The organism is Chryseobacterium cucumeris (assembly GCF_001593385.1).
Classification (GTDB): domain Bacteria; phylum Bacteroidota; class Bacteroidia; order Flavobacteriales; family Weeksellaceae; genus Chryseobacterium; species Chryseobacterium cucumeris.
This window is the reverse complement of sequence record NZ_LUVZ01000023.1, coordinates 57,051-114,721: the sequence shown is the minus strand read 5'-3', so window position 1 is coordinate 114,721 and position 57,671 is coordinate 57,051. Positions and strand designations below refer to the sequence as shown.

Annotated in this window: 50 protein-coding genes and 1 other RNA gene (2 of these 51 cut by a window edge); 15 read left to right on the top strand and 36 right to left on the bottom strand. The window is 34.8% G+C overall.

Going from position 1 to position 57,671, the window contains the following annotated elements; genetic code table 11:
* The 22 genes from A1704_RS12955 to A1704_RS12850 form a co-directional block, all read right to left on the bottom strand.
* A protein-coding gene (locus A1704_RS12955) for a glucosamine 6-phosphate synthetase (protein ID WP_062674017.1) crosses the window boundary here: on the bottom strand, positions 1–1,454 show its 5' portion. It extends 379 nt beyond the left edge of the window; only the first 1,454 of its 1,833 coding nucleotides appear in the window; its start codon is at positions 1,452–1,454; its stop codon lies off the left edge, out of view.
* A 286-nt stretch (positions 1,455–1,740) separates the two neighbouring features.
* Entirely contained in the window at positions 1,741–2,955 is a 1,215-nt protein-coding gene (locus A1704_RS12950; RefSeq protein WP_062674015.1) for an O-antigen ligase family protein, read from the bottom strand.
* Positions 2,956–2,957: 2 nt separating this feature from the next.
* Complete coding sequence (locus tag A1704_RS12945; RefSeq protein ID WP_062674013.1) at positions 2,958–4,250, bottom strand: oligosaccharide flippase family protein; 1,293 nt, start codon at positions 4,248–4,250, stop codon at positions 2,958–2,960.
* Positions 4,247–5,395 (bottom strand): glycosyltransferase, encoded by a 1,149-nt coding sequence (locus tag A1704_RS12940; RefSeq protein WP_062674010.1) that lies wholly within the window; start codon positions 5,393–5,395, stop codon positions 4,247–4,249. The genes A1704_RS12945 and A1704_RS12940 overlap by 4 nt, the downstream gene beginning before the upstream one ends.
* Positions 5,395–6,408: a Gfo/Idh/MocA family protein gene (locus tag A1704_RS12935; RefSeq protein WP_062674008.1), complete on the bottom strand. Its 1,014-nt coding sequence runs from the start codon at positions 6,406–6,408 to the stop codon at positions 5,395–5,397. Before A1704_RS12935 ends, A1704_RS12940 begins: the two co-directional genes overlap by 1 nt.
* A gap of 10 nt (positions 6,409–6,418) precedes the next feature.
* Positions 6,419–6,991 carry an acyltransferase gene (locus A1704_RS12930; RefSeq protein ID WP_062674006.1) on the bottom strand — a complete coding sequence of 191 codons (573 nt, stop codon included), beginning with the start codon at positions 6,989–6,991 and terminating at the stop codon, positions 6,419–6,421.
* Between the two features lie 12 nt (positions 6,992–7,003).
* Entirely contained in the window at positions 7,004–8,128 is a 1,125-nt protein-coding gene (locus tag A1704_RS12925; protein ID WP_062674004.1) for a DegT/DnrJ/EryC1/StrS family aminotransferase, read from the bottom strand.
* Positions 8,129–8,162: 34 nt separating this feature from the next.
* Positions 8,163–9,353 (bottom strand): L-2-hydroxyglutarate oxidase, encoded by a 1,191-nt coding sequence (gene lhgO / locus A1704_RS12920; protein WP_062674001.1) that lies wholly within the window; start codon positions 9,351–9,353, stop codon positions 8,163–8,165.
* Positions 9,354–9,359: 6 nt separating this feature from the next.
* Positions 9,360–10,655 (bottom strand): nucleotide sugar dehydrogenase, encoded by a 1,296-nt coding sequence (locus A1704_RS12915; protein WP_062673998.1) that lies wholly within the window; start codon positions 10,653–10,655, stop codon positions 9,360–9,362.
* Complete coding sequence (locus A1704_RS12910) at positions 10,655–13,042, bottom strand: GumC family protein (RefSeq protein WP_062673996.1); 2,388 nt, start codon at positions 13,040–13,042, stop codon at positions 10,655–10,657. The genes A1704_RS12915 and A1704_RS12910 overlap by 1 nt, the downstream gene beginning before the upstream one ends.
* Before the next feature lie 7 nt (positions 13,043–13,049).
* Positions 13,050–13,874, bottom strand: coding sequence for a polysaccharide biosynthesis/export family protein (locus tag A1704_RS12905; RefSeq protein WP_062673994.1), 825 nt, complete (start codon positions 13,872–13,874; stop codon positions 13,050–13,052).
* Between the two features lie 39 nt (positions 13,875–13,913).
* On the bottom strand, positions 13,914–15,842 hold the full coding sequence (locus A1704_RS12900) for a polysaccharide biosynthesis protein (RefSeq protein ID WP_062673991.1): 1,929 nt from the start codon (positions 15,840–15,842) through the stop codon (positions 13,914–13,916).
* A 358-nt stretch (positions 15,843–16,200) separates the two neighbouring features.
* Positions 16,201–16,659: a regulatory protein RecX gene (locus A1704_RS12895; protein ID WP_062673988.1), complete on the bottom strand. Its 459-nt coding sequence runs from the start codon at positions 16,657–16,659 to the stop codon at positions 16,201–16,203.
* 57 nt (positions 16,660–16,716) lie between these two features.
* On the bottom strand, positions 16,717–17,982 hold the full coding sequence (gene glyA, locus A1704_RS12890; protein ID WP_034699074.1) for a serine hydroxymethyltransferase: 1,266 nt from the start codon (positions 17,980–17,982) through the stop codon (positions 16,717–16,719).
* 150 nt (positions 17,983–18,132) lie between these two features.
* Positions 18,133–19,038, bottom strand: coding sequence for an NAD(P)/FAD-dependent oxidoreductase (locus tag A1704_RS12885; protein WP_062673987.1), 906 nt, complete (start codon positions 19,036–19,038; stop codon positions 18,133–18,135).
* A gap of 172 nt (positions 19,039–19,210) precedes the next feature.
* Positions 19,211–20,737 (bottom strand): glycosyltransferase family 39 protein, encoded by a 1,527-nt coding sequence (locus A1704_RS12880; RefSeq protein ID WP_062673985.1) that lies wholly within the window; start codon positions 20,735–20,737, stop codon positions 19,211–19,213.
* A gap of 50 nt (positions 20,738–20,787) precedes the next feature.
* Positions 20,788–21,354 (bottom strand): hypothetical protein, encoded by a 567-nt coding sequence (locus A1704_RS12875; protein WP_062673983.1) that lies wholly within the window; start codon positions 21,352–21,354, stop codon positions 20,788–20,790.
* A gap of 125 nt (positions 21,355–21,479) precedes the next feature.
* On the bottom strand, positions 21,480–22,691 hold the full coding sequence (locus A1704_RS12870; RefSeq protein WP_062673981.1) for an efflux RND transporter periplasmic adaptor subunit: 1,212 nt from the start codon (positions 22,689–22,691) through the stop codon (positions 21,480–21,482).
* A gap of 43 nt (positions 22,692–22,734) precedes the next feature.
* Positions 22,735–24,006 (bottom strand): ABC transporter permease, encoded by a 1,272-nt coding sequence (locus A1704_RS12865; protein WP_062673979.1) that lies wholly within the window; start codon positions 24,004–24,006, stop codon positions 22,735–22,737.
* Positions 24,007–24,091: 85 nt separating this feature from the next.
* A complete protein-coding gene (locus A1704_RS12860; protein ID WP_062673977.1) occupies positions 24,092–25,321 on the bottom strand; it encodes an ABC transporter permease in 1,230 nt (409 codons plus the stop codon).
* Positions 25,322–25,451: 130 nt separating this feature from the next.
* Positions 25,452–25,808 (bottom strand): four helix bundle protein, encoded by a 357-nt coding sequence (locus A1704_RS12855; RefSeq protein ID WP_062673974.1) that lies wholly within the window; start codon positions 25,806–25,808, stop codon positions 25,452–25,454.
* A 98-nt stretch (positions 25,809–25,906) separates the two neighbouring features.
* A complete protein-coding gene (locus tag A1704_RS12850) occupies positions 25,907–26,596 on the bottom strand; it encodes an ABC transporter ATP-binding protein (RefSeq protein WP_062673972.1) in 690 nt (229 codons plus the stop codon).
* 424 nt (positions 26,597–27,020) lie between these two features.
* Here A1704_RS12850 and A1704_RS12845 point away from each other — a divergent pair, with 424 nt between their 5' ends.
* The 5 genes from A1704_RS12845 to A1704_RS12825 all read left to right on the top strand — a co-directional run bounded on the left by A1704_RS12845 (position 27,021) and on the right by A1704_RS12825 (position 31,524).
* On the top strand, positions 27,021–27,995 hold the full coding sequence (locus A1704_RS12845) for a ribonucleotide-diphosphate reductase subunit beta (protein ID WP_062674779.1): 975 nt from the start codon (positions 27,021–27,023) through the stop codon (positions 27,993–27,995).
* Between the two features lie 99 nt (positions 27,996–28,094).
* On the top strand, positions 28,095–28,385 hold the full coding sequence (locus A1704_RS12840) for a hypothetical protein (protein WP_062673969.1): 291 nt from the start codon (positions 28,095–28,097) through the stop codon (positions 28,383–28,385).
* A 55-nt stretch (positions 28,386–28,440) separates the two neighbouring features.
* Positions 28,441–30,099: a ribonucleoside-diphosphate reductase subunit alpha gene (locus A1704_RS12835; protein WP_062673967.1), complete on the top strand. Its 1,659-nt coding sequence runs from the start codon at positions 28,441–28,443 to the stop codon at positions 30,097–30,099.
* Positions 30,100–30,261: 162 nt separating this feature from the next.
* A complete protein-coding gene (locus A1704_RS12830) occupies positions 30,262–31,152 on the top strand; it encodes a DUF72 domain-containing protein (protein ID WP_062673965.1) in 891 nt (296 codons plus the stop codon).
* A gap of 141 nt (positions 31,153–31,293) precedes the next feature.
* A complete protein-coding gene (locus A1704_RS12825; protein ID WP_062673962.1) occupies positions 31,294–31,524 on the top strand; it encodes a hypothetical protein in 231 nt (76 codons plus the stop codon).
* A gap of 44 nt (positions 31,525–31,568) precedes the next feature.
* On the opposite strand, the gene A1704_RS12820 is transcribed toward A1704_RS12825, so the two are convergent.
* From A1704_RS12820 to A1704_RS12795, 6 genes are all read right to left on the bottom strand, one after another.
* Positions 31,569–32,162 carry a hypothetical protein gene (locus A1704_RS12820; protein WP_082798780.1) on the bottom strand — a complete coding sequence of 198 codons (594 nt, stop codon included), beginning with the start codon at positions 32,160–32,162 and terminating at the stop codon, positions 31,569–31,571.
* A gap of 222 nt (positions 32,163–32,384) precedes the next feature.
* Positions 32,385–33,029 (bottom strand): HD domain-containing protein, encoded by a 645-nt coding sequence (locus A1704_RS12815; protein ID WP_062673960.1) that lies wholly within the window; start codon positions 33,027–33,029, stop codon positions 32,385–32,387.
* Entirely contained in the window at positions 33,026–33,871 is an 846-nt protein-coding gene (locus A1704_RS12810) for an alpha/beta hydrolase family protein (protein WP_062673958.1), read from the bottom strand. The genes A1704_RS12815 and A1704_RS12810 overlap by 4 nt, the downstream gene beginning before the upstream one ends.
* Before the next feature lie 91 nt (positions 33,872–33,962).
* Complete coding sequence (locus tag A1704_RS12805; RefSeq protein WP_034699029.1) at positions 33,963–34,853, bottom strand: ribokinase; 891 nt, start codon at positions 34,851–34,853, stop codon at positions 33,963–33,965.
* Positions 34,854–34,920: 67 nt separating this feature from the next.
* Positions 34,921–35,556 (bottom strand): DUF4241 domain-containing protein, encoded by a 636-nt coding sequence (locus A1704_RS12800; RefSeq protein WP_062673956.1) that lies wholly within the window; start codon positions 35,554–35,556, stop codon positions 34,921–34,923.
* Between the two features lie 86 nt (positions 35,557–35,642).
* A complete protein-coding gene (locus tag A1704_RS12795; protein WP_062673954.1) occupies positions 35,643–38,255 on the bottom strand; it encodes a valine--tRNA ligase in 2,613 nt (870 codons plus the stop codon).
* A gap of 128 nt (positions 38,256–38,383) precedes the next feature.
* On the opposite strand from A1704_RS12795, the gene A1704_RS12790 reads away from it, so the two are divergent.
* Together A1704_RS12790 and A1704_RS12785 are read left to right on the top strand one after the other, a co-directional pair.
* Positions 38,384–38,848 carry a DUF1573 domain-containing protein gene (locus A1704_RS12790; protein WP_034699021.1) on the top strand — a complete coding sequence of 155 codons (465 nt, stop codon included), beginning with the start codon at positions 38,384–38,386 and terminating at the stop codon, positions 38,846–38,848.
* Between the two features lie 263 nt (positions 38,849–39,111).
* Complete coding sequence (locus tag A1704_RS12785) at positions 39,112–39,981, top strand: polyphosphate kinase 2 family protein (RefSeq protein ID WP_062673951.1); 870 nt, start codon at positions 39,112–39,114, stop codon at positions 39,979–39,981.
* 96 nt (positions 39,982–40,077) lie between these two features.
* On the opposite strand, the gene rnpB is transcribed toward A1704_RS12785, so the two are convergent.
* An RNA gene (gene rnpB, locus A1704_RS12780) (RNase P RNA component class A) lies at positions 40,078–40,401 on the bottom strand.
* Positions 40,402–40,653: 252 nt separating this feature from the next.
* Between rnpB and A1704_RS12775 the strand changes: the two genes are divergently transcribed.
* From A1704_RS12775 to A1704_RS12765, 3 genes are read left to right on the top strand one after another with little or no spacing between them, the layout of a single operon-like run.
* Positions 40,654–41,145 (top strand): RNA polymerase sigma factor, encoded by a 492-nt coding sequence (locus tag A1704_RS12775; protein ID WP_062673949.1) that lies wholly within the window; start codon positions 40,654–40,656, stop codon positions 41,143–41,145.
* Positions 41,138–41,812 (top strand): hypothetical protein, encoded by a 675-nt coding sequence (locus A1704_RS12770; RefSeq protein WP_034699016.1) that lies wholly within the window; start codon positions 41,138–41,140, stop codon positions 41,810–41,812. The genes A1704_RS12775 and A1704_RS12770 overlap by 8 nt, the downstream gene beginning before the upstream one ends.
* A 58-nt stretch (positions 41,813–41,870) precedes the next feature.
* Complete coding sequence (locus A1704_RS12765; protein WP_062673947.1) at positions 41,871–43,478, top strand: AMP-binding protein; 1,608 nt, start codon at positions 41,871–41,873, stop codon at positions 43,476–43,478.
* Between the two features lie 107 nt (positions 43,479–43,585).
* Here A1704_RS12765 and rpoN read toward each other — a convergent pair whose 3' ends face one another.
* The 6 genes from rpoN to A1704_RS12735 all read right to left on the bottom strand — a co-directional run bounded on the left by rpoN (position 43,586) and on the right by A1704_RS12735 (position 51,669).
* Complete coding sequence (gene rpoN / locus A1704_RS12760; RefSeq protein WP_062673944.1) at positions 43,586–45,049, bottom strand: RNA polymerase factor sigma-54; 1,464 nt, start codon at positions 45,047–45,049, stop codon at positions 43,586–43,588.
* 159 nt (positions 45,050–45,208) lie between these two features.
* Positions 45,209–46,657 carry an asparagine--tRNA ligase gene (asnS, locus tag A1704_RS12755; protein WP_062673943.1) on the bottom strand — a complete coding sequence of 483 codons (1,449 nt, stop codon included), beginning with the start codon at positions 46,655–46,657 and terminating at the stop codon, positions 45,209–45,211.
* 749 nt (positions 46,658–47,406) lie between these two features.
* Complete coding sequence (locus tag A1704_RS12750; RefSeq protein ID WP_062673940.1) at positions 47,407–49,149, bottom strand: helix-turn-helix domain-containing protein; 1,743 nt, start codon at positions 49,147–49,149, stop codon at positions 47,407–47,409.
* Positions 49,150–49,305: 156 nt separating this feature from the next.
* On the bottom strand, positions 49,306–49,947 hold the full coding sequence (locus A1704_RS12745; protein ID WP_062673939.1) for a hypothetical protein: 642 nt from the start codon (positions 49,945–49,947) through the stop codon (positions 49,306–49,308).
* A gap of 7 nt (positions 49,948–49,954) precedes the next feature.
* Positions 49,955–51,028 carry a fatty acid desaturase family protein gene (locus A1704_RS12740; RefSeq protein WP_062673937.1) on the bottom strand — a complete coding sequence of 358 codons (1,074 nt, stop codon included), beginning with the start codon at positions 51,026–51,028 and terminating at the stop codon, positions 49,955–49,957.
* A 2-nt stretch (positions 51,029–51,030) separates the two neighbouring features.
* A complete protein-coding gene (locus tag A1704_RS12735) occupies positions 51,031–51,669 on the bottom strand; it encodes a hypothetical protein (protein WP_062673935.1) in 639 nt (212 codons plus the stop codon).
* Positions 51,670–51,859: 190 nt separating this feature from the next.
* On the opposite strand from A1704_RS12735, the gene A1704_RS12730 reads away from it, so the two are divergent.
* From A1704_RS12730 to A1704_RS12710, 5 genes are all read left to right on the top strand, one after another.
* Positions 51,860–52,789 carry a helix-turn-helix domain-containing protein gene (locus A1704_RS12730; RefSeq protein WP_062673932.1) on the top strand — a complete coding sequence of 310 codons (930 nt, stop codon included), beginning with the start codon at positions 51,860–51,862 and terminating at the stop codon, positions 52,787–52,789.
* Positions 52,786–53,592, top strand: coding sequence for a helix-turn-helix domain-containing protein (locus tag A1704_RS12725; RefSeq protein WP_062673930.1), 807 nt, complete (start codon positions 52,786–52,788; stop codon positions 53,590–53,592). Before A1704_RS12730 ends, A1704_RS12725 begins: the two co-directional genes overlap by 4 nt.
* 246 nt (positions 53,593–53,838) lie before the next feature.
* Positions 53,839–54,678, top strand: coding sequence for an SDR family NAD(P)-dependent oxidoreductase (locus A1704_RS12720; RefSeq protein ID WP_062673928.1), 840 nt, complete (start codon positions 53,839–53,841; stop codon positions 54,676–54,678).
* A gap of 170 nt (positions 54,679–54,848) precedes the next feature.
* Positions 54,849–55,763, top strand: coding sequence for a helix-turn-helix domain-containing protein (locus A1704_RS12715; protein ID WP_062673927.1), 915 nt, complete (start codon positions 54,849–54,851; stop codon positions 55,761–55,763).
* Positions 55,764–55,859: 96 nt separating this feature from the next.
* Positions 55,860–57,515 carry a serine hydrolase domain-containing protein gene (locus tag A1704_RS12710; protein WP_062673925.1) on the top strand — a complete coding sequence of 552 codons (1,656 nt, stop codon included), beginning with the start codon at positions 55,860–55,862 and terminating at the stop codon, positions 57,513–57,515.
* A 56-nt stretch (positions 57,516–57,571) separates the two neighbouring features.
* Here A1704_RS12710 and rimM read toward each other — a convergent pair whose 3' ends face one another.
* Positions 57,572–57,671: the end of a ribosome maturation factor RimM gene (gene rimM / locus A1704_RS12705; protein ID WP_062673923.1), read on the bottom strand. 443 nt of this gene lie beyond the right edge of the window; the window shows 100 of its 543 coding nt (coding positions 444–543); its start codon lies beyond the right edge, outside the window — the gene reads right to left on this strand; it ends in the stop codon at positions 57,572–57,574.

The following is a 57,671-nucleotide window of genomic DNA, read 5'->3' as shown; positions in this document are numbered from 1 at the left end:
CTGCGATAGTATTCACCAGACAAAGTATCCCAAAGTGAACTATTGAAATATCCAGGGCTCTCCATCATTGCTCTGAATCTTTTTGAATGATATCTCAGCTGTTTCATAGCACCATGACTGTATACTCTTTTTTCTTCAAAATCAGGTTCAATATCCAAGAATCCTGTTTTAAAGTGAGTTACTTCCAATGGATTTACTCCCCAAAGATTAAGGTTGATCCCTGTTTGCTTTTTGATATCTTCCACATGTCTGAAGAAATGTTTATCTCCTGCAGTAAGCATTGCCATCATTCCTAAATGAGGTGACTTCAGCCATGCTTCAAGGTTCATTCTGATATTCTTTCTTTTCAATGAAATATCTGCGGCAACAATAATGTTTTCTACTCCAAGATCAGCACACATACGGCTGATATTTCGTCTACCGAGGTCCGTTACCATTCCCCAGTCATAGGTATAGGTAACAGGTTTCATCTCCAGTTCCTTTACAATAAGATGTAATCCATAGCAGCTATCTCGACCTCCTGAAAAAGGAACAATACAATCCAGTTCCTTACCTTTTCTTCTATAGGGTTCAACCAATTTAAATAATTCTTCTTTCGGTTTTGGATTATTTCTTGGTTTGTAGCTTTTACAGTAGTTACATACGCCTTCTTCATCAAATTTTATGAAAGGCATTGTCTCCGGAAGAATACATTTAGTACATCTTTTGATGTTAAGCTTTTTATATTCAAGCAGTCTTTCTTCAATAGTATTAAACTTAAACTCAGGGATTAAGTCTTCTACTCTGCTTTTTTCATCTGTAACTGTAAGATTTTCTTTTGAGACTGGAATATCCAAAATCAAAGACTCTTCTTTTATCTGAGTGATATTTTCGCATCCTATGATTCTAAGCCCGTAGCTTTCTGATGCAAAATAGGTTTTGTCCTCGTTATATCCTACATATAAACTACCATTATTAGAAAAAAGAAGAAGTTTTCCTTTTTCTGGCAGAGCAAGAGCACAAGCAATAACTCCCTGACATAAAGAAAGTATCTTTTTAGGAAGATCTTCTATTTTATTGTCACTATTATGAAGAAACTCTTCTGCAATAGCCACAATAGCTTCGGAATCAATTTTTAATTGTCTGCTTACAGATAGCTTACTCCAGACTTCTTCTTCGTTTACTATAATCCCATTATGTATTGCACATATATTTCCTCTGATTACTGGCTGGTTATCCCCCAGTCCATTAGTAATCAACCTACTATGTCCTAAAACAATATTGTCATTATATGGTTTTACCTTATTCAGTAATTTTTCAATGCTGTAATCAGCTCTGTTTACCTTATATTGGTTATTTTGATAATAAATCAAACCACTGGAATCTACTCCTCTTTGTTCGGAATGTTTTACCAGAGTTTGAAATTTCTGTCTATTAATACTGGTGTTCGATACGACACCAAAAATTCCACACATTTGTTTTATTTTTTTAAATCATTATTTTTTTAATAACTCGTTTTCCTAAATATTCCAGATACATGATAATGTTATTTTCTACTGTATTACCTCATTTTAAGTATCCGGTATCTTTTATAATTTTAAACAAGTTTTCAGCATTAAAGCTACTATATTTTACTAAATTATATTCTTAAACAGCACTTTTTGATATCTATAAAATCTGATGCTAATATATATAATTCTGATCTTTCCATTAAGTAAAATAATCACTTGAAGAAACAGGACTTACTAAGTGAAGAACCTTTTACTTTCCATATGATTTCAGCATTTTCTTTCCACCAACTGAGGATATAATTGCGAGTGATGTAAGATATAACCACCAATATGTATTTCCCAATGAATCACTATTGATTATACCGATGATAGGGATTACCAGAACACTTGTATATAAGAGCCTTTTCACATTACTACTCAGCATTACACTTTTTTTAAATCCTATTAGAATTTTTACGAGCCAGATTATAAATAATGAAAAAATAACAATCCCATATTGTGCAAAAATTTCTAAAAAGAAGTTATGTGGATTGACTATTCCTTTATAATATTCAGATCTTTCCATATAATATTCATATCCTCCGGCACCCACTCCGGCACCGTAAGAATCAATCAGGAATCCAATTCCAGCAATAAAATTATACATTCTTACACTACCGGATTCATCATTGCTGTAATCAACATTTACCCTATCTTTAAATAAAATTTCTATATTTTGTACCAAAGGATCTGGCAGAAAAGTATAAGAAAAATAAAAAAGTAATAATATAAGAGCAATAAAGGATAAGTTTTTATAGTTTAACCGGATCTGAGATAATAAATAAATAACAATGATGATCATGGATGTTCTATTGGTATTTACAAAAATTATAAGTACAGAAATCCCCAAAACCACTAAGTAGAATATTTTTAACGCTTTTTTCCCTTCTTCAATGATTCCCCATAATACCATAGGTAAACACAAACAAATAAAAACACAATAGTTGTTATAATTTCCAAAAAAAACGGAAGCATAAGGTGCATATATACCAATACCTCCAATTAATCTCTCGTCATCATAGCTAAAATGGTTCATTGTTACAATTTCGTAAATTGCAATAGGCAAAGTAAGTGCTAATCCATAAATCCAAGCATTTCTAATTAATTTGAGAGTAGCATCATTATCTTTCAAAAAAAGAGGAAAAAAGAGTAAACTTGACATACTAGTGGTCATCACGACGATTTCATTCGTTAAACCAATTTGTGGATCCGGACTCCAAAAAAGAGAAATAAGGCCGTAAGTAATCCAAACAAAATACGTAAAGAGGCCAAAAGTAATTGTATTATTGTAGTGAAGATGAGAACCTTTAGTTGATTTCACCAATAAAAAAGGTAAGAAAAGCAACAATAACCTTGTAGGTTGAAAAGAACCTCCGAAACTTCCCAAGCTTAATGAAAAAATTATAAGAAAAACAATAATATTCATTACTACTTTTTAAAATTAATTATAAAACTCAAATCATTTATTTTAGGACTCAGATATTCTCTTACTCCTGTTCTTGTTATTTTACAGTATATCAGAAGACTTACAGAGAACCATATTACAAATGATATACTTGTTGCTATGGCAGCTCCAACAAGATTAAATCTTGGTATCAATAAAAAATTACTGATTACTGTAATAATGAGAGCCATGAGATTCAAATAAATATTAATTTGTGGTTTTCCCTGAGCAGCAAAGTCTACATTTATGATTTTCGACCCAGCCATTAGTATTATTCCTGGTCCCAAATATAAAAACAGAGATTTTGTATCTGTAAATTTACTTCCAAAAACAATGTTAACTAAATAATCCCCAAGAATATAAAATAACAATGTAGCAATAAATGTCAGAAAAATAACAACTCTTGTAATAATTGGAATCATCACTTTTCTCTGAGCAGACATTGAAGGATTTGAAAACCATGGATAGGTAACAGATGAAATAGTTGCCGGAAGCAGCCATATAAAATCAATAATAACAAGACAGCTAGAATAAATACCGGTTTCCTTTGATCCTAAATAATGCGCAATGATGAATATATTGATACGATAATTTAAGATCGTTATCAGATTAGATACATAAGATTTTAAACCAAATTTCAATATATATTTCTGAATATCAAAATCAATTTTAAAATTTTTTATTGAAAATATTTTAACACTTCTAAAAAAGTAAATTATTAACAATATACTGGTTATGATAAATCCAGTCATAAATGAAATAATCACATGATGAAGGGTTATCTCTTTGTATATCAAAAAAATACACAACAGGATAATAAAAATTACATTGGGTCCTATACTAAAGATAGCATAATTCTTAAAATCCATTTTACCAATCAAAATGGTATACAAAACATTTGTAAACAAGGTACCAATTCCGATAATTGTTGCATACGATTGTAGATCAGGAGGGATCCCATTTAAGCTTCCATACGGTACTATTTTAAAAATTAAATTAAAAACAATAAAAGCAATAATACTTATGAATATTGTTAAATAGAAAATATTTAGAATAACTTTATCCTGATTATGTTTCTGATTTTGCAAAACATATCCACTGGCAGAGTCAATACCTAATGATAAAAAACTGGTAATAATTAAAATTGTATTGATAAATACGTTATACAAACCATAGTTTTCAACACTTAGATTTCTGGTAATCAACATAGTAGCAACTAACGTTGCTAATGCTCCCATGATTTTCCTTAAAAATAAAATGATGACATTCTTTGTCATGATTTTAGTATTTTCTTATAAACGTTTATAAGGTCATTTGAAACCTTTTCTCTAGAAAAATGCTCAACACAATATTTAACGATCTTCTCTCTGTCAAATTTGTCTTCATTCTCAATTAAATACTTCATTCCTTTATATAATTCTTCTCTTGAATTCTTCTTTACAATGATTCCGACATCATTATTTAAAATAGATTGAGGACCACCGGAATCCGTAGCCAAAACAGGAAGTCCCATAGCTAATGCTTCAATAACAACAATTCCAAATGTCTCTATTAAACTTGGTGAAACATAAAATGTTGAGCTTTTATATTTTTCAATGGCAGTATCCCTGTCAAGTTTTCCTAATAATACTATTTTATCTTCTAATCTTAACTTTTTAATCTGATCCGACAAATTATGATATTCAACCCCATTCCCTCCTATCAAAAGCTCTACATTTTGATATTCTTTAGCTAAATCATCAAATGCATCAATCAAAATATTAAGTCCTTTTAATGGATTGAGTGAAGAAAGAGAGAAAAAAATAATTTTCTCTCCCTTTTTTGTAAAATTGTTATCTTGATTTATAAAATTATCATTTACCCAATTCGGCAAAACATCCCAAGTTCCTCCAATGGACTTTGCTAATACTTCTGCCAAACTTTTACTTACGGCAAAATTATGAGAAGATTCAGTAACTTCAGCCTTAAAAGACATTAATTCACGCTTACTATATAAATTTCTATCAAATCCTGATGAATGCTCAGTCACAACAAAAGGTATATTATACTTTTTTTTTGCATACACAGCAAATTGCCCTGCTGTGATTATGGAATGAATATGAATTAGATCTGGATATCCAAATTTTTCTACATAATTTTCAAATAACTTTTTACAATTATTAAACCACTGTAATCTATTGTATATATTGCAGCCTGGTAAATGCCATAATTCTTTAATAAAGGTATTGACCCCATCATTATTAGAAAATGTCAATTCATTCTGTTTAAAATTAAAACTTTTAAAACTTCTGTAAACCGGAGCAATAACTCCCACATTTTCAATAACAGATGAAAGTCCTTCAATTTGTTCCTTAAAAAAAACACCTGACAAGTTATCATATTGATTAGGATACCAAGATGGAATATAAAGAATATGATTCATTATTGTTTAAGTTTGTAAATTCTCTCAATAATATCTACTACTTTAAGCCCTTCTAAAGCATTGGTAGTGATGGTATTTCTTCCTTTTAATACATCTACAACGTTTTCAATGATAAAATGGTGATTGGCAGCAGATCCTTTATAAGCACCATAATCATTTCCAGGATTTGTTGGAGCTAATTCTGGCATTACATAGTCTTTTATATTACAAACTTCTACTTTGTCCATGTATTGTCCCCCGATTTTCACAGACCCATTCTCTGCGATAATGGTCATAGAACTTTCAAGGTTCTGATTCCAAACAGAAGTAGAATAATTTAATGATCCCATTCCTCCGTCTACAAAATCAAAGCTAACGAAACCTGAGTCTTCAAAATCAGTAAGCGTTTCATGATTAAAATCTGCAAATTTTGCCTGAATATTGGTAATATCACCGAATAGCCAGTACATGATATCGATAAAGTGAGAAAACTGGGTAAATAAAGTTCCTCCATCCAGATCTTTCTTTCCATGCCATGATTCCGGCTTATAATATCGGTTATCACGGTTCCAGTAGCAATTAAGCTGAACCATATATATATTCCCAAGTTTTCCGCTCTCAACCATTTCTTTCACCCATACGGAAGGAGGTGAATATCTGTTTTGCATTACGGCAAAAACTTGTTTATGCTTGTGCAGAGCCTGAAAAATAAGTTTTTCAGCATGCTGTTTTTTCAGAGCCATTGGCTTTTCTACCACAACGTGCTTTCCTGCATCTATTACTTTGTAAGATTGCTCAAAATGAAATCCGTTTGGAGAAGCGATATTAACTACATTCACTTCAATTCCGGAAGCTAAAAATTCATCTAGTGATGCAAAAAAGGGAACATTATAATTTTCAATTCCCAATACTGATTTATCTTTAACATCAATCAAGCCTACTAATTCACATTCTTCATTTCTTGTGATCATTTCGGCGTGTCTTTTTCCGATATGCCCGCAGCCAACAACTGCAAATTTTATTTTTTCACTCATTTGTATGTTTTTAAATTTTTGAAACTTTGTTATTTTCTAATTTGTATTTTTCTCCACTTTCTTCACAAACGGCAATATTTTCTGCATCAAATTGAAGTCTTTGCCCAAATTCACTCATCCATCCCATTTGTCTGGCAGGGTTTCCTACTACTAATGCATAATCCGGTACTTCTTTTGTAACTACAGCTCCTGCTCCGATAAAAGCATACTGACCAATATTATGTCCACAAACAATTGTTGCATTAGCTCCTATAGATGCCCCTTTTCCAACATGGGTTTTCAGATATTCGTTCTTTCTGTTGACAGCACTTCTTGGATTTATTACATTGGTAAAAACCATTGAAGGCCCTAAAAAAACATCATCATCACATGTTACTCCTTCATAAATTGAAACATTATTCTGAACTTTTACATTCTTTCCCAAAACAACCTTAGGTGAAATGACAACATTCTGTCCAATATTGCATTTTTCGCCCAAAATGCAACCTGTCATAAGATGTGAAAAGTGCCAAATTTTGGTTCCGTTTCCTATTTGACATCCATCGTCAATAACGGCCGTTTCGTGCGCAAAAAAATCCGACATATCTGCTTTATATTAATTAAAATAATTCTTAATTTCTGTAATAATAATATCCAGTACTTCATGGTCAAATTCTGTATGTACAGGAAGAGAGATCACTTCTTTGCAAAGCTGCTCTGTAACCGGAAGACTAAAACCTTCTTTCACATATTGAACAAAAGCTTCTTGTTTGTAAAGAGGCAAAGGATAATATATCATACTTGGAATATTCTTTTCTGCCAGATATTTTTGTAATCCATCTCTTTTTCCATTTTTCACTCTAAGGGTATATTGATGAAATACATGGGTAGAATTCGCAGCTCTTTTAGGAGTTTGAATTTCTGATATACCTGCAAGATTTGCATCATAATAATCCGCCATTCTGTTTCTGGAAGCTGAATATTCATCCAAATGCTTAAGCTTAACTTTCAATACAGCAGCCTGTATGGTATCCAATCTTGAATTACAGCCTAAAACTTTGTGGTAGTATTTCTTTTCCTGTCCGTGATTGGCAATCATTCTGATTTTGAAAGCCAGATCATCATCATTCGTCATCAATGCCCCTCCATCACCATAACATCCCAGATTTTTTGACGGAAAAAATGACGTACATCCAATATGTCCGATAGTTCCTGTTTTTTTAACAGTTCCATCAGAAAATGTATAATCAGAACCTATTGCCTGAGCATTATCTTCTATAACAAAAAGGTTGTGTTTTTCTGCAAATTTAAGAATTTGTTCCATATCAGCACTTTGGCCATATAAATGAACAGGAACAATTGCTTTTGTATTGGGGGTAAGATATTTTTCAAGACCTTCCAGCTGTATATCAAAAGTATCTTTGTTTACGTCTACCATTACAGGTTTTAACCCTAAAAGACCAATAACTTCCGCAGTTGCTACGTAAGTGAAAGCAGGACAGATTATCTCATCACCAGGCTGCAGATTAAGGGCCATCATGGCTATTTGAAGAGCATCTGTTCCATTGGCACATGGAATAACATGTTTTACTCCAAGATATTTTTCGAAATCGTATTGAAATTCTTTTACAGCAGGGCCATTAATGAATGCTGTATTATCTATGCATTCCTGGATACCGGCGTTTATATCTTCTTTTATTTTCAGGTATTGACCTCTAAGGTCAACCATTTGAATTTTCATATTCTTAGTTTTTTGAGTGCACGGAGTGCATTTTTTAATTCATGATCAGCTCACTTATTTTATTTCCAATAGAAAGGCAGGACGTAGCTGCTGGAGAAGGGGCATTTCTAACGTGAATAATATTTCCATTTTTCACGATATCAAAATCATCAATCAATCCTCCATTTCTGTCGCAAGCTTGAGCTCGTACTCCTGAACCTCCTGCAACAAGGTCATTTTCCTGTATTTCCGGTAAAAGTTTCTGAAGGGCTTTTGTAAAGGCGGATTTGGAAAGTGAACGATGCATTTCGCCCATTCCGGTTTTTCCATATTTTGCTACAATTTTTCTAAACCCTGGCCATAGCACGGTTTGCATGGTTTCGTTAAAATTGAAATCAAAAAAGTTATATCCTTCTTTTTTGAAGGCCAAAACAGCATTAGGACCAGCTTCTATATTACCATCAATCATTCTGGTAAAGTGAACTCCAAGAAACGGAAAGCTAGGATCAGGTACTGGATAAATAAGATTTTTTACCAGATATTTTTTTTCATCCTTAATTTTATAATATTCTCCTCTAAACGGGATAATGACCACATCGTTTTTCTCGTTGGTCATTCTGGTTATCTTATCAGAATACAATCCTGCGCAGGAAATTAACTTTTTGGTTTTAAATTCGGAAATATTGGTATTGATAATAATTTCAGATCCTTTATCAATGATATTTTTTACTTCATGATTAAATCTCACTTCTCCTCCTAATTCTTCAAAAAGCTCTTTGATTTTTTTGGCTATTCCAGGATAATCAATAATTCCGGTTTGTGGTACTTTGATTGCTTTTATTCCTTCACAGTGGGGTTCAATTTCACGAAATTCTTCTCTGGAAAGATATTTTAAATTCTGAAGTCCGTTTTCAACTCCTCTTTTATAAATATTATCCAAAAGTGGTAGTTCTTTCTGTGAGGTAGCTACAATTATTTTTCCGCAAAGATCATATTGTATGCCATGTTTTTCGGCAAAGTTAATGACCGAGTTATAGCCTTCAATACAATTTTTAGCTTTAAGGCTTCCCGGTTTATAATAAATCCCGCTATGGATTACTCCACTGTTATGTCCTGACTGGTGCAATGCCACATCATTTTCTTTTTCTACAATGAGGATCTTAGAATCAGGATTTTTAAGTTGTGTCTGGTAGGCTGTAGCCAAACCTACCAAACCTGCACCAATGATTATGATATCATAGTTCATGATCTATTATAATCTTGCATCTACCAGATTTCTGTCTAAACATGCTTTCGTATCAAAAACCACAGCATTTTCTTTTTTAAGTTGATCCAGATCCATTTCCAGGAACTCATTGTGAGATACTGCAATCACTAAAGAATCATACTTTTTCCCGTCCTCAAGAGATTCCAGAATATTAATTCCATATTCGTGCTTTACTTCTTCTTTGCTTGCCCATGGATCATAAATATCAACATTTACTCCGTAGTCAGCAAGTTCTCTATAAATATCTACAACTTTAGTATTTCTGACATCAGGACAGTTTTCTTTGAAGGTAACTCCTAAAATCAAGGCATTAGAGTTTTTGATCACTCCTCCCTTTGCAATAAGAAGCTTCACTACTTTAGCGGCAACAAATTTTGCAATAGAGTCGTTTACACGTCTACCTGATAAGATGACATCCGGGTGGTATCCTAACTGCTCTGCTTTATGGGCAAGATAATAAGGATCTACTGAGATACAGTGTCCGCCTACTAATCCCGGTTTATATTTAAGGAAGTTATATTTTGTTCCTGCCGCTTCCAATACATCATTGGTATCGATACCTACTCTATCAAAAATTAAAGCCAATTCGTTAACAAAAGAAATATTAACGTCTCTCTGTGCATTTTCAATAGCTTTTGAGGCTTCGGCAACTTTAATGCTCGGTGCTTTATGGGTTCCTGCAGTAATAATTTTCTTATAAAGTTGATCTACTTCTTCAGCAATTTTTTCCGTAGAACCTGATGTTACTTTTTTAACACTTGTAAGGGTATTTACTTTATCTCCCGGATTAATTCTTTCCGGAGAATATCCTACAAAAAAGTCTTCATTAAAAGTAAGTCCTGAATATTTTTCAAGAATTGGTACACACTCTTCTTCTGTACATCCAGGAAAAACTGTAGATTCATAAATAATAATATCTCCTTTTTTAATAATTTCTCCTAACATTTTTGAAGCAGAAATTAAAGGATTCAAATCCGGAGCATTATATTTATCAATAGGTGTAGGAACTGTTACAATGAATACATTAGCTTCAGAAATATCAGATAACAGACTTGTTGCTTTATAACCTAAAGAACCATTAGATTCTCTATATTTTTTCAGTCCGGTATTTAATTTATCAACATCAGCTTCAAGCGTTATATCTTTTCCGTTATTAAGCTGATCAACACGTTGTGTATTGATATCAAACCCAAAAACAGGATAATGATCTGCAAATTCAAGAGATAAAGGAAGACCTACATAACCCTGGCCTATAACTGCTATTTTATATGTTGTTGCCATTAACTAAATTTATTTTTTATTTTTTGAAACCAAGATTGTTCTGTATGATGGTTGTAGCCATAACCGTATTTGTTACTGTATCCTAAATTTTCTCTGCTTACATCATTAAGTACAAATCCTACATTTCTGATTTTTTTCTGATCAATATTACTGTTGGCAAATTCCAATAATGCCTTTTCAGTATATTTAGATCTGGAAACGTAAATGGTTACATCAGAAAGCTCAGCAATAAGGAAAGTATCTGTTACAAGAAGTAGTGGCGCGGTATCCAAGATAATATATTCATATTTATCTTTCAGTTCGTTGAGAAGAATCTCATAACGACCGTTGGATAATAATTCTGTTGGATTTGGAGGAATCATTCCTGAATAAATTACATCCAGATAAGGATTAAAAGATGATACATGGATAATATCTGTAAGTTTAGTGTCGTCATTGTAAAGGTATTCCGTAAGTCCGGCAAGTCCTTTTCTTGCAGGATTATATCTTTGAAGCTGAGGATTCCTGATATCGGATCCTATAATAATTGCTTTTTTCTTAGGGTTTGCCAGTGTTAAAGCTAAATTCACAGATGTGAATGTTTTTCCTTCTCCCTTTACAGTTGAAGTAACAAATACTACTTTACCTTTTTTCTCTTTTGAAAGCATGAAATTCATATTCGTGATAAGAATTCTAAATGCTTCTGCCATAGGGGTAATATCATTCATTTTAACAATTTCAGAATCTCCTTTCTCAAGACTTGGTAATTCAGCAATAATAGGCGCATGCACTACCTTTTCAAGATCATGTTTCGTAACCACTTTATCATTGAAAAGCATTGTTAGATAAATAACAATAAAAGGAACTAATAATCCTAAAACAAAAGAAACCATTAAAACAATCTCTCTATTAGGTGAAACCGGTGCTCCGGAAGCATAAGCTAAATCTACAATCTTTGCTTTAGGAGCAGTAATGGATTGGGCAATAGCCGTTTCTTCCCTTTTTTGAAGCAATAGCAAGTACAAATTTTCTTTGATTTGCTGTTGTCTTTCAATACTTCTGAACATTTTCTCAATAGAAGGTAGTTTTGATATCTTTCCGGAAACTATATTTTGTTCTCCTAAATATTCATTTCTTGCCAGCTCAAGGCCTTGTTTGTTTTTCTGAAGACTCTGTGTAACAGAACTACGCATTGCATTAATTTGTTTAGTAACATCTACAACCGTAGGGTTTTCCGGCGTAGCGGACTCCAAAAGTCTGTTTCGATGTAATACTAATTGATTATAAGCAGAAATTCCACTTACTGCGTCTGTATTGTTTAGTCCAACATTTGCAGGAAGAACCTGATACTGTCCTTGATTTGAGACATAACTAATTAAGGAATTTGTAAGTTCTAACTGAGCATCTATTTCCAACTGTTTTGCTCTTGCAGCAGCAGAACTTTCCAAACCAATCTTAGCCTCAGTTTCTATATCAATAATATTATTTTTTGATTTAAAACTTTCTTTTTGGTTTTCAACTTCACCAAGTTCTCCGGATAATTTTTTGATTCTGTCTTCAATAAAATCGAGTGTTTTTTTTGACTCTGAGTTTTTATCAGACATTGCATCATTATTGTAGGCTACAACTAAATTATTCAGGATATCTTCAGCTTTTCTGATTTGTGGATAATTTAGGCCTAATCTAAGTACGGTAGCTTCTTTATTAGCTAAATCCACACTTAAACTGCCTTGTAAACTATTTACTTTTGCATCTGCTGTGGAGATTTGCAGCTCAAGGTTTTTCATATCCACTCCAAGGTTTCCCGGAGCGAATTCTTTATTTTTTGTTATAATGATATTGGCAAAGGGAAGACTGATGGTTTTCCCATATGTTGTAACGATTTCTTTTGTTAAACTTTTTGATGTAAGAATAAGCTTATCTTTATCTATAGTAAGTTTTACAGGAGTTGCAGGTTTTTCACTTTGCTTCTCTTCAATTACTTTAACATTTATAGGACATGTTGCTTTATACAATTCTAGTTTAGTAACCCTACCTTTTCCAATTACATTTACCTGTAAATTTTGATTGATGACTACCTCGCGCATCATCTTTTTAGATTTCAGTATTTCTATTTCATTAGCAATACTATTCGTTTTAAGACCGCCTAAACCTGACAGATCCGGTAATATTCCTAAATCACTTCCCATTATAGGAGAAGAGTTTCTTGCATCTTTAATTAAAACGGAAGTCTGAACATTATATATAGGAGTTATAAATCTTAGCGATATATAACCTATTATTAAAGCAACAAATGCACTTAGAATAAACCATGGCCATCTTCTCAGATATGGTTTTATAATTTCACTAATGTTAATACTATTTGAGTTGTTTTCTACCTCAGAAAATTGTGAAGATTGGTTATCCATCAATTTTTTATTTCTTATTAAATAAACTTACTACTACGGCAACTGCTGTAACCGCGATAGAAATAGCGGTCAAATAAAGTCCAGTATTGGGATTTTGTTTTGCTAAAACATCTTTGGTATTACTTGAGGAAACAATAATAGCATCCCCTTGCTTCAGGTTGTAATAAGGAGAATTAATGAGATTGGCATCCCGAATATTAATACGGCCATGAGAAACAACGCCATTTTCTGTTCTGATCACCAATATGTCTTCTCTTTTCCCATATTGCGTCAGGTCACCAGCCATACCTAGTGCATTTAAAATAGTTGCCTGCCCACTTGCTATAGTATAGTCACCCTGTCTGTTAACTTCTCCAAGTACTGTAACTTTAAAATTCGAGAGCCTGATATTAATTGTTGGGTTAATAACATATCTCGTCATTTTTTCTCTAAGTTCGTCTTTAAAAGCGGTGAGACTTTTATCCGATGTATTCAGTTTACCTAAGATAGGGAAGTCAATATCTCCATTTGCATCTACAATATATGTTGGCCCAGACATAATTGTAGAGCCCTGATTAGGAGTATTTCCTCCTGCTATTGCATTGGTCTGGATAAGTTCTGATGAAGAATAGTTCTGATTAAAAGGCTTTACAACATCCATATCTTTTGCAGTGATCAGAATAATAAGCTGATCTCCTACCTGGATTGTATTTGCTGAATTTTTAGCAGAGGCACTGATTGCAACCTGTTCTATATTCTGCATATAATTTAAATCATTCTTAGCATTGGGATTCACTTTACAAGAAATCACTAATGAAGATGCCAAAACTACTGCTAATATTTTTCCTTTCATTATTTTGTTAAATTATGCAAATATACATTTATATTTTGTCTATTTATCAAGAGCCTCATAGATTGAATTATTGCTTCGGAATTCCGGCACTATAGTTTTAAGAATCCTTACTACTTCCACTTTATCTCTTCTAAGAGAAGCTTTTGTAATTTCTTTAGTAAGAGTATCTATTTCTGCAAATCCCATAGAAGGATCTTTGGAGATCATGATTTTATCATTATGAGTAGGAAGTGTTTTTGCGTCATCACTCAAGAGTTCTTCATATAACTTCTCTCCAGGTCTCAATCCTGTATAAATGATCTTAATATCAATATTAGGTTCGAATCCTGATAATTTTATCATTCTTTTGGCAAGATCAATAATTTTAACAGGTTCTCCCATATCAAAGACAAAAATTTCACCTCCTTCACCCATTGTTCCTGCCTGAAGAACCAGCTCACAAGCCTCAGGAATAGTCATGAAATATCTTACAATTTCCGGGTGGGTAATGGTTACCGGTCCTCCAGCTTCAATCTGCTTTTTAAAATGAGGAATTACAGAACCGTTAGATCCTAATACATTTCCAAATCTTGTTGTAATAAACTTGGTAACATTACCATCTACATTCTGAAGTGACTGCACAAAAAGCTCAGCAGCTCTCTTTGAAGCTCCCATTACGTTGGTTGGATTTACAGCTTTATCTGTAGATACCATTACGAAACGGTTTACTTTATACTTACTGGATAGCTTTGCAACTATTTTTGAACCTAATATATTAACAAAAATAGCTTCGTGAGGATTTTCTTCTACCAAAGGTACATGCTTATAAGCAGCTGCATGATATACCATTGAGAAATTATACGTTTGGAACAGAGATTCCATTCTGTGATGATTGGAAACATCTCCTAAAACAAATTTGAAAGGGATATGAGGAAATTTTTCTCTCATTTCAAGTTCAATTTCATAAAGCGGTGTTTCTGCCTGATCTAAAACGACAATCAATGAAGGATTGAAAAGAGCAACCTGTCTAACAATTTCACTTCCTATAGATCCTGCTCCACCGGTTACTAATACTGTTTTATCAAAATGTCTGCTTTTAACTTTTTCATTTTGAATTTTGATAGGTTTTCTGTTTAATAAATCTTCAATTTGAAGATTTCTAATAGATCCCCCTAGATCGCTGTCTCTCAGTTTTTGTACTGATGGTGCTTTAAAGACATTAAGATCTTTCTCTAAAAATAAATTCACCCATGAATTCATCTCATCTCTGGCCATCATTTCTTTAACAATAAGAACGCCATCAATAATAAGATCTTCTTTGGTGTTTTCTTCTATTTTTTGTTTTTCATAAATTGGCTTTCCTAACAGAGATGCCCTTTTAGAATCTGTTCTTTGTGTCAGAAAACCTACTACCTGATAAGGTAAACTCGGGTTATCAAGAATTGCACGTGCAATGGCAATAGACTGCTCATCAATTCCCAATACTAAAATTCTTTTTTTCAGTGCGCTTCTTCTGTATTCCCTCACAATATGGAAAAATTCCTTCACATAAAGTCTGAAAAGAAATAATCCCATAAATGAAATTACGAAATAAAGCATCAGATAAGGAGTAAGGATAAATTTGCTTCCTGTAATCCAGAAATAGCAGATATTTACAGTTCCGATAGCCAGCATTGTGCAAAAGCAGGAGATCAGGAGTTTAAATAAATCTATAAAGGTGGAGTGGCGGATTATCCCGGCATAGGTCTTGAAGACATACATAAAAGAAGCATTCACCAGAATAATAAAAGCGAAAATTAGGCTTTTATCATCATGATATATGAATTCCTGTTTTGTAATTTTTGCGATAATGTAGGTAGAAAGAAATAAAGATATTACCAGAATAATAATGTCTATTACAAGAATTATCCATCTAGGAAGATATCTTACGTCTGAGAGATTGACAACATTATCCCCTCCAAATATTGTTTTTCTAAGAGAATTGTACATTGTCTATATTGGTGTTCATATTTAATTAAGGTATAATATCTAATTATCCAATCAAAGATAGTTTTGATACAATCATGCAAAAGTAAAATAAATTTATTTCAATATGCTGAAATCAAAAATAAATTTGATGTTACATTTATAAAATCTAACAATTTCATTGTGGTACAGCTAAACCCACAGACAAAAATCATACCAGAGAAACTGTTTATGACGACGACATTTATCTATGTAAATTTTTTATTTCAGCTGTTTTTTCTTTAAAAGAATTATTAAATCTTTATATATCAATCTTTTTCAATGAACTGATTGTTTTTTTTCCTAAAAGTCATACGTCAAGTTTTTTCTTATTTATTAATATTTAGCCAAAAATATCAATTATTTTCTCATACTCAAAACCTTTACTCATCAAATATTTTATAGTTTTGGTTTTTTTTTGATATTCTTTCAAGCCAGTTTGTTTGGTATAATAATCATCAAAAATTTTTCTGATTGTTTTCTCATAATCTGAGTCATCAATCTCATCAAAACAAGAGCTTATCAACCTCTCTGAAATCTGTTTTTGTTTCAGATTGATCTTAATTTTGGTCTTTCCCCAGTGTTTAATGTAAAATTTCCCTCGGATATAGCTCCTGGTAAATCTTTCTTCGTTCAGAAAGTTTTCTTTCAGCAGAAATAAAATAATTTCTTCTTTTGCTTCATCAATAAGCAGAAACTCTCTCATCTTCTGTTCCACTTCCGCATGGCAGCGGTCCTGGTAAACACAATAGTTAACAAGCTTCTGTTTAATTTCGTCGAAAGTATAAGATTTCTTTTCCATTGTAATAAAAAAAGAATGAGCAGTTTGCCCATTCTTTATATGATATTGGAATGTCTGTTAGTAATTGAACAGAGCTTTGCCTTCCATTAATTCGTTAACTTTCTTTCTTACAGATCCAAGAACTTCTTCATTCTTGATATTATCTACCACTTCAGAAATTAACCCTGCAATAGTATCCATATCATTTTCTTTAAGTCCTCTGGTTGTAATAGCAGCAGTTCCTAATCTGATACCAGATGTTGTAAATGGTGATTTATCATCAAAAGGAACCATATTTTTATTACAAGTAATATCAGCAAGCACTAAAGCTTTTTCAGTTTCTTTACCGTTTACTCCTTTATTTCTAAGATCTACTAACATCAGGTGATTATCTGTACCACCGCTTACGATATCAAAACCTCTGTCGATCATTGCTTTTGATAATGCCTGAGCGTTAGATTTAACCTGTTTTGCATAAGTTTCGAACTGTACATCCAATGCTTCACCGAACGCTACCGCTTTACCAGCAATTACGTGCTCAAGAGGACCACCCTGAATACCTGGGAATACAGCTCCGTCAAGTACCTGGCTCATCATTTTAATTTCTCCTTTTGGGGTTTTGTGACCGTAAGTATTTTCAAAATCTTTACCCATCATAATCATCCCTCCTCTTGGTCCTCTAAGGGTTTTGTGAGTAGTAGTCGTTACTACATGACAGTGTTCGAATGGAGAGTTTAACAATCCTTTTGCCACTAGACCTGCCGGGTGAGCAATATCTGCCCAAAGCGTTGCTCCAACTTCGTCTGCTACTTCTCTGAACTTAGCATAGTCTAAATCTCTTGAATACGCTGAGAAACCTGCGATAAGCATTTTTGGTTTTTCTCTCAATGCCACTTCTCTCATTTGGTCATAATCGATAAGACCTGTTTCCTGCTGAACTCCGTAAGAAACTACGTTATATTGAATACCTGAGAAATTCACTGCAGAACCGTGAGTAAGGTGTCCTCCCATTGAAAGGTCCATCCCCATGATTTTGTCACCTGGTTTCAAAACTGCAAGATAAATGGCTGCATTCGCCTGAGAACCGGAATGCGGCTGAACATTCACGTAGTCTACTCCAAAAAGTTCTTTAGCTCTGTTAATCGCTAAAGTTTCAACCTCATCTACTACTTCACATCCTCCGTAATATCTTTTTCCGGGATATCCTTCAGCATATTTATTTGTCAGTACACTTCCCATTGCTTTCATCACGTTTTCAGAAACAAAGTTTTCTGATGCAATAAGTTCTAAACCATGGGTTTGTCTTTGTCTTTCCTTTTCAATCAGGTCGAAAATAATATCCATTTTACTTTTAGTTTTTGAAATTTTCACCCCAAATGTACGGAATTTTCGTCGAGATTTCTCTATTGAAAAAATGATTTTTAAACACTAAAAAATGAATATATATATCCACAAATCCTACATTATGGTTCTTTTAAATGTGTCAAAAAGCCTTTAAAATTCATCATCAGAAAGTTCTTTATTCACCATAGCTCCGGCAAAATTCCCTTGTGCAACTGCATTGGCTACGGAACGCATCATGGTTACATTATCTCCACAGGCAAAAAGTCCGGAAACGGTTGTTTTCTGCATTATATCCACTTTAATAAACCCCTGTTCTGTAAGTTCACACCCCAGATCATCAGATACATTGATATTTTGCTCAAAAGGAATTTTCGCATACAAAGCCTGCAATGGAACTTCCTTTCCGTTTTTAAAAATTATTTTTTGAATGAAACCATTTTCATGTTTTACTTCTTTGATTTCATCTTCGTTAAGGATGATATTATTATTCTTTAGTTTTTCAAGTTGTTCGTCACTAAGAACAGCTTTTCCATTGGTAAATAAAGTGAGATTTTTAGTCAGATTAAAAATCAGTTTTGAAAACTCGTAGGCCATATCTCCGTTGGAAAGAATTCCGGTAATTTCATTTTTCACTTCATAGCCATGACAGTATGGGCAATGAATAACAGAAATTCCCCAACATTCTGCAAATCCGGGAATATCCGGCATGATATCCTTCACTCCTGAGGCAAGGATCAATTTTTTAGCGTAAAATTTTTCACCTGTTGAAGTTTCAATCACAAAACCTTTATTTGCTTTCGAAGTTTTTACCACTGTTCCATTATAAAATCGTACGGTATCATACTTTCCTACATCTTGTTTTGCCAGCTTTGCAATTTCCGCAGGTGTTTTTCCGTCATGAGTAACAAAATTATGGGAATGTGGAGTTTGTCTGTTGCAAGGTTTTCCGTTATCGATAACCAGGACATTTCTTAATGATCTTCCCAAAGCCATTGCTGCAGATAATCCTGAATAGCTTCCTCCTGTTATGATGACATCAAAGTTTTTGTTTTCCATAGTTTAGTTGATAATTGATAATTGATAATTGATAATTGATAATTGATAATTGATAATTGATAATTGATAATACAAAGTTAACCTAAAATCAATTAACGCAATAAAGTTGCAATAATATTTATCTATTAGCTTTATCCTATCTGCAAATCATCATTTCCAACGTTATTGAAAACTATTTCCATTCATTTTTAACTTCGATAATTTCATCCTGAATTCTCTTGTTGATATTTACTTTTGCTCCCTGCAAACTGAAAATTGCAGTTCCTCTTTCTCTCGCGTAAGGATTGGTAATGGAATCTTTTAATGTTGCAATTTCAAAAAAGGAACCGGATTCTTTAAGTTCTTTTCCTGCTTCAGATGCCTCTTTAATCCTGATCACATTTTTATATTTTTTGTTTACATCTATCCAATTGATATAATCTGCATTAAATGACACTGCCACGACTCCGGCTTTTGAGTAATAATTAATAGCTCCGGTCTGTCCGTAATTATCACACAGTACCATGGTTTTTCCGGTTTTTGACAATCTGGAATATTCTTTATCTACTTTTTGAGCCAGCTCTTTCCAACCCTGCATATCAGCAAAATCCTGTGGCAGCGGATGATCTTTTCCATCTTCCCAGCGAAGCAACCCTAATTTTTTGTATTGACTTTGGTGGGACACGATGTATTCAGGACTTTTATTTGGAAAAGCCACATTATACAAAGGCAGAAATAAAAGTATTGGAATAAGTATGCTAACCGGCTTCAAAAATCTTTTCAAGCCTTTTTCAAATAAATTTCCGAGAAAAACAGCACCAAAAGCAATATACACAGGATAGAGCCCTATCGCGTAGTAATCTTTTGCTTTAAAGAACAAAAACAAAGTAATTGTGAAGATATAGCTCCAAAAGAAAAACCTGTATTTTTCAAAAGGTTTGTATAACAGCAATGCTCCCCAGCCTGCAATAATCACAAAAATAACTCCGGCAAAAAATAAAATCTGGGATTTCATAAAATCCATTCTGTCTACATGTACAAGCTGCCGTTCAGAAAGTTCTTTCATATGATGAACAACCGGGAACTGGTTCTGGTACTGCCAGAGAAGGTTGGGAAAAATAATAATCAAAGCTAAAAGTGCAGCCCAGTACAAATGAGGCAGCATAAAAATCTTCCTTTGCTCTGTCAGCAATAATGCAGGAATAAGCCCTAACAATGAAAAAGCAATATTGTATTTGTTTAATATTCCTATTCCGACAATGATAGCACCTATATACAACCATTTTACTTGTTGGGAATTGAAATATTTAATCAGACTGTAGTAAATAAACAACCATAGAAAGATCTCCAGAGAGGTTGGCTGGAATAACATATTTACCCGAAGAAGTACTGAAAATAATAGCCCTAAAGAAGCCAGTACTTTAGCAAACAGGTTTCCATTGAGCTCTTCCACAACTTTCCATGTCAGTACTATCGTCAAAGTTCCAAACAGCACTGGAAAGAATTTAACCCAAAAGATGGAATTTCCCAACATTTTAATTATCCAGGCCAACCAGGAATTAACGGGAGGAACGGAGAGATATCCCCAGGCAAGGTGATTGGCCTGATCAAGATGCAGGTATTCATCTCTGTGAAGTTCATACTCAGGGCTTATCAGCGAGTATTGGAGTGCAAACTTTGCAATGATAAAAAGTAACAGAATCCAATAGTCTTTTTTCATGGAGGTATAGTTTGGAATTTAAAATTAAGACATTTTAAAATTACTTTTTGTTACACCTTTCCGAATTTATTATCAGCAATTTCAGTTTTTACTTTTTGAATCTTGTCTGACCAATAATTAATTTCCTCATTTTTATCCGGGAATTCTTCTATAGATTTATTCTGACATGAAATCAATGATTCCTGATAAGACTGCAAGATGGTTTTTAAATACATTTCATAGTCATTAGGATTTTTGGGAATATATCCAATTCCATCACAGCCACATGTATGAAAGCATTTTCCCGTTTTTAAAAGACTTTCTATAATTTTCCATTCTTTAACTGCTGTTTTTTTAGGAGCTTTGAAATCTTTCCCCAGATCAGCCATTACGTTGCTGCACTCAGGACATTTTATAGTTCTGTTTTCAATCTCTGAAACAATTTTTTGTAATTCCTCTGTTTCTCTTTTTCTGAAAACATATCCTACTTTGCGAATTACCTTCCCATTAGGCTCATGGTATACTTTTTCTTTTTCTACTCTTTTTATAATATCGTATGCATCCTGCTGTTTAAATGATTTTCTGCATTTGAAGCATACGTAATGTGATTTATAGGTTTTCCCAGCATATCTGCACATTTTTCATAGATTATCCAATTCAAATATAGGAATTTACACTTGCAAAAGTTTTGATCTAAAAAAAGAATCCCGGACGAAAAAAATTCCTCCGGGATTCACAGTTTAAAAGTGTATAGTGTAGTTTATTATTTTTTATTTGCTTTTTCTTTAAGCTCTTCTTTGTCTTTATCAGAAGGGTTCCAAACTTTTACTTCGGTATCTTTTGTGATATTTGATCCCGGAAGAATCTGAACGTTGATCCCGTCACTAGCTCCCAGTTTCACATATACTTTTTTGAATTTCCCATCTTTTTGTTTTGCTTCTACGAAAGGTACATCTTTTCCTTGTTTCTTTTCGTACTGAACTAAAGACTCATCCAATAATAATGCATTTTTCTGAGAACTCAATACAATTTCACCATTCGCAGAAAAACCTGCTCTAATATACTCATTATTAGGATTAGTTACGTTTCCTTCTACCGGAAATTTAATTGTTCCTGCATTATCTTTTCCTTTTGGAGCAATCATCGTTAGTTTTCCAGGGAAAGTTTTATTTTGAAGAGCACCGATCACAATGTTCATATCCATCCCTTCACTTAGTTTTCCGGCTTGTGCTTCATCAATTTCACCTTTAAAAATCAAAACATTTAAATCAGCCACTGAGCAGATTGTAGTTCCGGCATTAAAGTTATTGGCTTCAATCACCTGGCTTCCTGCTTTTACAGGAACTTCCAGTACAGTACCTGAAGCTTTGGAACGAATTTCTGTAGTCGCTAACCCTTGTCCTTTAAGTTCAGGAGTGGCACCTGTTTTAGCAATCTGTAATCTTTTTTGAGCGGTATTCAATTGCTGCTGGGCATTTTTTAAAGTCTGTTGCTGAGAGTACAATTGCTGCTGGGCGTTCAGATACTCCTGTTTAGAAGCGACTCCTTGTTTGTATAGCTTATCCTGCATTTCAAACTGTTTCTGCATATTCCCTACATTCATCTGAGCATTACTGATCTGGATCTGCGCATTCTGAACTTCCTGCTGAGCAGCGTTTACTTCGGAGATACTTGGAACAATTTTTACGGTAGCAATCAGCTGTCCTACTTCTACTTTATCTCCTTCTTTTACTAAAATCTTATCGATAATCCCAGCAATATTGGGTTTGATTTCAATTTCTTCTTTGGGAACGATTTTCCCTGTAGCCATTACTTTATCATCCATATTCTGGATAGTAGGTTTGCGGGTAAGGAAAGCCTCACTTTCTTTGGAGTTTGATTTGATAAAATAGCCAAGCCCTGAGAACAATGCCACTGCAAATAAAAGCCCCAAGACTATATAAATGGCTTTTTTCCAGGTGAATTTCTTTTTCATATGTATAGTTTATTTTTTTTAAATTGAATGATGTGAAAATTAATTATTCTGTTCTTAATGCTTCAATAGGTCTGATCTTTACCGCTCTCTGCGCAGGAATCATTCCGATTATCAATCCTAAAACCACCATTACAGCCATCGCCGCAAATACGTTTCCATAGTTAACGGTCGGATTATAAAAAGGAAATGAATCCTGACCCTGGGTAGCCGCATTGAGGATCATGAGCACAAAAATTCCAGACATAAAACCTATTAATCCTGAGGAAAGTGTAATCACAACACTTTCCAGCAAAATCTGATTTCTTACTTCAGCAGGCTTTGCTCCCAATGCTCTTCTGATTCCGATTTCTTTGGTTCTCTCTTTTACTGTAATCAAAAGAATATTGGAGATAGCGATTACTCCTGCAAGAATCGTCAGTGTACCAACAATAATGGTCAGTAGCTGCATCCCAGTAAGAAAACCGGTTAGTTTTTTAAACTCTTTTCCAAGATTGAAACTTCCGAAAGCATTGGTGTCTTCAGGTGAAACTTTATTTTTGGTTTTTAAAACCTGTTTTACATCTTCTTCCACGGAATTAACGTTAGCATTAGGCTTACTTACAATCGCAAACAGGTCTATCTGGTCTCCTGCATTATACATTTTCGTATAAGTGGAAAGTGGAATGAAAGCGGTCTGATCATTTTCAAAGCCGCCTCCTTTTTTCACACGAAAAACTCCGATGACATTAAAGAAGAGACCTTTAATATTGATTGATTTTCCTATTGGATTTTCTTTTTTCTTGGAATCAAAGAAGTTTTTATAAATCTCTTCTCCAATAACTACTACATTTTTATTTCCGGAAACATCGGCATCATTGATATAGCGTCCGTAGATCAGTTTCTTTTCTGAAATTTTATTTCCTACAGAGTAATCTCCCGTTAATGAATAAGTACCGTTTTTCCCGTTTCTTGACATTGATTCTCCCGGTGTTCCGGTAAAGCTTCCTCTGGCATTTTGTGGCGATATATAATCTATGGCTGTTACTTTCCTTTTCAGCATATCCATATCGGTTAAGTTCAAGTGAACTTCTCTTCCTTTAGGAAATCCCTCATATGGAATGGATGTTTTCTGTGCCCATAAGAAGATTGAATTGGTGGCAAAACCGGAAAATAATTTATCAAAACCATTCTCCATCCCTTTTGCGGCTCCAAGAAGGCTTACATACAAAAACATTCCCCATCCTACGCCAATCATGGTAAGAAATGTTCGGAGTTTATTATTCCTCAATGAATAATAAATTTCCTGCCAAGTATCTTTTTTAAATATGATATTCACCTTTTTGAATTATAAGTTATAAATATGAGTTATGAATTCCATTCATTCTTTTAACTAAAAATTTGCTTTTGTTTTTTAGTTTATATTATTCTGTTCTCAATGCTTCAATAGGTTTGATTCTTGAAGCTCTGTATGCAGGTACAAATCCAGCAATCAATCCTGAAAAAATCAGGGCAATAAATGCCATAATAATAGCCCCCCAACCTACACTTGGACTTTTAATGAAGAATTCTTCAAGACTGTCACCAATAAGGCTTAATGTCAAAACACCTATTCCTACTCCTACAAGTCCGGATACCACTGTAATCACAACGCTTTCCTGAACAATCAGTCCTACGATTCCACTTGGTTTTGCCCCAATAGCTTTTCGTACTCCGATTTCTTTGGTTCTTTCTTTCACGATATACACCATGATATTACTGATCCCGATAATTCCCGCAAGCAATGTTCCCAGACCAATAAATCCAACAATAGCGGTAAGAACTGCCATAAACGTAAATGTATCATTCATATTTTTGGCGTTATTCCAGACACGAACTCCATTTTCATCATCAGGAGAAACATTTTTTCTGGCTTTCAGTTTATCTTGTAACTCATCACCATATTTTATGGCCTGATCCGGAGTCAACTTATCATTATAGGTGATATAAGCTATATTCACTGTGTCAGAACCCTTTTTCATCTGCTGTAAAGTGGTAATAGGCACTGTAATATGTCTTTCATCCCGGTCTCCTCCATCATCTGAAAAGACTCCGATCACCTTGTACATCGTTCCGTTAATATCCAGCTCTTTTCCAATAGGATTTCCATTTTTGATCAAATCCCGCTGAACCATTCTTCCGATTACGGCAACATTTAATTTCCTTGTCAAATCCATAGATGTCAGATAACGACCATCAATAATTTTTCTATTCTCAATAACCTGCTCTCCCGGCTCAGCACCATTGATCTGATAGAGACCACTCTCTTTCCCATATTTCACCATTAAATTGGCGCTATACCTGGGACTTGAAGGACCCGCTTTTTTCTTATCTGCATTTATCAAAAAATCATAGTCTGCGTTATTCATTGAAACATTTCTATCAGACTGTAATCCCTTATACGCTAAAGTGGCTTTCCCTGTTGAAATAATAATAAGGTTCTTAGCATCTCCGGCAAATCCTTCTGAGAAAGCATTCTGAAGTCCTTTTCCAATTCCAAAAAGTACGATGAAAATAAACAGCCCCAGGGCTACCGTAAACCCTGAAAGTACCGTCCTGAGCACATTGCTCCGGATAGAACTGAATATTTCCTGCCAACGATCTAGGTCAAACATAGTTTTTATTTTTTTACTTTGTAAAAAAGTCAATTAGCTGCGCTCTCAATTTTCTTCGAAGTCAATTAACTTTGTTGTCAATTTATTCTTCGCAAAACTTTAGTTACGAACCTGACTAATTTTCACATTTCTAATCTTTTTTTAACATTTTACTTAACAAGATAAATGCTGTTTTTATTAAATTTCCAATTTTTGTTAATTCCTCTATTTTAATATAATTACATTCTATAACGATATCAAAACAAGAATCCAACTCAATAACCGAACCTCTGGCAATTTCAAAATACCTCTTTCTTTCCAGTTCAGATTTTCTTGAACATCCTTCAGTAATATTTAATACAACTGAAGTAGAAGCTCTTCGTATCTGATCGATTATGTTAAACTTTTCATGATCAGGGATTTTAGATAAAATTTTATAACATTCTATTCTTAATTCTCTGGCTGACTGATATACGTCAAGCTTATAATGGTTCAGATTTAAAAACATTTTTATTTTTTTTCATATTCATTCGTGTGTGTTATTAATTATTTTCCCTCTTCATTATCAATTCACTTGTAAAGCAAAATTGACCATTCACGATTCACTTATAATACAATCTGCTTAATAAACTCATCACTTTCAATAATCCCGTCCTTCAGTACTACATTTCTCTTGGTTTGTGCAGCTACATCAGGTTCATGGGTTACAACGATGATTGTTTTCCCCTCATTATTGATATCCTGAAGCAGTTTCATAATATCATGAGTAGTTTTGGAATCCAATGCTCCTGTAGGCTCATCTGCCAGTACTACTTTTGGATCTGTAATCAAAGCTCTTGCAATAGCGACTCTTTGTTTCTGTCCTCCGGAAAGTTCACTCGGAAGGTGGTTGGCCCATTGTGCCAATCCTACTTTCTCCAGATATTCCATCGCTTTCTGATTTCGCTCTTTTCTCGGTACATTCTGATAGTACAGAGGAAGTGCTACATTTTCTAAAGCCGTTTTATAATTGATAAGGTTAAAAGACTGGAAAATAAATCCTAAAAACCTGCTTCTGTATTCCGCAGCTTTTACTTCAGATAAATGTTCGATAGGAACTCCATCCAATTCATAGATACCTGAATCTTTTTCATCCAGAATCCCAATAATATTAAGAAGCGTAGATTTTCCGGAACCGGAACTTCCCATAATAGAAACAAACTCCCCTTCAGAAATATTCAGATTAATTCCTTTGAGAACATGAAGTTTGCTTTTCCCTGTATCGTATGACTTATTTAAATCCTGAATTACTAACATTAAGTGATGTATGTTTTATACCCAATAAGTAGATGATATTTTCAAATTGTTACAAGAATAAAAATTTATTCAAATATTTTTTTGTTTAACACAATAGACCTTTATTTATAATACTTTACAAAATATTGTTTAACTGTAACTCTGTATTTGTATCTATTTATCCTCAAGATTGCTGTCTAGCCTATTATCCGAGCCAGTTTCATGTAAATGTGGAAAACTTTTCAGGCTAAAAGTCAGCCTATTAGTATTTACCTCTTTCAAAATCAGTTCTTTTTTTCGAACTTTGCTATTAGTTCTTTACAAGAAATATGAATTTGCGGAAGTGAATAACTTTAATCCACAACTTGCAGATAAACAAAAAGTTAAATATTTCCTGAACGTTATCCACAGAGATCTAAATTATTTAATTATAAAGATATTTAATATGGGAATTTTTGATAAAAGAGTAAGTTATAAGCCATTTGAATACCCGGAGGTTCTTCAATTTGTAGAGGCAATCAACAAATCGTTCTGGGTACATTCGGAAGTGGACTTTACTGCAGATGTTCAGGATTTTCATTCGCAGTTGGAACCACATGAAAAACATGCTGTGAAAAATGCGCTGTTAGCCATTGCACAGATCGAGGTGTCTGTAAAGACATTCTGGGGGAATTTATACAACCACCTACCAAAGCCGGAATTCAATGGATTAGGATCTACTTTTGCAGAATGCGAGTTTCGTCATTCTGAAGCATATTCCCGTTTATTAGAGGTATTAGGATACAATGACGAATTCCTTAATGTTATCGAAATTCCTGCTGTAAAAGGAAGAATCGAGTTCCTGGGAAATGCTTTAAAACACGCTAATTCTGCAACCCCTAAAGAGTATGTTTCTGCTTTACTATTATTCAGTATTTTAGTAGAAAATGTTTCTCTTTTCTCGCAGTTTGCCATCATCCTTTCTTTCACAAGATTCAAAGGATTCATGAAAAACGTTTCCAATATTATTGCATGGACTTCCGTAGATGAGCAGATTCACGCTAATGCAGGAATCTACCTGATCAACAAAATCCGTGAGGAACAGCCTGACTTATTAACAGACAGCGATATCGAAGACATTTACACTTTGGTAGATGAGTCTATCGCAAGAGAAGGTGATATCCTTAGCTGGATCTTTGAACTGGGAGAAATTGACAACGTTTCTAAAGAAGATCTTCTTAACTTCATGAAATACCGTGTGGATGACAGCTTGAAGAAAATCAACATGAAAACAAAATACAACATTACTCCTGAACAATACAGACCAATGGTATGGTTCGAGGAAGAAGTTTTCGCCAATTCATTAGATGATTTCTTTGCTAAAAGACCTGTTGATTATACAAAACACGATAAAAGTATTACAGCAAACGACTTGTTCTAATATTGGCGAGCGAGCGTCAAAGCGGTCAGTATCAGGACTACCCTTTTCTGATTAATAAGTGAAATTGTTGTTCATCAGTAAAGCACAAATACAAAAGAAATGATTAATGTAATAGTAACCTATACGGTAAACCCCGAATTTGTTCCAAACAATAAAACGAATATCCAAAAGTTTCTGGAAGATTTCAAAAATTTAGATCCTTCCACCTTTGAATATAAAGTTTTTGTAAAGGAAGATGGTGTTACTTTTGTACATTATTCAAACTACATCAATGAAGAAGTTCAGCATGAGGTTTTGAATGTTCCGTCTTTTAAAGAATTTCAGAGATTAAGAGACGAAAGCGGGCTGAACGGTTCCCACAAAGTAGAAATTTTACAATCAATATTATAAAAAAACAAAATTCCGGAGTGACTCTCTCATTCCGGAATTCGAAAATATAACATCTATGGAAGAGCAAAATTCAAATATATGGTGGCTCAATGAAGAGTCTGAGCAAATGCTGAACAGAGGATATCTGTTGAAAGGTGAAACGGTAGACGGAGCTATCGACAGAATTACCACTGCTGCTGCAAAAAGGTTATACAAGCCTGAACTTCAACCGGCATTCAAAGAAATGATCACGAAAGGATGGATCAGTTTCTCTTCTCCTGTATGGGCTAATATGGGAACAGAAAGAGGTCTTCCTATCTCCTGTTTCAACGTTCACATTCCAGACAGCATTGAAGGAATTACTCATAAAATGGGTGAAGTCATCATGCAGACTAAAATCGGAGGTGGTACTTCAGGATATTTTGGAGAATTGAGAAACAGAGGAACTGCTGTAACAGATAACGGAAAATCTTCAGGAGCAGTTTCATTCATGAAGCTTTTCGATACGGCTATGGATGTGGTTTCTCAGGGAGGAGTAAGAAGAGGTGCTTTTGCTGCTTACTTAGATATTGACCACGGAGATATTGAAGAATTTTTATCTATTAAAGATATCGGTAGCCCGATTCAGAACCTGTTTACCGGAGTATGTGTACCAGATTACTGGATGCAGGATATGATTGACGGTGATATGGAAAAACGTAAAGTTTGGGCAAGAGTATTGGAAAGCCGCCAGCAAAAAGGTCTTCCGTATATTTTCTTCACAGACAACGTTAACAGAAATAAACCTCAGGTTTATAAAGACCTGGGAATGACGGTGAATGCAAGTAACCTTTGTTCTGAAATCATGCTTCCATCAACAATGGAAGAATCTTTCATCTGCTGTCTGTCTTCCATGAACCTGGAATTGTATGATGAGTGGAAAGATACCGATGCTGTAAAACTGGCAGTATACTTCCTTGATGCTGTATTATCAGAGTTCATTGACAAAACTGAAGGAAACTATTACCTACAGGGAGCAAGAAACTTCGCGATGCGTCACAGAGCTCTTGGTTTAGGCGTTTTAGGATACCACTCTTATTTACAGAAAAATATGATTCCGTTTGAAAGCTTTGAGGCGACTCAGTTCAATGCAAGAGCATTCAGACATATCAAAGAACAGGCTGAGCAGGCTTCAAGAGAACTTGCCAACATCTATGGAGAACCAGAAGTATTGAAAGGATATGGATTGAGAAATACCACAACAATGGCTATTGCTCCTACCACTTCAAGTTCTGCCATCTTAGGACAGACTTCTCCTGGAATTGAGCCTTTCTCTTCCAACTATTATAAAGCAGGTCTTGCGAAAGGAAACTTTATGCGTAAGAATAAATACCTTGCACAACTATTGAAAGAAAAAGGACTGGATAACGAAGAAACATGGAGAACAATCATGCTGAACCACGGATCTGTACAGCACCTGAACGAGCTTACTCCTGAAGAAAAGGCAGTATTCAAAACGTTTAAAGAAATCTCTCCAATGGAGATTATCTCCCAGGCAGCACAGAGACAGCAATATATTGACCAGGCACAGTCTCTGAATCTTCAGATTCCTTCTACAATGCCTGTAAAAGATGTCAACTACCTTTATATTGAAGCTTGGAAAAAAGGAGTGAAAACACTTTACTACCAAAGAAGTTCGTCTGTTTCAAAAGAAATGATGGTTAACTTCGTATCATGTTCAAGCTGCGAGGCATAGGACCAAGTAATAAACACGCTATATTTACAAAAGCATACCGAAAGGTGTGCTTTTGTCGTTTTCAATGCTGATTCTGTCTAATTACTTTCCACAGAAATCATAGAATGCTCTGAGATTTTTGGTTTATATTTGTGTTCATTGTTTAATACCAAAACTACAGATATGAAATTCGGACAAGTAGAAGACCCATCAAAAATAGATTTCACATTACCTAAAGATCATCCCAGAACGAAAGAAATACTGGCCCCTAATAAAAAAGGCCTGGAAAATATTTCTATCGGGTGTGCAAAATGGAATAAAACAGACCTTAAGGGATTCTATCCTAAAGGAACTAAGGATGAGTTGACTTATTATGCTACTCAGTTTAATTCTATCGAATTGAATGCTACTTTCTATGGAATGCCCACTCCTGATCAGGTAAAAACCTGGAAAGAAAAAACTCCGGAAAATTTTAAATTCTTCCCTAAGATCACCAATACGGTTTCCCATTTCAGAAGGCTGATTGATGTGACGGATCCCGTGACTCATTTTGCTTCTGCTATTATCAATTTTGATGAGAAACTGGGAATGGCTTTTCTTCAGCTTCACGATAATTTTAAGACTAAGGACTATGACAGGCTGGAAAAATTCGTAAAAGAATGGCCTAAAGAAGTTCCATTAGCCATAGAACTCCGAAATACGGAATGGTTTACCGATGAAGAAATTCTGAATACAACCTGTGAACTTTTTGAAGCCCATAACATCACCAATATCATTGTAGATACCGCCGGAAGAAGAGATATGCTTCATATGCGACTTACTACCCCTAATGCATTTATCCGCTATGTAGGAGCCAATGCTGAAAGTGACTATGAAAGACTGGATGATTGGTTGAAACATCTTACCCAATGGAAAAAAGCAGGTCTTCAGAATCTTTATTTCTTCGTACACCAGAACATTGAAAAAGCTTCTCCTTTATTATCCGCTTATTTTATCAGGAAGATGAATGAAGAATGGAAAACTGATATTCATATTCCGCAAATGGCAACAGAAAGTACCGGAACACTTTTTTAGCACAAAGGATTGCTGAGATAAAATTAAATAGGCTACATTCAGTTAATTTCTTACACCCGATTCATTCCTCTCTGTAACAAAAAAATTTGTATATTAGAGTATAATGTATTTCACTAAACATTATGCTTTAAAACATAAATTATGGAAAAGGAAATTTGTACAATCAGCATTGCTAGCAACTGGCTTGGTGATGAATATATTTTTTATGAAAATCATACCATAAAAAGAGTATATGACAGCCACAGTTTGAATTCCAATAAGAGCGAATGGCTTGAGCCTAAAGAAATCAGTAAACAAAATAAGGATAAACTTATCAAAGCCTGTCCTGAAGAATTCAAGGAACGGATTATGCAGATTCTGGATTATCCTTGACAGAAACTAAAAAGGTAATGAGTATTGGAAACTCATTACCTTTTTTATTTATTTTTTCTAATCAGCAGCACAAGATTGAGAAACAGAAGCAGAAAGTCCAGCGTAATCCAGATTCCCAGTTTGGTATTCTCATAATTATAAGCGTCTACCTGCTTTTTGGCCGCATCAGACAGCTTCATACTTTGATTGATGTAGTTCTGTACTTCTACAATCTGATCAATATTTTTATTAGGTACAGAATGTTGAGAAAAATAGACTAAGTTTTTCTTTCCAAGATAGCCTGCAATCCAGTATTCATCAGACTTATCCATTTTCAGGTATTCTATTCTGTAATATTCCGGGCGTATTTTTCCAATATGTTTAGGCTCAAGGGTTGTATTCTGATCTGTTTTATCTACTTTGATTAAGTAAAAATCCAATGCCTGTGGAAGTTTATTAACCACCTGAAGCCCCACAGAATTATCAACAAATGCCACAGCACTTTTCTTGATAAACCAGTACGTAAATACAGAAATTGAAAAAACAACTGTTACAATACGAAACAGCTTTGCCCACTTGGCCATACTTCCTGATTTAATCTTAAACAGGACCAATGAAAGGACACAAGCCAGAAATATGATAAAAATAATGAGTGTCATATTTTACAAAGATACTCCTTCTCTCTATTTTATCCATGTCCGAGGCCAATTTTTAATTTTAACCAGCCTAAAAAATAGTTTTCTATCTTTATTACCCTCTGAACTGAACTGCTATATCTGTTCATAAAAAATATCCGAACTAATAATGTCACATACAATATTTGTTCGGATAGTTAATTTTTGACAAGCAGAATCAGATTCAATTCATTCTGATTCTATTTTCTACTCTACATTCCATTCTTTATAAAACTGGTCCAGGAAATTCAGCATATAATTGTGTCTTTCTTCTGCCATTTGTTTTCCTTTTTCAGTGTTCATCATATCTTTCAGGAGAAGGAGCTTTTCATAGAAATGATTGATCGTTGTCCCGTTAGATTTTTTATACTCTTCTTTTGACATCCCTAATTTGGGTTTCATATCGGGATGATGCATCAGGTTATTTTTAAAACCTCCAAAATTGAATGTTCTGGCAATTCCAATGGCGCCTATGGCATCAATACGATCGGCATCCTGCACAATCTGGAGTTCAATGGGTGGATTTAACGGAGCCTGATCTCTGTTCTTGAACGAAATATTTTCAATGACAAATAAGACCTTCTGGATGATTTCTTCAGATACGTTCTGTTCTTCAAGAAAGATTCTTGATATTTTGGGAGCAATGGTTTCATCTCCGTTATGAAATTTAGGATCGGCAATATCGTGAAGAAGTGCGGACAATTCTACTACTTCTTTGTCACAATCCTCTGTTTCTGCTATCTGAGCGGCCAGCTTCCAGACTCTTTCAATATGGAACCAGTCATGCCCGGCTTCTGCTCCTTCTAATTTTTCTTTTACAAATGCTACTGTGTTGTCAATCGTACTTTTCATTTATCTATCAGTTCATTTAAAATAATATCCCATAGTTTGCTGTTGTAACTTCTAAAAAAATTGATATGCCCGATTTCATTTTTATCTGATTCTGAAGCAGCGATCAGCCTGTATGTAGGTTTGAGATTTGAATAGGTATTATTTAATAAACTTAATACTCCTTTTTCTGTAAGCCATATATCATCTTCAGCCCGGATTACAAATACTTTCTGGGTTAAATTTTTAGAAAAGTCATCAATTTTTTCCAACAGCTTATTGGTTGATTTCTTGTTTAAAATTAAGGTTCTCCAGTCATATGCGCAATTTTTTGGAAGACTTTCTCCCAATCCAAACCAATGTGCGGGGAAATATCCTAGCAATGAAGTTGTTAATGGCTGGGCAATTCCAAAACCTAAATACGCTTCAACTTTTGTTCTTCCTTTAAGGTTTCCTACAAAAGCATTTTGTGTTCCTACAAAAACAAATTCTTCAAAAATGTTGGAATCTTCATTCATTCCCAGAATGAGTGCACCTACAGAATGGCCTAAACAATACTTTTTGTATTCTTTAAATGCTGACTTGATATATTGAGTTATCGTTTTATAATCTTTTGAGCCCCAAAGCCTCATAGAACCTTGAAACCCTCTCATATTTTTCGGCTTGGAAAGTCCTATTCCTCTGTAATCATAGGTAATAACTGTAAATCCCTGTTCACAAAAGTAGCTGGCAAAAGAAAAATAGACCTGCTGCTTTACCCCTGTTGCTGAGTTAATCAGTAATAGTTTACCATTATCTCTTTCCGGCTTAAATAAATGGGCAACAAGATTAATATGGTCTTCTGTGGTCAATATTAGTTTTTCCATAATATAAAAAAGAAAAAATCCACTATAAAAGTGGACATTTTACTTATATCTTTATGTTAAGTTTCAAACTTTTGATATGTTGTAAATAGCTTTAAGAAAAGAAATCTGAGATTCTCGGAAGTCCTGTCTGAGATCCTTTACCCCCTGAAACTCTTGATGAAACTTCATTTCCGAATTTCACACATTCTTCGATAGAGTTCCCGTGGCATAATGCAATGGCAAATCCTGATGTAAAGGCATCCCCCATCCCCATTTTATATACTTTTTCGTCCTTATCGTTTCGGTAATATTTCATTTCGGTACCATCAAAATAAATGGTAGAATTGGTATCATCTCGTACAAACACTTTATTGAAATATTTTTTAAGAACTTCTTCCCTTTTCTCTTCTCCAAAAATAACATACAGTTCATTACTTTTAGCCACAATAAAATCAACCATTTCCAAAATCTCTTCGTTGACTCTCATTGCCGGAGATGCATATAATCCTACTTTCTTTCCATATTTCTTAGCTTTCCTAACGGTATGTTCTACAACATCCATAGAAACTTCAAGCTGAACCAGCACAAGATCGGTGGTATGAAAATATTTATCGGCTTCGTCTATATGTGATTTGCTAAGATGCTTGTTGGCTGCGGGTACTACCACAATAGCAGCATTTCCATGAGAAGTTGTTACATAAGCAGTTCCTGTAGCTTCTTTATCTGTTTCATGAACAAATCCTACATTTACATTTTCGCTTACCAGATTCCTCATGATCTGTTGTCCAAGAGGATCCATCCCAACGCATCCTATAAAGTATACACTGGCACCCAACCTGGCCGTACCTACTGACTGGTTAGCACCTTTACCACCAAAGTAACTATCTGATTTGATAGCTAAGACGGTTTCATTAGGCAAAGGAAGTTTTTCGGTTTCAAGAACCAAATCAATCGATGAGCTGCCCACAACAATAATACGAGGTTGTTCTGATGAGAAATTCATTGTGTTTTGTATTAGCTTTAATATTAATAACTGACAAAATTGTGTCTCAAAAATAACTAATTTATAATTAACTTATTTCAATAAATTCAGTAATTATTTTCACGGGTTGTTGATCTTTATCATAAGCGATATAGCTGGCATAAAATCCTTCTCCATATCCGGTTTCAAAAGCAAAGATGGTTCCAGGATGTTCTTTTGCCGGTTTAAGAAAGGCATATTGATCTATGGCACCGTTTTCATCAAAGAAATAGTCATGGAAAAATTCTTCATAGATTCCCATAAAATCACCTCCTTTATTTTGATATAATCTTTGTTCCAGTTCATTAAGGCTGTTTTGGGTATCAACATCCATCAGACATCCCATCCCGCTTTCTACAGGATATCCGAAAACTTCTCCTTCTTCAAGATCTTTTAATTTTTGTCCTGCTGTGGTAGCCAGTTTCCATTCTTTAACTTCAGAATCACTGAATATAATCTCTGCATAGGCCACACAGTTACTTTCTCTTTCTTTATGAAGCATTACCGAAAAGTCTCCTTTTGGAAATTCTGTAGTAAAAGGTAGCATATCATTGGTGATCAAGGGATCACAGGCAACCAGTTTCCCACTGGAAAGGTAAATCTTTCCTACTTCAAAACTTTCAAGTAACGGGCTCTCTACAAAGTCTTTCGAGAATAGTTTTTGTATGTTTTCTATATGTGTCATTGTATTTATTCTTTTAAACCATCAGGCTGGATACAATTTTCATCTGTACCCAGCCTGAGATTTTGACAAAATTTATTGTCTATACTTTATAAACTTTTCAGTTTTTCTTCAAGGATCGCAATCTTCTCCTGAGCATCTTTTTGCTTCTTACGTTCACCTTCTACAACTTCCGGCTTAGCATTGGCAACAAACTTCTCATTGGAAAGCTTCTTTTCTACTGAAACTAAGAATCCTTTTAAATATTTTACTTCTTCCTCAGTCTTAGCTTTTTCTTCTCCTAAATCTAAGTTTTCACTTAATGGGATAGAAACTTCAGTAGCTCCTACCAGGAAAGTAAAGCTTGGCTTATCTGTTTTCTGTCCAAAATGAATTTCAGAAATATTAGCCAGTTTTCTTACTACCGCTTCATTGGCAAATTCAGCAGCATTGGTATATACCTCAGCGGCTTCCCTTGGTGAAATTCCTTTGGTCTGACGGTAGTTTCTAACTCCTGAAATCAGCTCTGCTGCCGTTTCAAAGTTTTTAATAATTGCCTCGTCAAATGCTCCTGCTTCTTTCTGCTGAGCGATTACTAAAGCCTCATCAATATTTCTTTCTGAGATCGTCTGCCATAGTTCTTCTGTCAGGAAAGGCATGAACGGATGAAGTAACTTCATCAGCTCCTCAAAGAAGTAGATCGTTTTATTATAAACTTCTTTAGAAATTCCTTCTCCATAGTTAGGTTTAATCGCTTCAAGATACCAACCACAAAAATCATCCCAAATTAATTTATAGATCAAATGAAGGGCATCAGAAATTCTGAATTTCTCGAATTGATCATTAATTTCAGCAATTGTTTTGTTAAGCTTGTTTTCAAACCACTCAATTGCCTGGTTATCGGTTGCAATAGCTGGCTTATCTTCATGATTCCACATATTGATCAGACGGAAGGCATTCCAGATCTTGGTCATGAAGTTTCTTCCCTGAAGCATTAAATCTTCATCAAAAAGAAGATCATTACCCGCAGCAGAACTCAATAGAATACCTACACGTACTCCATCTGCTCCATATTTATCCATTAATTCAAGAGGATCTGGAGAGTTTCCAAGAGATTTTGACATCTTTCTTCTCTGCTTATCTCTTACAATTCCTGTAAAATAAACATTCTTGAACGGAACTTCTTTTCTGTATTCCAATCCGGCCATAATCATTCTGGCTACCCAGAAGAAAATAATATCCGGACCTGTAACCAGATCAGATGTTGGATAATAATAGTTGATATCTTTATTTTCAGGATCCAGTAATCCGTCAAATACAGACATTGGCCATAACCATGATGAGAACCATGTGTCTAATGCGTCATCATCCTGTCTTAAATCTTCAAGATTAGCAATAATTCCTTTTTGTTCTTCTAATACTACAAGAGCCTGATGCTTATCTTCAGCAACTACGAAGTCATTCTCTCCTTCTCCATAGTAATAGGCAGGAATCTGTTGTCCCCACCAAAGCTGACGGGAAATATTCCAGTCGCGAATGTTCTCCATCCAGTGCTTGTAGGTATTTTTGAATTTTTCAGGATAAAACTTAACCTCATCATCCATAACAACATCCAAAGCTGGCTTAGCAATTTCAGACATTTTAAGGAACCATTGTACTGAAACTTTAGGTTCAATAACAGCACCTGTTCGCTCAGAAGTTCCTACTTTATTGACATAATCTTCTGCTTTCAACAAAAGATCTTTCTCTTCAAGTTCTTTAGCGATTTGTTTTCTTACGTCAAATCTGTTTTTCCCTGCGTAATGTAAACCATGCTCATTAAGATTTCCGTCATCATCCAAAGAATCAATCATATTCAACTGATGTTTCTGTCCGATTTCGTAGTCATTGATATCATGAGCAGGAGTAATTTTCAAAGCTCCGGTTCCGAATTCAATATCCACATACTCATCTTCAATGATCGGAATCACTCTGTCAACGATAGGTACAATTACATTTTTACCTTTTAAGTGTGCATATCTTTCATCATTCGGATTGATACATACTGCTGTATCCCCAAAAATAGTTTCAGGACGCGTAGTTGCTACTGAAAGGAACTCTTCTGAACCTTCAATTTTATATTTAAGGAAATATAATTTTCCGTTTTGTTCTTTAAAGATTACCTCTTCGTCAGAGATATTGGTTTTCGCTTCCGGATCCCAGTTCACCATTCTATAGCCTCTGTAGATCAGTCCTTTATTATAAAGGTCTACGAAACTTTTGATAACTTGTTGAGAAAGTTTATCTTCCATGGTGAAACGGGTTCTGTCCCAGTCGCAAGAACATCCCAGTTTTTTCAACTGCTCAAGGATAGTTCCTCCATATTTATTAGTCCAGTCCCATGCGTGGGTTAAAAACTCCTCACGGGTAATATCTGACTTATTGACTCCTTCAGACTTCAGTTTAGCAACAACTTTAGCTTCAGTAGCAATTGAAGCGTGATCTGTTCCCGGAATCCAACAAGCATTAAACCCGCGCATTCTTGCACGACGGACCAGAACATCTTGAATGGTATTGTTCAACATATGTCCCATGTGTAGTATCCCCGTCACGTTTGGTGGAGGAATGACTATGGTATATGGTGGTTTGTCATTAGGTTCTGAGTGGAAAAATTTGTTTTCCAACCAGTAATTGTACCATTTTTGTTCTGTTTCCTGTGGATTGTACTTTTCTGAAATCTGCATAAATTCTATTTCTTTGGCTTGCAATTTGCAAAAATAGTCTAAAGAAAAAAATTTTTAAGCATGAATTAAAATAATTTTTAACTTTGTTTCACAAAATTTATCTAACAAACGTATTAACATTCAAGAATATGAAAAAATTAATTGCAGGAATTGCACTATTCGGGACATTTGCTCTTGCATCTGCACAAACTATTACATTTGATAAAACAACTTTCGATTACGGAACTATTAAGCCTAGTGCTGATGGTACAAGATTCTTTACTGTAACGAATTCAGGTGATAAACCTTTGATTCTTTCAAATGTAAAGCCTTCTTGTGGATGTACGACTCCTGAATTCAGCCAAGATCCTATCATGCCTGGAAAGTCTGCAAAGATCAAGGTTGGATACAATACAGCAATCCCTGGCCCTTTCAACAAAATGATTGAGGTTTTCTCTAATGACCCTGCAAACAGCAGAAGTGTAATCTACATCAAAGGTAACGTAGATGCTAACGCTCCTGAGCCAAAAGTATTGACTCCTGCTGAACAAAAAGAAGCTGCTAAAGCTGAGAAAAAAGCTGCGAAACTTGCAAAAAAGGCTGCTGCGAAGTAATCTCTACTCAAAAAAATAAAAGAACCGTCTCCATTGAGGCGGTTTTTTTATTACATTTATGTTTGATTAGGTAGAAGATGATAGGTAATAGATGGCAGTAAATGTATTGTCGTTTATCAAATTTATTATTTAGGTTTCGACTGAAGCCTTCGGATTTTTTTTTTAATGGCTGGGCAAAGGTCCACCCTATTGAATTGTAATAACATCTTCACTTTTATCTTTTTACTTTTATCTTTTTACTTTTATCTTTAAATAAAAAAAATATGGACACCGATTTCTCAGATAACTTTAAGGTAAGCGGAAAATTTTCGATAAAAAAAGCATCAACGTCTTATAATGGAAAGCTCACTAAAGAGGAAGGAGAGCAAATGCTGATTCAGGAGAAAGAAAAACTTCGTGAACTGCAGGAAAAATTATATGCTGACGGAAGCCAGTCTTTGCTGGTTGTATTGCAGGCTATGGATGCAGCAGGAAAAGACAGTATGATAGAGCATGTTTTCGGAGGAGTGAATCCTCAGGGATGTAATGTAACCAGTTTTAAAACACCAAGCTCCAAAGAATATTCTCATGATTTTTTATGGAGACATTATCTGGCACTGCCACAGAAAGGAATGATAGGAATTTTTAACCGATCCCATTATGAAAGTGTTCTGGTGTGCAAAGTACATCCTGAATATAATCTGAGCGAAAAAACATGGTCTTCCGTAAAAGATTTTGATACTAAATTCTGGGAAAACAGATATGAAAGTATCCGTAATTTTGAAAAACACCTTTCTCAAAACGGAACAACAGTTGTGAAGATTTTTTTACATGTCTCTAAGGACGAACAGAAAAAAAGGCTTCTGGACAGAATTGATGAACAGGAAAAAAACTGGAAATTCTCAGCAGGAGATCTCCCTGAAAGAGCGTTATTCGACCAGTATATGGAGGCGTATGAAACTGCCATCAATGAAACCTCAAAAGATTATGCACCCTGGTATGTGCTTCCTGCAGACAGTAAATGGTTTGCAAGAGTAGCGGCCATTCAGATCATTATTGATACTCTGGAGAAAATGAATCTTAAATATCCTACTCTTTCTGATAAAGACAGACAGGAATTACAGGAATCTAAAAAACTATTGGAAAATGAATAAATTGGGTTAAAATTTAGAGGCTTGAAGATGGAGGTTTAAAATCATTACGTTAAAAAATTTCACTCTTCCAGCCTCTAAATTCCAGCTTTAAAAAAAATCACGAGAAAATCTATAAGCCGGATTCTGTACTTCCGAAGAAGTGCCTGTTATTTATCTACGTATTACATTGCTGCAATACTTGAGCTGATTACCCCTCGGTTTTCAGGACGAGCCGCCCCTATTTCCATTGCTGAAAAGAACCGATATACTTACCATTGCACCGCAAAGAGTTTACCTGGTTTCACTACAGCCGAACTGTACTTGCTTTCTGTTGCACTTGTCCTACCCTCACGGGTGACGGATGTTATCCGCTTTGCTGCTCTATGGTGTCCGGACTTTCCTACCCTTGCCGAAACAAGAATCAACAAGCCGATTTTCTCGCGGAGGCAAAGGTACACAAATTTTGTGGTAAAAAGATAAGAGCAACAGGACTAAAGAGTTTTTAGCCACATGTAAACAATATTGATTGAAAATATCTTTCCATGTTTTTTGATGAAAATATGAAGTATTATTCAAATATAAGCCTGAACCTTTAGCTCTTCTTCGATTTTCCTTTTTTTACCGTTTTACGATTTTTAATTATAATTTTCACCAATTACTACTTTATTATTATCTTCGTGGCATTATATATCTATGGATTCCAGAGAAAAAGAATTTGCGCAGCTTATCAAAGATAATCAAGGACTGATTATTAAAGTATCGCGTTTGTACACCAATTCTCTGGAAGATGAAGAGGATCTTTTCCAGGAAATCGTGTTACAGCTCTGGAGAAGTTATGATTCTTTCAAAGGAAACTCCAAAATTTCCACATGGATGTACCGTGTAGCGCTCAATACAGCCATTACCCTCTTTAGAAAAAAAAGCAAAAGCCTTCCTACAAATGAGCTGGACATCAACCACAAGGATTTTGTGGAAGATGACGATGAAAAACAGCAGCAGGTATCCCTTTTGTATACGGTAATCAAGACTCTTCCTAATGTAGAAAGAGCCATTGTCATGATGTATCTTGACGATCTGCCTTACAAGGACATTGCAGAAAACCTCGGAATCACTGAAGTTAATGCACGTGTGAAAATGAACAGATTAAAGAAAACCCTTAAAGAACAGATGGAAAAATATGCCTGAATTTGATTTAGATAGCTTTAAGAAAACATGGCAGGAACAACCTGTCCAGCATAAATATGACAACACTGAGATTCTTCAGATGTTGAACAGAAAGTCGCGTAACTATGTGAAATATATTTTCTGGATCAGCGTCGTAGAATTACTTTTCTTTTCAGTACTGGGACTGTTTTACTTTTTTCCGGAAGAGGAATCAGACAGCTTCCGTAAAATGCTTGAAAGATTAGGTGCCCAGGAAGCTCCGGAGGTAGAAAACAACTTCGGGCATGCTTATTTAGCAATAAAAGTCTTAAGTTTATTGATCACGGCATATTTCGTACTAAAATTCTATCAGAATTACCGAAGAATCAAGATTGAGGAAAATCTGAAGGGACTTATCACCAGAATCATTAAGTTCAAAACAACAGTTAATGCTTTCATTCTTATCAGCATTGTATTATTGCTGATATTCACTTTTGTATTGGTTGCTTTTATATTTTACATATTAGATTCTCAGAATATCCAGCCAAGTGGTTCCAATCTTACCATTATTATCGTGGGAATTGTCGTAAGTACATTGCTTGCGATTTCTATGATCTGGTTATATTACAGACTGGTATATGGTACTATTATTAAAAAACTTGATAAAAATCTAAAACAACTTAAAGAAATAGATTCTCAGGAAAATTAATATACATAGGCATAGTTCGGGATATAATTGTTAATTTTATTCCACCAAATCTTAAACTATGCCCTTATCTTATGTGTATGGAACTTCTGAGGTTCCATTATTAGGCCAGACCATCGGAGCCAATCTTAAAAATACTGTCGAAAAATATCCCCATCAGGAAGCATTAGTCTGCGTTCATCAGGATTACAGAGCTACTTATCAGGAATTTTATAATCAAACAACAGCCGTTGCAAAAGCTTTATTATTTTTAGGAGCAAAAGCGGGCGACAGAATCGGAGTCTGGTCATCTAACCGCTATGAATGGGTACTTTTGCAGTATGCAACTGCAAGAATAGGAACTATTTTAGTGAATATCAATCCGGCCTATAGAACTCATGAACTGACTTATGTCCTCAATCAGTCTGAAGTTCGTTTTATTTTTTCTTCTTTAAGCTTTAAAACCAGCAATTATAAAGAGATGGTTGAATACGCGAAAGAAGTATGCCCAACCCTTGATCACGAAATATTCTTTGATGAAAACTGGGAAGAGTTTGTGAATAACGGACAGGAAATCTCGGATGAAGTGCTTCACAGTTTTGAAGAGCATGTACAGTTTGATGATCCTGTTAATATTCAATATACTTCAGGAACTACCGGTTTTCCCAAAGGGGTTACTCTTTCCCATCATAATATTCTCAATAACGGTTATTTTATTGGGATCAGACTAAAATATACTGAGAAAGACCGCGTCTGCATTCCTGTACCTTTTTACCACTGCTTTGGGATGGTCATCGGAAATATGTGCTGTACAGCTCACGGAGCCTGTATGGTAATTCCGAATGACAGTTTTGATCCGGAGATTACTTTAAAAGCTGTTTCAGATGAAAAATGTACTTCTTTGTATGGAGTACCTACGATGTTTATTGCCGAACTGGCAGTAAAAGATTTTGACACCTATGATTTTTCAAGCTTAAGAACCGGTGTTATGGCGGGCTCTGTATGCCCTCCCGAAATCATGAAAAAAGTGGAAAATCTAATGAATATTAAAGAAATGAGTATCTGCTACGGAATGACAGAAACTTCACCTGTATCTACTCAGACTTTAATAGGAACACCGCTGGAAAAACAGGTCAGCACCGTAGGAACGGTTCAGGATCACCTTGAGATAAAAATCATTGATGAAAGTGGCAGAACTTTAAAACGTGGGGAGCATGGGGAACTTTGTACCAGAGGCTATTCCGTCATGCTAAAGTACTGGAATGATCCTGAAAACACCAGGAAAGTATTGGATGATGCCCGCTGGATGCACACCGGAGATATGGCAGTAATGGATAAAGACGGCTATATTACCATTTCAGGAAGGATAAAAGATCTGATCATTCGTGGTGGAGAAAATATCTCACCTAAGGAAATTGAAGATTTTTTATATACGTATACCAACATTCTTGATGTCCAGATCATTGGTGTTCCCAGTGAAAAATTCGGAGAAGAAGTAATGGCATGGGTAAAAGTGAGAAAAGGATTTACCATCACTGCTGAAGAACTACAGGAATACTGCAAAGGAAGAATTGCCCATTATAAAGTTCCAAAATACTGGAAATTCGTAGATGAATTCCCAATGACTATTTCCGGAAAAATAAGAAAGGTTGAAATGCGGGAAATTTCTATGAAGGAGCTGGGGCTGTAAAATGTAAAACTGAGCTGATTAACTTAAAAAGGTAAAATGATAAATAGCTATCCCATTTTTACTTATGATAAAAAAAGCATTTCAAATTGAAATGCTTTTTTATATTGTTAAAGTTCTTTTCTTAACCTCGCGACAGGAATATTGAGCTGTTCCCGATATTTTGCAATCGTTCTTCTGGCAATATTATAACCCTGCTCTTTCAGAATGACTACTAATGCATCATCTGTAAGTGGTTTTCTCTTATTTTCTTTACTGATAACTTCCTGAAGATGGGTTTTGATCTCCTTTGTAGAAACTTCTTCTCCATCGTCATTTGTTAAACTGTCTGAGAACAGATCTTTAAGATATACAATCCCATTAGGGGTATCTGCATACTTACTTTTTACCACCCTTGAAATGGTAGAGATGTCAAAACCTGTAATATCTGCAACATCCTTCAGAATCATTGGTTTCAGAGACTTTTCGTCACCGGTGATGAAATAATCCTTCTGGAACTTCACAATGGCTGTAATCGTCTGTAATAAGGTATTCTGGCGCTGATTAATGGCATCAATATACCATTTTGCTGCATCCAGTTTTTGCTTGATAAATAAAGCAGCCTGCTTATGTTCCGACGAGTTCTTATCATGGGAGTAGGTAGTCAGAATATCTTTATATTCTTCAGAAACTCTTAGTGTAGGTGCATTCTTGCTGTTCAGCATAGGGATTACCTGCCCGTCTTTCACCTGAATGACAAAGTCCGGAATAATTTCCTGATTAATGGTAATCGTCTGTGTATCAAAGTTTCCACCTACTTTTGGAGAAAGTTTTGAGATCTCATCCAGAGCATCTTTCAGATCGTCTTCTTCAATATCATATTTCTGAATGATCTTGTTATAATGCTTGTTTGTTAAAGCTTCAAACTGATGTCTTAAGATATTGGCAGCAAGAGAAACTGCTTTATCTGAGCTTACTTTCTTTTCAATCTGTAGTAAAAGGCATTCCTGCAGACCTCTTGCTCCTACTCCTGGCGGATCCAGTTTCTGAACATAATTTTCAAGGATATCCTCTACTCTTTCTTTAGTAGTATAAATTCCCTGTGAGAAAGCAAGATCATCAACAATAGATTTGATCTCTCTTCTCAGATATCCGTCCGTATCTAAATTCCCGATCAGGTATTCTGCAATCTTCAGATCTTCATCACCAATATTCACCAGGTGAATCTGTTCTGTAAGATAATCATATAAGGACTGGCCTTCCGTTAAAAGACTCTCGTTATCGAATTCTTCATCATCCGGAGAGTAGTTGCTGGATGCGGTTTTATAGCTTGGTTCATCGTCATAGATATATTCATTGACGTCGAAATCTGTTTCAATGCTTTCTGTACCCTCATCCTGATAAGCATCTTCCAGGGAAGAATAATCATCTTCCTTAGAATCCTCTTTTGCAATTTCCAAAGCCGGGTTTTCTTCTAACTCTCTCTCCAGCTCCTCTTCAAATTCAAGAGTATGAAGTTGAATAAGCTTCATCAACTGGATCTGCTGAGGGGCCAGCTTCTGTCCTAATTTAAGTTGTAAGTGTTGTTTAAGCATATTCTTATTTGCGTTTTAACATAACATATTCTACGAATTTAATAAATTTATTTGATAAAAAACACATTTAGCATGATTTTTGCATTACTTATCCTAACATAATAAACTATTAAATAATAAAAAAAGCCTTAACTTGTGATTAAGGCTTTTTTTATTGTTCTAGAATTCAGCGCTTTTCGGTGTTCTAGGGAAAGGAATTACATCTCTGATATTCGTCATCCCTGTTACGAAAAGAACTAATCTTTCAAGTCCTAAACCAAAGCCTGCATGCGGTACAGAACCGAATTTTCTGGTATCAAGATACCACCAAAGTTCGTGCTCATCTACGTGCATATCTGCCATTTTCTGTTTTAAAACATCTAATCTTGCTTCTCTCTCAGATCCTCCGATGATTTCACCGATACCAGGGAAAAGGACATCCATAGCAGCAACGGTTTTCTTGTCATCGTTCAGTTTCATATAGAAAGCTTTGATTTCTTTCGGATAGTCAAATAATACTACCGGGCTTTCAAAGTGTTTTTCAACAAGATATCTTTCATGCTCAGACTGAAGGTCTGTTCCCCATTTTTCAACAGGGTAAACAAATTTTCCTTTTTTATTTTCTTTAGAGTTCAATAAAATTTCGATCGCTTCCGTATAGCTTACACGCTTGAAACGCTTCGCTACTACATTCTGAAGTTTTTCGATAAGACCCTCTTTTGCTCTTTCTTTTTCCGGTTTTGTCTTTTGTTCTTCCGCAAAACGGTTGTCCAGGAACTCAAGATCATCTTTGCAGTTATCCAATACATACTGGATCACATATTTTAAGAAATCTTCCGCAAGGTCGATGTTATCTTCAAGGTTGTTGAATGCTACTTCCGGCTCAATCATCCAGAACTCGGCAAGGTGTCTTGTTGTGTTAGAATTTTCAGCACGGAAAGTAGGTCCGAAAGTATAAATTCTTCCCAATCCCATTGCAGCGGTCTCACCTTCCAATTGTCCTGAAACGGTAAGGTTTGTTTTTTTACCGAAGAAATCCTGAGAGAAGTCAATTTCACCTTCCTCAGTTTTTGGCATGTTGTTCAGATCAAAGTTGGTTACCCCAAACATTTCACCCGCTCCTTCCGCATCTGCACCTGTAATTACTGGTGTGTTGATATAGAAAAACTGGTTCTGGTTGAAGAATGAGTGAACTGCAAAACTTACTGCGTGACGCACTCTGAACACCGCTCCGAAAAGGTTTGTTCTGAATCTTAAGTGAGCCTGCTCACGAAGTTTCTCAAGGCTGTGTTTCTTAGGCTGAAGAATTGTACTCTGAAGTTCTTCTGTAAAGTTATCTCCTAAAATAATGATCTTTTTAGCGATAATTTCCACAGATTGTCCTGCTCCCTGGCTTTCCACCACTTCTCCTACTACTTTCAGGGAAGAAGCTGTACTGATATTCTTAAGAATAGCCTCATCAAAATTTTCGAAATCAACAACTATCTGCAAATTATTAATCGTAGAACCATCATTAAGCGCAATAAAGCGATTAGCACGGAAGGATCTTACCCATCCGTAAACTGTAATGTCATGATGTAATACTTTCTTGTAATCCTTTAGGATTTCTTTGATCGTTTGCTTTTTCATTTGTTGATGATAAATTTTTTATATAAAAATTAATGTCTGCAAAGTTACAAAAAAACAGCGCAACTTGATGATTGCGCTGTCTTTAAAAATCATTTAACAGGTATTTAAACTCTCCGTTCAGTAAATTCACCTTTTTTCTTCTGCAAAATCTTCTGCATTTCAGGGTTACATTTCCACTCAATATTGTCCTGAACTTCAATAATATCCGGAATACCTCCGGAATAAACACTTACACTATCACTTTTAAAAAGAATAAAATATGATTTTACTCTGAGTTTTCATGGAATTAGTTTTATTGAAATGGTTATTAGTTTTTAAGTGATAAGTTCGTGGTAAATTACCGGGTTATACATCCATTTTTAGACTATACTATACTTTTAAACTGTGTGGCGGATTAACCGGATTTACTGTTTAATGATTTTTAAATGATCACTACACTTTACATCTCTAAATTCTGAACAATTACTTCATGATTTACATTTTAGTTTTCTTGGTTATTAGTTTTTATCCTCTCCTTCATTATTAGTTTTTATGATACAATTCCCGACTTGTTTTTTTTTTATGATCAACAGTTTGGAACTGATATCTTGTATTGTGCACATACAAAATAAATGGTTGTGTTTTTACCTGAAGCAAAGATGCAGGAAGTGGAAGAATGAAACAAGGGAATGCTTTATAGATTCATAAATTTATATACCTAAAAACATGAATTTATAAACAATAAAAAACTAAATATCAACAACTTAAAGTTAACCCAAAGACATATTTTCAATTTCTTTCAAGTAGATAGAAAGTGGTGTTCCGGTTCGTTTTTTGAAGGCTAAAGTGAAGGCCTGTTCATTATTATATCCTAATTCTTCAGCGATAAAAGGAATTTTATAAGACCTGAATTTTTTGTCATTGGCCAGTCTGCTGATGGCATAATCAATACGAAGATCATTGAGATAGGTTGCAAAGTTTTTCCCTTTGTAAGTATTGATAATTTCTGACAGATATTTTGAGTTTGTTTTTATTTTTTTGGCAAGACTTCCCAATGTGATACCCTTATTCAAAAACTGATCATTGTTTTCAAATATTTCAAGTTCTTTTAAAATAGTCTGGGCAATATCTTCAGAAATAGTTCTCGATATTTTGTCCTCAACATTTTCTGTACTGACTGTTTGAACAGGCGCTGCTGAAATTTCATTCTTAATTTCCGGACCTCTGTTTTTTTCGCTTTTATTTTCATTAACAGATTGAATAAGATCCTGGGCAATCTTCTTGTAGTTCTTTTCAGATTTTTTATATTTAAAATAAACGTTGATAAATAATAAATGTGAAATCAGCAATAGACTTAAAACAATATAGAAAAGACTTTTTCTTTTCGTAAGCTCATTGGTTATGCTTTCTTTTTCCTGCTGAAGTTCCGGAGTATCATATCTTCTCGGAAGCTCTCTGGAAATATACCTGAACTGCATATCCAGCACCTGATCTACTTTTAAAAAACGGTCTACATAATACAGCTGCTTTTCCTTATCACCGTTTTCTTTATAATAATCAATAAGGTAAGTATATACATCTCTCAGCTCAGGATAGATATAGTTGGTTTTAAGAACCAGAGAATCTATTTTCCTGAAAAAGCCAACGGCTTTTTCTTTTTCCTGAAGTCCGGCATAGGACTTTCCTAAATACAAAAGTGTATAATTCTGGTTTCTTTTACTTCCATTATGATTTGTAAAGAAATATTTTTCGCATTCCAATAAGCCATCAATGGCTTTCTGATAATTTCTGGAATGCAGATGATAATATCCAAGCAGCCCAAGATTCTGATGATATCGGTAAACATCTTTATTTTTTTTAGAATCCAGCAACCCGTCTTTTATCAGTACATAAGCAGAATCCATTTTATTGATCTCTATGTAAGCATCTGCCAGATTCAGTTTGAGAGAATTTTTCTCATCCTCATTCATATAATCTGTATCATAAGCATAGTGTCTCAGTACTTTTGCTGTCTCTGCATGTTTTCCTATATAATTGTTCAGATGGGCAATACTGATATGGGCCATAGCAATCTGCCTCTTATTTCCTTTTTCTTTTGCATATTTCAGTCCGAGGATATAATTATTGAATGCAGATTGAAGATTGTCATTCTTAGAGTATAAATTTCCTCTTAGCAAATAAATTCTCGCCGGATAGATATTTTCTTTGGAATTTTTTGTGATGTACTGTAAGCTGTCTAAGTATTTTAATGCGTTGGGTAAGTCTTCTGCAAAATGAAGCATTACATATCCTTCAGCAATCTGAGTGGTGTTTTTTTCAGATTTTGCCCTTTTAAGATAATAATCGGCAATACTTTTACTGTTTATTTCTCCCGCAGGACTGTTGTAGAATTCTTTTTCCAATTCCTCATAAGTCTGTTCTTCCAGAGAATTTTTTCTAATATTCAGGGTTTGTGCATGATAAAACACAACCCCTATAATCAAAAACAGTAGTAAAGATTTTATTTTCATCATTCATCCTAGCTATATTACAAAAATATTATTTTTCTTCAGTAGATACACCACTCCTTTTGCTTTTTTTCCATGTATTCATCCATATTTTTATTAAAATCCGGGATAATAATTCAATAAAAAGTGAATACATTCTGAATATTATACTTTTTTCTAATATCATTTCCATTCTACTTTACCTTCCAGATAGTACACTCTTCCATTGCTCTCATAAAGAAGATCATATCCTTGAGAGGTCAGATAAAAATGACATACCTTCATTTCACCATTTCTGTCTTTAAACTGAAGAACTGCAGGACACATTTTAGCCTGATCCATTTTCTTTACAATAAGATTAAAATCCTTCTGAATATTTTTTTTACTGTACAGAGATAACATCCGATCATTAATAAAACGAATATATTTCAAAGATGAAAGAGGATAAGTAATCAATTGAAAAGGCTTTCCTGCAAGCTTTGCAGCATTCTCATTGAAAAAATTCGTGATCGAAATACTATCCTGTGTAATAGTTTTCACCACACTTGATTCATATCTCTGACCATCCGCAAATTCCATACTGTATATGGCTTCCATTTTAATAGCAAAACCTTTCCCGGATTTTCTCAAATCTGTAAGATCTGTAAATTCCTTTCCTTTTTTAACAACAATCAAAACATTTCCTTCTCCGAAATCACAGTCATAATATTTTTTATAATCAAAAGGCTCTTCTGTTTGGGTATTTACTGTGTCATTTGCTGTATTTTGTGAAAAAATACGTACTGAAAACAGAAATAAAAATACTATTAGTTGATAATTTTTCATGGCTTGATTATTTACTTAATTGTTTCAGGTATTGATAGTGTGAAGCCACGGCATTCACAATACTTTTCTCATGGTATGGAAAATTGTTTCTGGCAGCTGCTTTTTTGATTGCAGGAGTAATAATGGTATAAACTGTGTGTGGCAAACCTGGAAAAAGATGATGCGCCGCATGGGAATTGAACCCTCCGAAAATCCAGTTGGCAAAACTACAGGTTGGATGATAATCCAGAGAGACGGCTAACTGATGCTCATAATAATCATATGGCAGATATCCATTTTCATCTGCCTGGGGGAAATCAGTTTCAAGACTCAGATGAGAAATAATCAGGGTCAGAACAAAAAACAGTGAAATGGTCACATGCATGATAATAAAAGAGATGAAAATTGTCATGACCGAAATATCTGTAAAAAGCACTGGTAACATCAGCATATAGCCGAAGTAAGCTAATTTTAGCAGGATAACTTCTGCTACAGATAGAATAGAATGTTTCTGATTTCTGAGATTAGCCAGGTCTTTCTTCCTTACATACATAAAATCTTTGATCATAATCCAATGCAAGGTGTAAAAACAATACAGCACAGTAGAATATACATGTTGGTAGGTATGGATTCTTCTTTTGGGATGATGTACAGACAAGCGCAAAAAAATATTATCATCGATATCAGCATCACAGCCATCCACATTAGGAAACACATGATGAGAAGCAATATGCCTTTTCCTCCACAGTCTTGCATTTACGCCCTGCAAATTAAAAGTGATATAGTAAATAATCCTGTTGAGTTGTTTATACTTTGAGAATGTATTGTGCACACAATCATGAGCACAATTAAAAGCCAGCAATATTCCGGTAAGTCCTAAAGCAATATAATTCAAAGTTACCAGCCAGTTCTTATCTGATATATAAGGATTGAAAAGATTAGCATAAAGAAGCAGAAAGGCCAGAGCATACAACAGGAATTTTATGATCATCAATCTTCCGGCCTTTTTCATCACTTCATCCGTCAGCAATAGATCTACCTCTTTACGCAATTCCGAGTAGAAAGAAGAGGTTGCTTTTTTAAATCTGATTTTGGGTTTCATAATCACTTTTTATTTACTTTCTGTTTCTTAAAATTCCAGTTGATCAAAGGCAGTTTCCTTCTTCCGTTCTCATTCCATCCTCCAATCTGTATTCCACGGAAATCCTTACATTGATTGTACAAACCGATCTGTATTCCCCGGCATTTCTGCCCGATATTCGCCAATGGCGCTACAGAAACCCCTTTCATCTCATGATGCAGATTAAAAAACGGAGAAACAGACATTCCGTTAGTCACTGCATACGTATTGACATTACTTGAAACATTAATCTCCAAACCATTGGTAACAGTGGGTTCCAGGTTAATAAGCGACAGCTGAAGTCCGTTAATGGTATTCATCTTTTCGCGGGGAACAATTACATAATCATCGTTAACTGGCGGTTGTAAATTGAAAAGCATTAATGGCGGAAGAAAAATTCCTACAAAATTGAATCCCATGGCTAAGCCATTTACTTTTTTAGGCTTAAAATATTCTTCCTCGTCAAAATATTTAAATAAAATTCCGTTGACATTTCTGGTAGTCTTTGAAGGTGAAGCTGCAATCAGTCTTGGTTTCAAAGAATCCACTTTCAGATTATCTGATGCATAAACCAGACTATTGACTAAAAGAACTGCTGTTAATAATATAATTCGTGTTTTCATAACTCGTTGTTTTAAAAATTACAGTTCAAAATTATCCGCAGAAACTCCAGTTCCGAATGTGAAAAAAAATTAAAAAAAACATCGTGTTTGCGAAAATCACAAAATACGGGTTGAAAGCCTGAAGAAGGAGGCTGGAAGTTACTCTCAGTGGTTCCACAAAAAACACTACATTTGTGAAAATCACAAAACTATGCACCAGGAAGCTCTGCTGAAAGAAATCCGAAGAAAAATAGGGGAGAAATCTTTAAATGACGAGATTGCCAACATTCTTAATATCAGCTATGATGCGGCTCACAGAAGGACTTCTTTGAAAGCCAAGTTCAGTTTTGAGGAAGCTCTGGAGCTTGCCAAATACTATCAGATCTCACTGGATCAGTTTCTGGGAACGGAAAATCAATTAGTCGTTAAGAGAACACAACCTGTAAGAACGACCGAAGATCTTTTAAACTATTTCGAGAACTCCTTGAAGATTTTGAATGTTTTTCAGAATATCAATAATTCCAAAGTATTTTATTCCGCAAAAGACATCCCTTTTTTCTATACCATTTCAGATTCTGTTCTGTCCCGTTTTAAGTTTTATGTCTGGATGAATTTGTTGAACCAGGATAAATTTTTAAGTCCCTTTGACGAGTTCACAATGAAATATCATTCTGTAAAAAATGAAATGCTGAAAGATCTTTACGACAAACAAAACGTAACGGAAATCTGGAATGATACCACCATTATGAGTGCATTGAGACAAATTTCGTTTTATTATGAAATGGGATTATTGAAAAAGAATGATGCAGATCTTATTCTGGAAGACCTGAAAAAGTTACTGGTAGGACTGGAAATTAAAACACTGGAAAAAAGTAATTTTCAGATCTATGTGAATGATTTAGTCATTTTAAACAACGCTATTCTATTCAAAAATGAAGAACAATGTTCCTTTTTTGTACCTTTCAGCATGTTCGGATATATGATGACCAATGATAAAATAACGTGTGAAGATTCGCTGAGCTATTTTGAGCATCAGATCAAGAACTCCAGATCACTTAATGAATCAGGAAACAGAGAAAGGAAAATGTTTTTTAATAAAATGTATGAACAGATTGACCGATTAAAACAAAATTTATCATGAATACACTTCGTAACGGCGAATATTTTGGAGACACCAATCAAAGGGTCAATTTAGAAGGATTGACCATCACCGATACGGAGTATACTCATTCTTATGTAGACTGGCATTATCATGAAAATGCTTATTTCACTTTTCTTCTTCAGGGGAATATGACGGAAGGAAACAGAAAGGAAGCCTACGACTGTTCTGCCGGAACATTATTGTACCATCATTGGGAAGATCCGCATTATAATATTAAACCGGATATTTTCACAAGAGGCTTTCATATTGAGCTTTCACAAAGTTGGTTTGACCGGTTTGATATTCAGAAAAGTAAAGTGGAAGGCAGTTTTAACATAAAAGATCCGGCTTTAAAACTATTGGTTTATCAGATGTTCAAAGAAACCAAAGGTGATGATATTTCACTTGAACTGGCTTTTAATCAACTATTGCTACATCTTTTCAGCCAGTTGACCCATCAAAAAGAAAGCACAGAAAGAAAACCTTTATGGGTAGGACAGATTAATGAAATTCTACATGAAAGCTTTACGGAAAGCCTTAATCTCAAAGAACTTTCCAAAACCCTGAACATCCATCCTATTCATCTCAGCAGAGATTTTCACAAATATTTCCACTGTAATCTGGGTGAATATCTCAGAAAATTAAAACTCAATAAGTCTCTTGAACTTCTCACTTCATCCCATTCTTTAACGGATATTGCATTAGGGTGCGGTTTTTCAGATCAAAGCCATTTTACACGCTGCTTCAAAGAAAATATAGGAATTACACCGCTGAAATACAGAAATCTTCTGAAAAATCATTAAAAGTTGTTTGAAATTAAAGAGGAGTTTGGATTTTGTCATAGACTACGGTCAATCTGCGATTTCTAAAAAGGTAGGAATCTTGTTATTCATCAATTGTTTGAGATTCTTCATTACATTTCATTCAGAATGACACGCGTTAAATAACACCATTCACGATTTGGATACATCATTCCCCGATTCGGCTACATTTACCTTTTCGTAAGTTTCCATCTTTGTACCATCATTTAAACAAAAAAATATTTAAAAATGGAAACAAAAAAAGTATGGTTCGTGACAGGAGCTTCAAAAGGATTAGGATTCGAGCTGGTAAAAAAATTACTATCCAAAGGGTTTCAGGTTGCAGCTACTAGCCGTACTGTTGAATCCCTGATCTCCACCATCGGAGAAACTTCAGAAAATTTTCTTCCGCTTAGCGCCAACATCACAGACAATAATGACATCAAATCTGCCATTGAAAAAACAGTTCATCACTTCGGACGCATTGATGTGGTGGTCAACAATGCAGGCTATGGACAAATCGGAACGCTGGAAGAACTGACAGATGAAGAGGCAAGAGAAAATTATGCAGTGAATGTTTTCGGAACCTTAAATGTGATCAGAAATGCCATGCCTTATCTGCGTGAACAAAGATCAGGAAACATCTTCAATATTTCTTCTGTTGGTGGATACTCTGCTAATTTTCCAGGCTGGGGAATCTATTGTTCTACGAAATTTGCCGTTGCAGGATTTACGGAAGCGCTGGCAGAGGAAGTAAAAGACTTCGGAGTTCATGCTACGGTTGTTTATCCTGGATATTTCCGTACCGATTTCTTAACCAAAGATTCTGTGAAAACGCCTTCAAATCCTATTCAGGCTTATGAAGCTGCAAGAAATTCGGAACAGGCGCACCTTAACGAAATCAATGGAAACCAGCCTAATGATCCTGAAAAAGCGGCCGATGTTCTGATCCAGATCAGTAAAGAGAAAAATCCTCCGGTCCATTTATTATTAGGGGTAGGAACCATGGAGTTTCTCAATAACAAAATTGATATTTTAAAGAAAGACGCTGAGCAATGGGAAAGTCTTACTGTTTCTACTGCAATTTAATATGATAATCATATCCTTCGACTCCGCTCAGGATGACATTTCTAATACTGAATGTTTTAATTTATATGCATGGATTAAATATAAAATTTTAGAAAAGTCTGTCTGAGCGGAGCCGAAGACTTTTTGAATCAATGTATTATACTTTCTATAAAAACAATTAACTTCGTTATATGAAACAACCCGTTCGTTTTAATTCTATATCAGATTTTCATACTTTCTGCAGTCTTCCGAAACCTGAGCATCCGCTGATCAGTTTGATCGATTACAGTAAGGTTCGTTATGTTGTAGAAAATGAGGAACTGAAGTGGATTCAGAATTTTTATTCTATTGGTTTGAAAAAAAATGTCACACCAAAGTTCAATTACGGGCACCAGCAATATGATTTTAATTCAGGAGTGCTGTGTTTTGTTTCACCGCAGCAATATTTAAGTCTTGAAATCAACCCGGACGTAGAAGTAGAGCCTACAGGATTTTTATTATTGATTCATCCCGATTTTCTGTGGAATACTTCATTAACCAAAAAAATAAAATCGTATGACTTCTTCAGCTACCAGGTAAAAGAAGCTCTTTTCCTCTCTGATAAAGAAGAGAAAATCCTGGTTGATATTTTTAAAAACATTGAACGTGAATATCAGACCAATACCGATAGATTCACACAGGAACTGATTATTGCCCAGATTGAATTATTACTGGTTTACTCTGACCGTTTTTATGAAAGGCAGTTTTTCACCAGAAAAAAATCAAGTCATGAATTGTTATACAAATTTGAAGACATTCTTTCTCAATATTTCGAAAGCGGAAGTCTCCTTGAAAACGGAATTCCATCAGTGAAGTGTATTGCTGAACAGATGAATATTTCTCCCAATTATCTGGGAACACTTTTACGTCTTCACACCCAGCAAAATACACAACAGCATATTCAGAATAAATTAATTGAATCTGCCAAAGAACGATTAAGCACCACAAGTTTATCCGTAAGTGAAATTGCTTATGAGCTGGGATTTGAGCATCCGCAGTCTTTCAGCAAACTTTTTAAGCAAAAAACAAATCAGTCACCAGGAGAATTCAGAAAGCTTTTCAATTAGCACTGCTTTGAAATGATCATTATAAAATAGCAATGTTAATTTCATTCTATTTTGTGATAAGGAAGTTCATTATTTTTGTTTAAATACTTCTTTAAGATGAAACCAATCCTATTATTGATCTTTATTTTCACATTTTATTTCTATCAGGGACAAAGTAAAAAAGATATAATCAATGTTGAAAAAACAGAGAATCCAATTCAGAAAAAATATTCCGGAAAAATTGTTTTTCTAAGCCAAAACATAGCAACGGAAAATCTGAGAGATTCGGATATTCTTAATTCTGCAATATTTCAGGAAAATGGTGATCTTGGTATTCATGCCTTCTTTGATAACTCTCTGATTAATTATCTGCATCAGCTTGAACCCCTTCTTTCTGTGGATGAACTGCTGAAAAAAGGAAATTATCAGTTCTCATTTTATGTAGACGGAAAACTTATTTATCAGGAAAATCTCAATACAGGAGCGGGAACTTCCGACCATAAAAAATTCAAAACCAGCTTACGAATTCCTCTTCTCAGCAGCAAAAATGAAGATTCCTGGGGAAGGTATTTATGGATGCGTTTTTATATGGCTCATAACGGAATTGATGCGCTGACAGCAGGAAATCATATTTTAAAAATTGAAATCAGACCTTATATCAATACTTCTACGATCCAAACGGGATCAGTCATTGCAGAAGGACAAATCAATCTTACGGTTCCTGCTCAAAACACTACAGAGCAGCAAATCGCCATTCAACCTATTCAGTCCAATAGTGGTTGGAATATTTCACAGGAAAGAATCAATACGGAAAGCATCAGAACTCTGAATAAGAAAATTGCAGAGAACAGGTTCAAAAATATCACCGGAATTGTCATTATAAAAGAAGGAAAGCTTCTTCTGGAAGAATATTTCAACGGATCCGGAAGAGACTCTTTGCAGGACACACGATCGGTAGGAAAATCTTTTTCTTCAGCTTTAATGGGGATTGCTATTAAAGAAGGATATTTAAAAAGTGAAAACCAGAAACTGAGTGAATTTTATGACCTGAAGCTCTTTAAAAACTATTCTCCTCAAAAAGATAATGTCACTATCAAAAGTTTACTGACAATGAGTTCAGGGTTTGACGGAAACGATGAGAACTACGAATCTCCCGGAAATGAAGAAAATATGTACCCTACTGAAAACTGGGTAAAGTTTACTCTGGATCTTCCTATGACGGAAAATCCCATTGGTAAAAATTGGAGTTATTTCACAGCAGGAGTAGTAGTATCCGGAGATATTCTGGATAAAACTATTCCACAGGGATTAAAAAATTATGCCCATCAAAAGTTGTTTCAACCTCTTGGAATTACAAACTACAAATGGCAGTTTACACCCCAGCAAAAGCCTTCATTGGCAGGAGGACTTCGCATGAAAGCACTTGATTTTGCAAAATTCGGGCAATTATATCAAAATAATGGCGTATGGAGTGGAAAAACCCTATTGAGTAAAGAATGGATTCAGAAATCTTTCACCAATTACTTCACAGACAATCCTGATTTTGAAGGATATGGATATTTATTCTGGAAAAAAGTTTATACTGTGGGAAACAAAAGTTATGAAGCTTTCCAATCCAGTGGAAATGGGGGAAATAAAATTATTATTTTCACTCAGATACCAGTTGTCATAGTAATTACAGCGCAAGCCTACAACAAGCCCTACGCACACCAGCAATCTGAAAAAATAGTACAGGATTATCTTTTACCCGCCTTAAAAATGAGTAATGAATAATCAGTAATGAGTAATGTAGAAAAGTGAGAAAGAATAGCTTATTGCTTATTGCAATACTATTCGTCTTTTTTGGAAGGAACCAGAAATACATCAATAAGACCTTCAGGAAGTTCCATTTTGATTGTTCTTTCTTCCCTGTCAACTGCAAGAATCCAG

Bases quoted from the DNA above. Each gene is read 5' to 3' on its own strand.
- A1704_RS12950 (WP_062674015.1), bottom strand. From the start codon at position 2,955: ATGAATATTATTGTTTTTCTTATAATTTTTTCATTAAGCTTGGGAAGT.
- A1704_RS12945 (WP_062674013.1), bottom strand. From the start codon at position 4,250: ATGACAAAGAATGTCATCATTTTATTTTTAAGGAAAATCATGGGAGCA.
- A1704_RS12940 (WP_062674010.1), bottom strand. From the start codon at position 5,395: ATGAATCATATTCTTTATATTCCATCTTGGTATCCTAATCAATATGAT.
- A1704_RS12935 (WP_062674008.1), bottom strand. From the start codon at position 6,408: ATGAGTGAAAAAATAAAATTTGCAGTTGTTGGCTGCGGGCATATCGGA.
- A1704_RS12930 (WP_062674006.1), bottom strand. From the start codon at position 6,991: ATGTCGGATTTTTTTGCGCACGAAACGGCCGTTATTGACGATGGATGT.
- A1704_RS12925 (WP_062674004.1), bottom strand. From the start codon at position 8,128: ATGAAAATTCAAATGGTTGACCTTAGAGGTCAATACCTGAAAATAAAA.
- lhgO (WP_062674001.1), bottom strand. From the start codon at position 9,353: ATGAACTATGATATCATAATCATTGGTGCAGGTTTGGTAGGTTTGGCT.
- A1704_RS12915 (WP_062673998.1), bottom strand. From the start codon at position 10,655: ATGGCAACAACATATAAAATAGCAGTTATAGGCCAGGGTTATGTAGGT.
- A1704_RS12910 (WP_062673996.1), bottom strand. From the start codon at position 13,042: ATGGATAACCAATCTTCACAATTTTCTGAGGTAGAAAACAACTCAAAT.
- A1704_RS12905 (WP_062673994.1), bottom strand. From the start codon at position 13,874: ATGAAAGGAAAAATATTAGCAGTAGTTTTGGCATCTTCATTAGTGATT.
- A1704_RS12900 (WP_062673991.1), bottom strand. From the start codon at position 15,842: ATGTACAATTCTCTTAGAAAAACAATATTTGGAGGGGATAATGTTGTC.
- A1704_RS12895 (WP_062673988.1), bottom strand. From the start codon at position 16,659: ATGGAAAAGAAATCTTATACTTTCGACGAAATTAAACAGAAGCTTGTT.
- glyA (WP_034699074.1), bottom strand. From the start codon at position 17,982: ATGGATATTATTTTCGACCTGATTGAAAAGGAAAGACAAAGACAAACC.
- A1704_RS12885 (WP_062673987.1), bottom strand. From the start codon at position 19,038: ATGGAAAACAAAAACTTTGATGTCATCATAACAGGAGGAAGCTATTCA.
- A1704_RS12880 (WP_062673985.1), bottom strand. From the start codon at position 20,737: ATGAAAAAAGACTATTGGATTCTGTTACTTTTTATCATTGCAAAGTTT.
- A1704_RS12875 (WP_062673983.1), bottom strand. From the start codon at position 21,354: ATGTGCAGATATGCTGGGAAAACCTATAAATCACATTACGTATGCTTC.
- A1704_RS12870 (WP_062673981.1), bottom strand. From the start codon at position 22,691: ATGAAAAAGAAATTCACCTGGAAAAAAGCCATTTATATAGTCTTGGGG.
- A1704_RS12860 (WP_062673977.1), bottom strand. From the start codon at position 25,321: ATGTTTGACCTAGATCGTTGGCAGGAAATATTCAGTTCTATCCGGAGC.
- A1704_RS12855 (WP_062673974.1), bottom strand. From the start codon at position 25,808: ATGTTTTTAAATCTGAACCATTATAAGCTTGACGTATATCAGTCAGCC.
- A1704_RS12850 (WP_062673972.1), bottom strand. From the start codon at position 26,596: ATGTTAGTAATTCAGGATTTAAATAAGTCATACGATACAGGGAAAAGC.
- A1704_RS12845 (WP_062674779.1), top strand. From the start codon at position 27,021: ATGGGAATTTTTGATAAAAGAGTAAGTTATAAGCCATTTGAATACCCG.
- A1704_RS12840 (WP_062673969.1), top strand. From the start codon at position 28,095: ATGATTAATGTAATAGTAACCTATACGGTAAACCCCGAATTTGTTCCA.
- A1704_RS12835 (WP_062673967.1), top strand. From the start codon at position 28,441: ATGGAAGAGCAAAATTCAAATATATGGTGGCTCAATGAAGAGTCTGAG.
- A1704_RS12830 (WP_062673965.1), top strand. From the start codon at position 30,262: ATGAAATTCGGACAAGTAGAAGACCCATCAAAAATAGATTTCACATTA.
- A1704_RS12825 (WP_062673962.1), top strand. From the start codon at position 31,294: ATGGAAAAGGAAATTTGTACAATCAGCATTGCTAGCAACTGGCTTGGT.
- A1704_RS12820 (WP_082798780.1), bottom strand. From the start codon at position 32,162: ATGACACTCATTATTTTTATCATATTTCTGGCTTGTGTCCTTTCATTG.
- A1704_RS12815 (WP_062673960.1), bottom strand. From the start codon at position 33,029: ATGAAAAGTACGATTGACAACACAGTAGCATTTGTAAAAGAAAAATTA.
- A1704_RS12810 (WP_062673958.1), bottom strand. From the start codon at position 33,871: ATGGAAAAACTAATATTGACCACAGAAGACCATATTAATCTTGTTGCC.
- A1704_RS12805 (WP_034699029.1), bottom strand. From the start codon at position 34,853: ATGAATTTCTCATCAGAACAACCTCGTATTATTGTTGTGGGCAGCTCA.
- A1704_RS12800 (WP_062673956.1), bottom strand. From the start codon at position 35,556: ATGACACATATAGAAAACATACAAAAACTATTCTCGAAAGACTTTGTA.
- A1704_RS12795 (WP_062673954.1), bottom strand. From the start codon at position 38,255: ATGCAGATTTCAGAAAAGTACAATCCACAGGAAACAGAACAAAAATGG.
- A1704_RS12790 (WP_034699021.1), top strand. From the start codon at position 38,384: ATGAAAAAATTAATTGCAGGAATTGCACTATTCGGGACATTTGCTCTT.
- A1704_RS12785 (WP_062673951.1), top strand. From the start codon at position 39,112: ATGGACACCGATTTCTCAGATAACTTTAAGGTAAGCGGAAAATTTTCG.
- A1704_RS12775 (WP_062673949.1), top strand. From the start codon at position 40,654: ATGGATTCCAGAGAAAAAGAATTTGCGCAGCTTATCAAAGATAATCAA.
- A1704_RS12770 (WP_034699016.1), top strand. From the start codon at position 41,138: ATGCCTGAATTTGATTTAGATAGCTTTAAGAAAACATGGCAGGAACAA.
- A1704_RS12765 (WP_062673947.1), top strand. From the start codon at position 41,871: ATGCCCTTATCTTATGTGTATGGAACTTCTGAGGTTCCATTATTAGGC.
- rpoN (WP_062673944.1), bottom strand. From the start codon at position 45,049: ATGCTTAAACAACACTTACAACTTAAATTAGGACAGAAGCTGGCCCCT.
- asnS (WP_062673943.1), bottom strand. From the start codon at position 46,657: ATGAAAAAGCAAACGATCAAAGAAATCCTAAAGGATTACAAGAAAGTA.
- A1704_RS12750 (WP_062673940.1), bottom strand. From the start codon at position 49,149: ATGATGAAAATAAAATCTTTACTACTGTTTTTGATTATAGGGGTTGTG.
- A1704_RS12745 (WP_062673939.1), bottom strand. From the start codon at position 49,947: ATGAAAAATTATCAACTAATAGTATTTTTATTTCTGTTTTCAGTACGT.
- A1704_RS12740 (WP_062673937.1), bottom strand. From the start codon at position 51,028: ATGAAACCCAAAATCAGATTTAAAAAAGCAACCTCTTCTTTCTACTCG.
- A1704_RS12735 (WP_062673935.1), bottom strand. From the start codon at position 51,669: ATGAAAACACGAATTATATTATTAACAGCAGTTCTTTTAGTCAATAGT.
- A1704_RS12730 (WP_062673932.1), top strand. From the start codon at position 51,860: ATGCACCAGGAAGCTCTGCTGAAAGAAATCCGAAGAAAAATAGGGGAG.
- A1704_RS12725 (WP_062673930.1), top strand. From the start codon at position 52,786: ATGAATACACTTCGTAACGGCGAATATTTTGGAGACACCAATCAAAGG.
- A1704_RS12720 (WP_062673928.1), top strand. From the start codon at position 53,839: ATGGAAACAAAAAAAGTATGGTTCGTGACAGGAGCTTCAAAAGGATTA.
- A1704_RS12715 (WP_062673927.1), top strand. From the start codon at position 54,849: ATGAAACAACCCGTTCGTTTTAATTCTATATCAGATTTTCATACTTTC.
- A1704_RS12710 (WP_062673925.1), top strand. From the start codon at position 55,860: ATGAAACCAATCCTATTATTGATCTTTATTTTCACATTTTATTTCTAT.